Below are 46,039 nucleotides of genomic sequence, written 5' to 3'. Positions count from 1 at the left end.
GAGATCAAGTACCGGTGGCTGCCGCTAACCGCCTATGGATCCTTTAACAGGCTCTGTGAAGCGGTCAACAAAGTGTGTAGGGGCTACGGTCACGAATATTCGATTACTTTTGGGTAATCACTTAGTACCGACTAAATCACCATCGTGTTCTGCCACAAAGCTCATGCCGGGGTTGCGCTTAAGGTATTTCTCGATGCCCTGGCGTGAATCCGCATCGCGCAGCCGCACGCCTTCACTTTCGCACCACAGGGCAATGGCGGCTTCGTAGTCTTCAGTGGTCATGGTGCGATAGTGCATTAATGGGGTCTCACTGGGTAATCGTTAGTTAACGCATTGGTGGTCTTGGTCGTTCACTTCAAACAAAACTCATCCGTTATTCTCCCACAGCTGATTAGCAATTATGTACAGCATTCGACTGAGCGCCCGACGAGCGCGTCCGAGAGGTCGGGGCCGGGGTGCAGGCGGCCCGGCCAGCGCAACACCATGATCGCCAGAACGTTGCGGTGCTCACCACCCGCCAGCCCCTTTTCCCCCGAGGGCGATGGGATGATGCCGCTGACCGGGTCCACCGCTGCCACCAACGCCTCACGCACCCGGCCCACCAGCGGGTGGTCCTCGCGGCCGGCAAGCTGGAAGGCCAATGCCACCTCGGCTTGGATATCGGCCGTGGCCCGGCCCATGATGCCGGCCGTTTCCCGCTCCAGCGCTTCCAGCACCCAAGCGTGCACCTCCGGGGCCACCTTCCGCTGGTAGTAGCGGCTATCAGCGATGACGAAATGAGTCAGCCCATAGAGCCAGTTACGGTACTCGGCGTCGTCGAGCTCGGCGACGCGATCAGGCGGGTAGCGGCGTCGGAAGGCCGCCTCCACCTCCCGGCGCAGGTCCATCACGCCGAGCTGGTGCAGGAAGTACGAATAGTTGGCCACTTGTGCAGCATAGATCCCGATCACCGCGGGGTCGGTCAGGAAGGCCGCCCAGTTGACCTCTGCTTGGTAGCCCAGCGCCCGCTCGTGGTCCTCAATGGTCGGTAGCAGGCCGTAGTACTCGGCCTGAACCAGCCGGAACAGCAGCCCTCGGGCGAAGGCGATTTCCCCCCACTCACCCAGCATGGCGCGCCGGTCGCGCTGCTTGGCCGTGCGCTGCAAGTAGTTAGCAATGATCGCCTGACTGCGGGCAGCTGCGTAACCGGGCTCGGCCAGGTCGACGATGTCTTCCTCGAGTCGCATCAGTAGGCGCTCGCCGTAGGCATGATTGAGAGCCCGCCAACGCTGCTCGCCCGTCAGGCGGTAGAGCCGCTGGGCAAAGTGGCGCTGCTTGTCCTCGGACAGCGTCGGCAGCGCCTGCTCGTAGATTTCCTGGATGGCCAGACCGGCATCGCGCTGGACGTCACGCTCGGCATGCGGCTCCATGGCGGCGCAGCCGGCCAACGCCAGCACGATCATCAATGAAATGAGCTTTCTCATGCCGACCCCTTGGTGGTGTTCACTATCGATAGGCCATCATTGCACAGTTGATGAGCAATGATGTACAAGCATCCGTAATGCTACCGGCATAAGCTAACGCTGTGTTTCGAGTTAGTGTGACTAATCAGGAGGGGCGGCATGTGTAACGCAAGCCGGTTTCAACTCATCTATTAGTATTGGGCTGGGCAGGTACTGCATGGATCAATCATGAAGCACTCATCGTGTTAAGCGCATTCGGGCTGGCGATGTTAGCTGCGGGCGCACCCGGCAGCTATATCATGATTGGCAGCGTGGTAGGCAGCCGTATTAAAAACCCAGGCGTCGTTAAGGGCTTCAACTGGCTGATGGCAGCTTTGCTGGTGGCCGTGGCGCTTTCGATTGGTGTTGAGCATGTGTGGGCACCGCTTACTGCCCGAAGCTGATGCCCAATCGCAGGGCTTGTAGGCCGTCGAATTCGATACTGACTTCGTCAGAGAACAAGGGATGGCCCTGCACTATCAAATCCAGCGTCGCCTGAGAACCGCGATAAGTGACGCTCACTTCAATGTTCGCAATCGTGTTAATAGGCGCTAGCACTCCATACTCAATGTTATCCACGCTAACTGCGGAGAGGCCGCGGTCATCCAACTGCTGCTGAACTTCCCGTTCAACGACAACGCCGTAATAGAAGTAGATACCGGCATAGCCAAGCGCTAACAATACAACCAGTGAAAAGAGCTTTCCCATTATTTCTCTCAGTTTTATAGAATCTTAGGGGTGTCAGCAACGATCATTAGGGCACGTAACCCTCGATAAATACTATTTGATATCAAGCATGCTTACGTCGTTTTCTGCCAATGCGACACGTCTTGAATGCTTAGGCGGCTGTGGAAAGTGTGCTGTACACCATAGCGCTCGGCATTTGTCAGTGACAGCAGATTGTTAGGCCCCGGCGCCATATTGAGGGCGAAGCAGGCAGGGATAAACAGCAGCAGCGTGGTCAGGTTCATGAAAATCGCCTCTCTGGTATCGCAGCAAAGCCCTTCATTAACATTAGACTATCTGCCCAAGTGTTTAGATTAGCTGCTCACGAAGGCTTGTCTCAACCTTTGATACCCTACAGAGGCGATACATTTCCCAACAACAGCGTTAATCGGTAAGTAAGGGACGTATACCCTGATCAGCAAACTTGCGGCTCATTCACCTCGCGGCACGCCCTGACGCTTTCCGCCAATTCACTTACCAGGCCATGGACTCGCTCTACGGCTTCATCAGGTGTATTGGCATTTTCGATACAGTCGACGAGTGCAGAGCCAACGACGACTGCATCACTGTAGCGGCCAATGATGGCGGCTTGTTCGGCCGTGCGGATGCCAAAACCAACGGCAATGGGTAGATCGGTATGTTTGCGTAAATCACTTACCGCACCTTCCAGCCTTTCAGGCGTCGGCGCGTTGCCACCGGTCACGCCCGCCACAGAGACGTAGTAGATAAACCCGGAGGCGTTGGCCAGTACTTTCGGCAGGCGCTTGGCATCGGTGGTCGGCGTGGCCAGGCGGATAAAATCAATGCCATGGTTTGCCGCTGGCTGGCAAAGCTCTTCGTCGTGTTCAGGCGGCAAATCGACCACGATCAAGCCATCTACTCCGGCCTTGGCGGCATCAGTCAAAAAGCGCTCAACGCCATAGCAGAAAATGGGATTGTAGTAGCCCATCAGCACGATGGGCGTGGTGGCGTCTTCTTCGCGGAAGCGGCGCACCATTTCCAGCGTTTTGGCTTGGGTTTGGCCGTTATTCAAGGCACGCAGCGCGGCTTTTTGGATAGCGGGGCCATCGGCCATCGGGTCGCTAAACGGCATGCCGAGTTCGATGATATCCACTCCCGCTTTTGGCAACCCGTGCAACAAGCGGCGTGAGGTCTCGGCGTCCGGGTCGCCAGCGGTGAGGTAGCTGACCAGCGCCGGGCGGTTTTGCTGCTTGAGCAAGGCAAAGCAGTTTTCAAGACGAGAGGAATGGGTCATGACGTTCTCCTGTGTCGCGCTCATAGCTGTTTAACCCCAAATTTTTCACCAAGGTGATGGGCCACGCTCATCATGTCTTTGTCGCCACGACCACTGAGGTTGACTACCATGAGATGCTCACGGGGGAGCGTGGGCGCGCGCTTGGCGACTTCTGCCAAAGCGTGCGCGGTCTCCAAGGCGGGAATAATGCCTTCCTGACGGCAGCAGACTTGAAAGGCTTCCAGCGCTTCGTCGTCGGTGGCAGACACGTACTCAACCCGTTTTTGTTCGTGCAACCATGCGTGCTCTGGCCCGATGCCGGGGTAATCCAGCCCGGCGGAAATTGAGTGAGCGTCGGTAATTTGGCCATCTTCGTTTTGCAGCAGGTAGGTGCGGTTGCCGTGCAGTACACCTGGGGTGCCACCGTTTAGGCTAGCTGCATGCAGGCCGCTTTTTACGCCCTTGCCGCCCGCTTCAACGCCAATCATCTTCACGTCTGGGTCGTCGAGGAACGGGTAAAACAGACCGATGGCATTGGAGCCGCCACCCACGCAGGCCACTAGCGAATCCGGCAGGCGACCTTTTTTCTCAAGCATCTGGCTGCGGGTTTCGTGGCCAATCACCGCTTGGAAGTCGCGCACCATGGCGGGATACGGATGCGGCCCAGCCACAGTACCAATGATGTAGAAGGTGTCATCAACGTTAGTTACCCAGTCGCGCAGCGCCTCGTTCATAGCGTCTTTGAGCGTGCCAGTGCCGGAGGTGACAGGGATGATCTCTGCGCCCAGCAGCTTCATGCGAAATACGTTAGTCTGCTGGCGTTCGATGTCCGTTGTGCCCATGTAGATCACGCAGGGCAGGCCAAAACGCGCCGCCACTGTCGCCGTGGCCACGCCGTGCATGCCCGCGCCTGTTTCAGCGATAATACGCTTTTTACCCATCTGCTTGGCTAACAGTACCTGACCAATGCAGTTGTTAATCTTGTGGGCGCCGGTGTGATTCAGCTCTTCTCGCTTGAGATAAATGCTGGCGCCACCAAAGTGCTCGGTCAGCCGTTCGGCGAAGTAGAGCGGGCTAGGCCTACCTACGTAGTCGCCCTGAAAATAGGCCAACTGGCGCTGGAATTCCGGGTCGTTTTTGGCGGTGGTGTATTCGTCTTGCAGCTCTAAAATCAACGGCATGAGGGTTTCGGCGACAAAGCGGCCACCGAAGCTGCCAAACAGGCCATTGGCATCGGGCAAGCGCTTGGATAGGTCTACAGGTTGATTCATCACGACCTCTGGGTGCGAATTAAACGATGTGATGAAGGTAGCGCAAGCAGACGGGAAGAAAAATCGATAAGATATCGACTACCCGTGAGTTTTAATCAACAATCAGCCCGGATACCCAATGCAGAACAGTATGCCGCCCCTTAGCGCCTTGCGCGCCTTTGAAGCCACCGCCCGGCTGGGCAGCGTGACCGCCGCGGCAGATGAGCTAAGTGTGACCCACGGGGCGGTTAGCCGCCAGTTAAAGAGCCTGGATGAACATTTTGGTGTGCCGCTATTTGCCAAAGCAGGCCGGGGCATTGTGCTTACTCAGCATGGTGAGCGGCTGCAAAGCGGCTTGAGTGAGGCGTTTACAAAACTGCGTGATAGTTGCGCCGCGCTCAAGCGTGACGTGGAAGAGGCACCCTTCACCCTGGCCTGCCCTGGCAGCCTCTTAGCACGCTGGTTGATCCCACGGCTGGATCGCCTGCACCATGAGTTACCCGAACTTAAATTAAAAGTGGTGGTGAGTGAAACCGAGCAGCCCGGCAAACAAACCGATGTCAGCGCCACCCTGGCGTTTTCAGAGCCCCCCTGGCCCGACGATGTGGCCGTAATCGAACTCATCCCCGAGCAAATCTGTGCGGTCATTAGCCCGCAACTGGCCGCACAATGCGACCCCACCAATCCAGCAACGCTATTTGACCACACGCTGCTGTTCACCACCTCGCGCCCTCAGGCGTGGCCGCATTGGGCCAGTGCGCAAGGGCTTGAGCAGTCACAGCTTGAAGCGGCGCTACACCAAGGCCAGGGGTTTGAGCACCTTTACTACCTGATGGAAGCGGCCGTGGCGGGGTTAGGCGTGGCGATTGCCCCCACGCTATTGGTGGAAGACGACCTTAAGAGCGGGCGGCTGATTGCGCCCTGGGGAAGTATCGAAACCCCCGCCCGGCTGTGCCTGTGGTTGCCCGGTCAGGCGAACTTACTTACTCGCCCCCGCAGAAGCGAGCCGCTGGCGGAATGGCTCAGGCGCGAGCTTGGGAGATAAATGCGAAGGCGTTAGTGAGGCTGCGTGTTATCCAGAAGCTTGTGACTCGCTTCGGCTTTCAACCGTTCAACCAGCCAAACTTTGATAATAGATTGGCGCGTAACGCCGATACGGGCGGCCTCACGATCCAGAGACTCAACCACCCAAGCAGGGAAATCGACGTTGATGCGCTTTTGTTCCTGATTGATGCGACGTGCAGTAGATAGATCAAGATCATCCACTATGTCTTCGCTGCCTTGGTCAAATTTTTTGTCAAAGTCGTTAGCTTTCATAGAGTTCTACCTCTCTTTTCCGGGAGCGCCTTACCGAAATGAGTCGAATTCGTTCATTTCTATAGGTGATGACAGCAGACCAGTGTTTATCACCAATCAGCACTACAATCAGAAAACGCGGCTCATCGTCGGATTTAGCCTGAATTTCCAGCAAATCAGGGTCATTCCAAAGCGCCTGAGCCTCTAGAAAATTGATTCCATGCTTTATCCGATTGGCTGCACTTTTGTCATCATCATACTCAAAGTCGCTCATGAGTATAAATTATTCCCTTTCTACTCAAAACCCAAGGTAGCCCAGCCAAACCCAGCGAACCGTTGTCAAAATGGCTGCAGCGGGAGTTGGTGGCATCAAATGAATAGCAGCGACCCACCTTGGTAAGATAAACGCGCATAAGCTATAATCGTACGGTATTTCCGTACATTATGGTGACGTTATGGATATTATTAGTGTTAACAAATTCAGAGACAACCTGAAAAGCGTAGTAGAACAAGTGATTAGCCGGCACGAACCCTTAAAAGTAACTCGTCGGGCCGGAGAGGCGTTTGTGGTGATTAGCGCTGAAGACTGGGAAAGAGAGCAAGAAACGCTGCATGTGCTTCAGAACCGAGACCTCATGCAACAAATTGCGGCTTCTCTAGATACCCATAGCCGTGGTCAAGGATACCAACCTGATAATGAGCAGATGAATGAGATCACTGGTATTTGAGGGCCGTACGTGGGAAACCTACGAAAAAATGCGTGAAACAGATAAGAAGCTGCATAAAGCGCTCTGCAAACTCTTGAAAGAAATGCTCCGCTCTGACGATCCAACGGCTGGTATCGGAAAACCGGAGCCACTCAAACACAATCTTTCTGGCTTGTGGTCAAGGCGCATTTCACAGAAAGACCGGCTGATCTACCGGTTCGATGAAAAAGCTATTTATATTTTTGCCATCGGTGGGCATTACGATCAGTCCTGATAAGATTTATTTGATAAAGAGCAGCATGCCCCTCATCACAATCAAGTAGATAGGCTGCTCAGGATGCTGATCGTACTCGGGTGTTTGCACACCGCTGAGCACTTTTAGCGACTACTTCACCCGCTCAAGCGTTCACGGTTATTGCCAACCAACTCAGCCAGAAAATCCGCCACGGCCCGAACGCGACCTGATTGGGTGAGATCCGTTTGGATAACAAGGTAGATGGGCTGATCCACGCCAATATCAGCAGCGATACAGTCCAGCCCGGCCTCCAGCGCCAGAAAGTGCGGCAGTACCGCGATCCCCAGCCCGGCTTTGGCCGCCGCTAGCTGGGTCGCCAATGATGTGGTGGTCAGCGCCGGTTCGCGACCTCGTAGAACTCGTTCAACCCACTGGGCGGCGGGCAAATGCGCTTGCGTGTCGCCCCAGGTGATAAAGGCATCCGTGTCGAAATCGCCCGCGTCATGATGAGCCTTGCGCTGCGCTGTATAGCCGGGGCTGGCGTATAGCCCGAACCCCAGCATGCCCAGCCGCCGAAGGGTGACGTTGCCCCGCTCGGGTTTGACCATTCTAAGCGCCAAATCGGCGTCGCGGCGGTGCAGGTTGACGGTGTTGATATCGGTCACCAGCTCAAGCCGGATGCCAGGGTATTGAGCATGAAATTGTGGCAGTGCGGGCAGAATTAGCGCCATAGCCAGGTTTTCAGCAGTCGCCAAACGCACGCTGCCGCTTAGCTGCGAGGCGCGGGAAACACCGCTGGCAAAGGCCGTCGCTGCAGCCTCCAAGGCTTCGGCTTTCTCAAGGAGCCCTGCTCCTTCCTCGGTAAGCTGGTAGCCCGATTGCTGGCGTACAAACAGCGGCAGCTTTAAAGCGTTTTCCAGCCGCTCGATACGCCGGGAGAGCGTGGCGATGCCGAGGTGGAGTTCCGCTGCCGCGCCGCTCAAAGTGCCATGGCGGGCCACCGCCAGAAAGGTGCGTGTGTCATCCCAGACCCACCCGCGGGGCATCTGTTTTTCAAAACTGGAAAATGGCTTACCGAACTCGTTCATTTTTTTCATTATTGGATAGTGCCACGCTGTTATTGCGCGTTTCAACAAGAGCTCGATAACGGCTCACGCTCTCTTGATGGGCAATGGTTTCGTAAGTCATTACAGGAGACATAGTATGCAAAAACGTACACTGGGCACCGACCTAACCGTTTCCGCCGTTGGCTTAGGCTGCATGGGAATGAGCGAGTTCTACGGCCCCCGAGACGATAGTGAGTCGCTACGGGTACTGGCGCGGGCGGTAGAACTAGGCATCGACTTTTTCGATACGGCGGATATGTACGGGCCACACCATAACGAGGAGCTGATTGGCCGCTTTCTCGCCAGCCACAAGCCAAACGTACGTATCGCCACCAAGTTTGGCATTGTTCGCAACCCTGGTGAGTATCAGCGTAGCCTGGACAGCAGCGCCCAGTATGCCCGCCAAGCTTGCGTGGCGTCGCTGAAGCGGCTGGGCATCGAACAGATCGATCTATACTACGTTCACCGCGTTAACCCGGAAACGCCTATTGAAGAGACCATGGAGGGCTTGGCGCAACTGGTGAAAGAGGGAAAAATTGCCCACATTGGCCTCTGCGAGGTTAGCGCAGAGACCCTTCGTCGAGCCCATGCGGTACATCCCGTCACCGCCGTGCAAACCGAGTATTCGCTCTGGACGCGGGACGTTGAACAAGCAGTATTGCCCACCTGCCAGGAACTCGGCATCGGCTTCGTGCCCTACTCTCCGCTGGGCCGTGGCTTCCTGACGGGTAAATTTCAGGATATCAGCGATTTCGGCGAAGACGATTTTCGTCCTAATCTGCCGCGCTTTTCTGAACAGGCCATGGTCGCCAACCGTCGAATTGCCGATGTGATCGGCGAAGTGGCAGTGCTCAAAGGCTGCACCCCGGCGCAGCTTTCGCTGGCTTGGCTGCTTTCTAAGGGCGACAACATTGTGCCGATTCCGGGCACTAAACGATTGCGTTATCTTGAAGAGAATGCGGCAGCAACGTCCATAACCCTAACCGCCGATGAACAGCAACAGCTTGAAAAAGCCACTGCACGCCTTCCGGTCATCGGTGAGCGTTATACACCGGAAGGCATGAAGGGGGTTAATGCGTAAGGCCAGATGGCTTGGCTGATATTTAAGCGCCCACCTTTACGCCTTGCCAGCCATATTGCTCGACCAACGCTTTTAACTGCTTGGGGCGGTAGCGGGCGTCGTTCTCATAGCGGGCTTTTACGCTGGGGTGAATCAGGGTGGGTTTGTCATCGATGACCAGCGGCCGGTCCAGCGGCTGCTTGAAACGGTAGACGTGCTTGCGCGAATGGTGAAGCTGGGCGCGAGTGCCGTCGGTAAGGTTGTCGTGAATATGCGGCTCGGTTAACAACCCGGCGGCGTTGGCTTCGTCGAGCATCCAGGCAAGCGGGGTGTCAGAGGCATGGTTGCCATTTTTGTCCGGCTTATAGGAGCCGCCAATGTCTGCGTGCACTCCCGCGAACCAGACCTGCTTTAAATCCACCCCGGGCCGGGGCGTCCACACGGTGGGCGTGAAATCTTCGCGCCGCTCATCGATGGCCATGGCGTGACGGGCAACGGCGACGTTGGCCCCCATTTTAGTGTCATAGAATTCGTCGGTGCCGTTAAACAGGCCCATGATGCTGATTGGAATACCTAGCGCGCCCACGGTGTCCCACACGCCGATAAAATGCACGTCGCGCTGAGCGTAACTGTGCCTGTCACGAAACCGAATGGCTGCCTCGCCTCGAGGGTGATGGCTCTTTTTCGTGCTCTTGTAGATATTCCAGGCCTCGGTAATCAGCCGCGCATCGGAGCGTTTGAGAATACCGCAGTTGTTGATCAGCCCGCTTAGCGCCCTCACCGTGTACGCGCCCCGACTAAACCCGAACAGGTAGATATGATCGCCAGGGGCGTAGTTCTGCACGATGTAGCGGTAGCCATCCAGAATGTTCTTGTGGATCCCCGATCCAGTGGACCCCGCGATGAGGCTGTTGTGGTACGAGCCCAGCCCCCAATCGTAAAATACGTGCTGCTTGATGCCTTCCGCTTGCGGGGTCACGGACCGGGCAAGCTTCAACACATTGGTGGGGAAGTCGGTGTTTATATCCTCTTCTGGCCGGTTCCAGGTGCCGTCGGCGCATACCACGATGTGGGCCATGGGGTGCCTCGTTATAAAAAGGCCTCGTAGCGGCCATGTTTGCCAGCATTGACGGTAGAAGGCATCGGTAATCGCCCACAAGTCCGGCGTTAGGCGATGCTCGACCTGTCGGGCGGTGTCGGTATAAAACGTATTATTTAGCGTAGTGCGAAAAAGTAACCCGAGTCCAAGCCCCGCCAAATAGCATGCTCTGCTAGGTGGTTCACGTCTGGCGGGTGACCACTCCCGAGAGGTCGTTTGCCAAGTCTCTATCAAGAAAGGAGAGCAGACTCTCTTCTCCCAGCGGCCGGGAGATGAAGAAGCCCTGGACGGTATCGCAGTTCATGGCGATGACGGCCTGAAGGGTCTCTTTGTCCTCTACCCCTTCAGCGGTCACCGTCAGCCCCAGCTCGTGGGCAAGGGCGATGGTGGAGCGCACGATGATTAAGTGGCGTTCATTGGTAAGCATGTCACCCACGAAGCTTTTGTCTATCTTGGCCTCATCAACAGGAAACTCGCTCATGTAAGAGAGCGATGAATAGCCAGTACCGAAGTCATCCACCGAGAAGCGGGCGCCAGCATCGTGAAGCTTGGAGAGCACATCGCGGGTGCGCGATGCATCGCGGATGAAGCCGGTCTCGGTGATTTCCAGCCAGAGACTGCATGCCAGCATCGGCGACGCCAGGCGCTGGATGATGAAGTCGACCAGTTCAGGCTCCATGAGATCCTGGGGCGCCAAGTTAAGACTGACTCGAAAGCCCCTGGCACCAAGACCCGTGCGCTCCAGCATGCTGCTGGTCTCTTCGATCACCCAGCGCGTGATCCAGTGTGTCAGTCCGGCCTGTTCCAGCATGGGAATGAAACGCCCCGGAGGCACGATGCCTAAAGTGGGATGGCGCCACCGGATTAACGCCTCGGCATCCCGCACTTGTCGGGTTTCAATATCCAGCTTGGGCTGGTACTCAAGGAACATGTCGCGGGTGCCATGACGACGGAAGTCCTGCAGCAGGAGCAGGTCGTCGATATCCGGCTCAAGATCCGTACTGTAGGTTACCCAACGGCGATGCGACTCTCGGGCCACCGACACAGCCAAGACACCACAACGAATCACTTCGTCGGCACCGTCACCCTCTGCGAGGTTTGCTTCGTTGACAATGCCGACGACGAACATGGGGTCGAGATCGACGGCGCCAAGGGTTAGCGGCTCGGTTAGGCGCCTAACTATGTCGTTGCCCTCCAGCGGCTTTCGCGTGGCAATGGCGAAGAGCCCCGAACCGAAATCGCCGAACAGGAGGCCATCCTGAGACGCCATCAGTCGGCCAAAGGCTTTTTGTAACGCCTGCGCGACTTGGTAGCTGAAGGCAGTGATCAGCTGCTCGAGATTGACCAATTGGATCAGGGCGACACTCGGTGACCAGTCGGGCTCGGCTTCGATCAGCCCGTCGAGCTTAGTTATGAAAGCGTTGCGATTAGGCAGCCCGGTGAGCATGTCGTGCTCAACCCGATACTGAAGCTCGTTCTGCAAGGATCGACGAGTTTCGAGCTCCCTCGAAAGGAGACGGGTCTTGCGGCTTACCTGGCGGCGTAGCAACCAGGACCAGAGGTAGCCGCCGATGCCCAGCAGCACCAGCGGCAGCGCTATTAAGGCCAGGGTTCGCAGGTGGTCGCGCCAGGTGGACGGCTGCCACTCCATTTCGGAAAGCCAGTCCGCGTGTATCTCGAAATAGGTACCCTTGGCTTGCAGTAGCCCCACCTGCTCCTCAAGCCACGCGTGCAGGTCATCACGCCCTTGGCTGACGGCGAATGCGTAGGCCCTGGGCCAGAAGGGTGGGCTGACCTGATGGATATCAAGGGCTTCTTCGGCGATGACATGACGCGCAGTGTGGGAGGCGACCAGGGCAATATCCGCATGGCCTTCGGCGACGGCCAACAAGGCGCTTATAATGTCCTCCTGAGGTATCAGCTCTCCCTGGGTTTGGTTCTCGATCAGACGATTCTGCGCATAGCCACCTTCCACAACGGCCACTCGCATGCTGGATAAGTCATCTGGATTCTTCTGGATCATGTCAGGCGAGGACGCATAGATGCCGTGTGCCACGTGATAGATCGGGGCAGTGAAGTCGAATCGCTCCTCTCGCTCTTCGGAGACGAAAAGCGCCACTACATCGGCCTCGCCTGTTTCCACCGCCTTGATGGCCCGATCCCAGTTCATTAGCCGGTGCTCGGCCTCAAGGTTCTGCTGATCGGCAATGGCATTTTGGAGATCGATCACGAAGCCCCGAGGCTCGCCGCTGTCGTCGAGCCACTGGAAAGGGGGATAGTCGTCGGAGCCTGAGAATACCAAAGGAGAAGGGGTCGGTGCAGCGAGAGACACCGATGAGGTCATCGTCATCGCCATCGCCATCGCCAGACTAGCCATTCGCAGGCAAGCCCTGCGTATTCCATCACCTTGTATAAGCCCCATGGAGGCCTCGCTTTTCTAGTTAGCATTCGTCTAAAAAGACGGGTGACCTTCAGGGTATACCATCCGCTATAGCTCACCTAACGGCGAGGATCAGCCGTTCCTGCCTTCCCCGGAAAAGGCAGATACAGGTGATTTACCCGTTGACTAGCGTGGAAAGCAAAGGCTTAGGGTTTCCTATACTGCATATGTCACTGCAGACGTCTCTCTATCGCAATTACTTTAGATGATGCGAATTAACCAGTCTAAGCATGGCGAACTGACGGAGACCACGGGCAACCACCGATAATAAGGAGGCTTTACCATGGAAAAGCAGGCGCCAGAAGAAGAAACCCGCGACCGGCTAAACCCAACCGTATTTTTCGGTTCAGCTATTGGGATCGTGATTTTTGCGCTCTGGACTATGTTCTTCACTGATCAGGCGGAAGGCGCAATCAACAGCGTATTGGGATGGGTTTCAAATACCTTCGGCTGGTATTACTTTCTCACCGTAGTGGCCTATCTGGCGTTCGTCATCATTATCGCCGCCTCTCGCTTTGGGGATATTCGGCTTGGTCCCGACCATTCCAAACCGGAATTCAACATCGTCTCCTGGGCCTCCATGCTTTTTTCCGCAGGTATCGGCATTGATTTGCTGTTCTTCTGCATCGCGGAACCGGTCACGCAGTTTCTGGCGCCGCCCCAGGGTGAAGGCAGCACGGTGGAAGCAGCCCGCCACGCTATGGAGCTGACCTTTCTGCACTGGGGGATTTCCGGCTGGGGCATCTATACCCTGGTGGGCATGTCTCTTGCCTACTTCAGTTACCGACACCAGTTACCGCTGACCATTCGCTCTGCGCTGTACCCCATTTTCGGCAAGGGAATTCACGGCCCTATCGGCCACGTGGTGGACATTGCCGCGGTGCTGGGCACAGTATTCGGTATTGCCACTAGCCTGGGCATCGGGGTCATCCAACTAAACTATGGTCTGAGCACCATGTTCGGCCTGCCCGATAGCACCTGGGTGCAGGCGGTTCTGGTCGTGCTGATTGTGGTATTCGCCACCTTGTCGGCGGTGAGCGGTGTGGAAAAAGGCATCCGTCGCCTGTCGGAATTCAACATGCTGCTCGCTGCCTGCCTGGTTATCTTCGTGTTGATCGCAGGTCCCACCGTATTTCTGTTGAATGCGCTGGTAATGAACATTGGCGATTACTTCACTAACTTTATCGACATGTCGTTCAACACTTACGCCTATGATCAGCCCACCGACTGGCTCAATGGCTGGACCCTCTTCTTCTGGGCCTGGTGGATTGCTTGGGGGCCTTTCGTGGGACTTTTCCTGGCGCGTATTTCGCGTGGGCGTACCATCCGCGAATTCACCCTGGGCACGCTCATTCTACCCATGACCTTTATGATGGTGTGGATGTCACTCATGGGTAACAGCGCCATCGACATGGTCATGAATGGCGCTGAGTCCTTCGGCGAACAGGCCATGAACAATCCGGCATCCTCCATCTATCTATTCATGGAAAGTTTGCCGCTGGCGGGGATCACCACCATTGTGGTTTCCATCCTGGCGCTCGTGTTCTTCGTTACCTCGGGGGATTCGGGTGCGTTGGTGCTGTCAAACTTCACCTCCATTCTTACCGACGTCAACCATGATGCACCGATCTGGATGCGCATTCTTTGGGCGTCTATTATCGGCCTTCTCACCTTGGCCCTGCTTATGGCGGGCGGCTTGACTGCGCTACAGAGTACAGTGGTGATCATGGGGCTGCCATTCTCGATAGTGCTCTTCTTCATCATGGTGGGGCTTTACAAGGCTCTGAAGACGGAGTCGCTCAAACGGCAAAGCCCACGACTAGCCCCGGCAGGCGCTTTCGCTGGCACAGATGCCACCGCGCCAACCTGGCGCCAGCGCCTGAGCCGGGCCATGAGTTTCCCGAACTACAAACAAGTCATGCGCTTTCTTGAGCAGACCGTGAAACCGGCCATGGCTCAGATTGAGCACGAATTGCGCGAACGCGGTTTGAACGCCGAGATCAACGGCTGGGATGACGCTACCCGACACCTGGCACTGAATGTAGATCTGGGCGAGGAAGGCGTGTTCACCTATCAGGTCTGGCCGCGTAAAGCGAGTATGCCCGCCTTTGCCATTCGGCCCCATGCCGAGCACACAACCTGTTACGAGCTTGAGGTGCATCTTGAGGAAGGGGGGCAGGGCTATGACCTCATGGACTACACCCAGGCCCAGATCGTTGAGGACATCCTCGACCAGTACGAACGTCATCTGGTCTATCTGCAGCGGTGCCGGGATGCGCCAGGTGATGTCTCCATGCCGGGCCAGCGCAATCGCAACAGTGAATAAACCCAAGCAGGGAGCAGACCATGAGCGCACAAGACTTCGATCGGGAATTCGATTACGTCATCGTAGGTGCCGGCTCAGCTGGCTCCGTGCTGGCAGACCGGTTGAGCGAAGGCGGTGATCATCAGGTATTGGTACTGGAATACGGTGGCAAGGACAATTCCGTCTTTATCCAGATGCCAATCGCCTTTTCCATTCCTCTGAATAAGCCGCGCTTCGACTGGGGCCTGTACACCGAAGAGGAGCCTGGGCTGAACAACCGCTCTCTCCATCAGGCTCGGGGTAAGGTGATCGGTGGTTCCTCGTCAATCAACGGCATGGCTTATGTCCGCGGCTGCGCAGGCGATTTCGATGAATGGGCCGAGCTCGGCGCACGGGGCTGGAGCTACGCCGATGTCTTGCCCTATTTCAAACGGGCCGAGGACTGTCTCTACGGTGCCGATGACTACCGAAGTACAGGCGGTCCAGTGGGTATTTCCAACGGCAACAATATGCGCAACCCGCTTTACCGCGCTTTCATTGAGGCGGGGGAACAGGCAGGTTACGGCAAGACCGATGACTACAATGGCTACCGTCAGGAAGGTTTCTGCCGCATGGACATGACCGTACGCAACGGCGTGCGCGCATCGACGGCTAATGCGTACCTCAAGCCCGCGCTCAAGCGCGACAACCTCCATCTGGAAATGCATGCGTTGACCCAACGCGTGATCATGGAGGGCCAGACCGCTGTCGGCGTGGAGTATCAGCAACGCGACCAGATCGTGCGGGTTCGCGCGCGTAAGGAAGTCATTGTCTCGGCCAGTGCCTTCAACTCGCCCAAGCTGCTGATGCTCTCCGGCATCGGCCCGGCGGCGCAGCTGCGTGAGCACGGTATTGACGTGGTGCAGGATTTGCCCGGTGTAGGAGAGAACCTCCAGGATCATCTCGAAGTCTGGGTTCAGCGGCGCTGCACGCAAAAGATCACGCTCAACGGCTGGCTAAACCCCGTTGCCCAGGGCTGGATCGGTGCCCGGTGGCTACTCACTAAAACGGGGCTGGGAGCGAGCAACCAGTTCGAATCCAACGGCTATATCCGCAGCCGGGCCGGTCTGAAGTGGCCTGACCTTCAGTATCATTTTCTCGCTGGCGCCATTGCTTATGACGGCTCCAGCGCGGTTAAGGGGCACGGCTTCCAGGCGCACCTGGGCCACAACAAACCCCAAAGCCGTGGCCGTGTTTGGCTGCGTTCCGCAGACCCAGCCGACCCACCTCGGATGCTGTTTAATTATCTTGCCGAGGAAGCCGACAAACAGGCCTACCGGGACGGGTTACGCCTTACCCGCGAGCTCTTCGAGCAATCCGCTTTCGACCCCTACCGCGGCGAAGAAGTTTCACCCGGAAAGGACGTACAGACCGATGACCAAATCGACGATTGGCTCGCCAAAACCGCCGAGACCGCCTACCATCCATGCGGCACCTGCCGCATGGGGGAAGATGACATGGCGGTGGTGGACCCGGACTGCCGTGTGCGCGGCGTGAACCATCTGCGCGTCGTGGATTCGTCCATCATGCCGACGGTCACCAATGGAAATATCAACGCCCCCACGATCATGATCGCCGAAAAGGCGGCGGATCATATCCTGGGCCGAGAGCTCCTACCCCCCTCGCAAGCGAAGGTATATTTCGCCGAGGCATGGGAAGACCATCAGAGACTGGCCGCCCCGGCAAGACAATAGAACTCGGTCGGGTAACGCCTGGGGATACCTATTCGGCAGGCGTTACCCGCAACACCCTGCCATCAGCGCTATCGGTGAGTAGATAAACCGCCCCGTCCGGGCCTACGCGTACATCCCGAATGCGTTCTTCCAGTTCCTCAAACAGACCTTCTACGTCCTCGGCGGTGCCATCGCTCGAAAGGCGTGACCAGGGCACCGGTGTAATCCACGCCGCCGGTGGAGATTGGCCAGCCGTAGTTATTGCCCGCTTCGATGATATTGATTTCATCGCCGCCGCGCGGGCCGTGTTCGTGGGCGATTAGCCGTTGATTGTCGGCATCAAAGACCAGCCCCTGAACGTTGCGGTGGCCGTAACTGTAGATTGCCGTGCGGGCGTCGTCGCGTTCCACGATATGGGCCATGGGGTGCCTCGTTATCAAGGGGCCTGAAAAGTGGCGGCCGTGTGTATCGGAACCAGTGGCAGAAGGCGGCAGTGATTGCCATAGATATGGTGTCAGATACTTTTCTACTTATGCGCTTCCGGTTGCCGACTCGTGTTGCTTGGGGCCATTACTATTTCTCAGCGTAGTGCGAATCGGCAGACCTTGGAAGCAAAGAAATTCTGACCAAGCACGTTTTCATGGTTAGTTAATAATGTCGCTAATTGAGCGTTCGCCGTCCAGCAGCAGAAATTCCTGGTTAACGACGTTCGGCGTTTGTACGGTGTGCAACAGCGCGTGGGCGACGTTAGCCCTGGATATCTGGTTATCCCCGGCTTCCTCGAAGGAGCTGGCAAACCGCTGGCTGGCCGCTTCGTCTGTCAAACGCCCAGGTTTAAGAATGACATAGGGCAGCCCGCTGTTGATTAGGTGGGCGTCGGCGGCAAATTTCGCGGCCATGTAAGGGCGCATTTTTTCGGGCGCTTCAAGCGGCTTTTCCGACCGCATGGCGCTCACCATAATGTAGCGAGAAAGGCCTTTTTGCTTGGCGACATCGGCAGTCCGAATAGCACCGTACAGATCGATCAACAGAGTCTTGTCCGGCCCGGTGTGGGGACCGGAGCCTGCCGTAAAGATCACTTGATCGCAGCCTTCAAAAGCGTGCTCAAAATCGCCTTCTAAATCGCCAATCACGGTATTGATGCCGCGCTCTTTAAACCAGGACGCCTGCTCTTCGCTGCGGATCATCGCCTTAATAGCAGTGCCCGCCTGCTGAGCCTGCTCACAAAACTGTTTGCCAATCTGTCCGTTCGCGCCGATCACTAACGTTGTCATAACGACTCCTATTTCCTTGTGAACTGCTTACCCTTCAGTAAGTGTAGGCACTCCGGCGTAATTCAACCCTGCCAAGAGGAACCCTTAACTTCCAGACGCTGGCCATAATCAGCAGCAGCCTGACCTCGGGCCTACCGTTCCCCTACCGGCGATGTCCGCTGTTACTAGCATAACCAGAAGCCCCACTCGGGTGGCGCTATCCACCGCGTGGGATATCCGGTTTGAGCTGCAGCGAGACCAATCGGCTACTGAGGCGAGCCTTGGGTTTTCCCGATACTTCTAGCGATCCATGCACACCCACTCAATGACGCAGCGGCATCATCATTACGCGTATTCCGATGACTCGCCGTTTGGCTTTCATCCGCGAATCCGTGTAGGGTTATTGATCAAACATTCAATTTAAGGAATTCCTATGCAACGTCGTCCTCTGATTGTCGCCATGTCATTGGGTCTTTTCGCGGGTGCTGCCACGACCGCCGCCTTGGCGGATACCTCGCCGCTGGAGCAGCAGCTAAAAGATCTGCAATCGTTTCAAGTCATCGCCCACCGGGGCGCCAGCGGCCACGCGCCGGAGAGCACCATGGCGGCCTTTGAGATGGCCCATGAGTGGGGCGTCGATTACCTGGAGCTGGACGCCCAGCTAACATCCGACGGCGAAGTGATGGTGTTTCATGATGACGCCATTGAGCGCACCAGTGACGGCGAAGGCGCGATCAACGACTACACCCTGGAAGAGCTGAAGGCGCTGGATACCGGCACCTGGTTCAACGAGGAAAACCCCGATAGCGCCAGCGCTGACTTTGCAGGGGCGCAGATGCTTACCCTGGACGAGCTGTTCGAGCACTTTGGTCACGATGCCCGCTACTACATCGAGACCAAGTCGCCACAGCTGAACCCGGGCCTGGAAGAAGCCCTGGTTGAAAAGCTGGAAGAGCACAACATGATCGAGAACGGTCGCGTCCTGGTGCAGTCTTTCGAGCAGGACAGCCTGTTGAAAGTGCAGGAATTGAACGACGACGTGCCGCTGATTCAACTGGTGTGGTACTACCCCAGCGAAGAAGACGATGCGAAACTGGTGGAGTGGACAAACGTGACGCCGGGCCCCGCCGAGATTACCGATGAAGACTTCCAGGCAGTCGCCGACTACGCCGTGGGTATTGGCACCAACTACCTTTACGACGGTCGGCAGGTGATTGACGCCGACTTCATCCAGCAAGCCCAGGCAAACGGCCTGCCGGTGCACGTTTATACCATCAACGAAACCGATGAAATGGAGCGACTGATGGAAATGGGTGTCAACGGTCTGTTCACCAACTACCCTGACCGTCTGCTAGAACTCGTCGAGTAACCACCGCTTCACGCGCTATCACACCCGGCCACGGCCGGGTATTTTTTTGCGCCTCACTTCAGGCCAAGCTGCTCGATCACCTTCGCCACCCTTTCCCGGGCGCTGCCCTGCAGCGTCTTGAGCGGCAGGGGCAAGCATGGGTGACTGACCCTGCCCGTGATTTCGGCCATGGTGGCAATCACCCTCAGGCTGCCGCCGTAGTCGCGGTAAAGCGCCCACAGCGGCTCTAGCGCCTGGCTTTTGGCCTGGGCGGCGTTTGTATCTCCGGCCTGAGCCGCCCGGGTAATCGCCAGTGCCGTCTTGGGGAACAGGCCGCCCAGCACGGAGTACCAGGCATCGCAGCCGGCATTGAGGCCTGTGGCGGCCAGCGGGTCGCCGCTGATACCGATGGTGACCTCGGCGGGAATCAGCGCACGCAGCCGTTCGACGCGCGCCCGGGTGGTGTCCAGGTCGCCCGCGACGGGCGGAATCTTGATGGAGCGCACCGACGGAAGCTGCGCGATGCGGCCATGCAGCGCATCGCTGAAGGCAAAGTGCGTGGTGCCGGGGTTGTCGTAGACGCACAGCGGCACGCTGAGCGACCGCCCTACCGTTTCATAGAGGTCAAAGACCTCTTCATCGGTGAGCGATTGATAAGACATCGGGGCCAGTAGCACCCCGCTGGCGCCAGCCTGCTGAGCGTTGTCGGCATGGATCAGCACATCGCGGGTGCGCAGCGCACCAATGCCGATGATCACCGGCACTCTACCTGCCGCGCTTTCCACGGCAAGGCGAGCAACACGGGCACGCTCCTCAGGGTTTAAGTAGGCATAGCTACCGGTGGAACCCAGCGCGCCGATGGAGTCTACGCTGGCCTCGGCCAGATGCTCCACCAGCCGGATGAACGCACGTTCGTCTAGCCCTTGTTCATCCATAGGGGTGAGCGGAAAGGCACTTAGGCCGAGAAACAAAGTAACAGCTCCTTTTAAAATGGGTCACGCTAATAGCATCGTCTGCTTTAGACTTCGACTGTACCACTCTTTCGGTCATCGGGTTGAGACGAACACTTAAAATCACTAACCGTTACACTGGTAAATTTTTCCAAGAAAAACACCAGCGTTTCCGGGTAGCGAAAGCGCTCTTCAAAGCGCTCTTGGTCGTCTTGCCTTCGCCGGGTGACACTCGCTTTGTAGCCATCGCTTGATTTTGTTACCTGTACTTTATTCTCTTGCTTTGCGTCTCGTTTAACGGCGGTTAAGGGAGATCCTCCGTTCAGCAATGTCTCTAGCTGACGCGCAGCGTCTCTTTCCTGAGTAGACGCCCACAGCGGTTGATCACGATCGCCGTAACGATACAACATGATCACTAGCATGACGGAGAAGATGCTACTGCTCAGCATCCAGGTCAACAAAACGCTTGAGAGCGGCATTGTCAGTACGATGGCCACCTGCACCACAATACCGACTGCCAGAATAATCGCCAAAGGACGCCACATGCGTGGATTCATAAACCCGCGTTTGAGAATATAGCCCCATAGCCCGACCACTGCCAGCGCCCCTAAAAGTAGGTGCACAGGCGCAAGCAGCGTTCCACCGCCAGCCACGATAGCAATGACACCAATCACCAGCATTAGGGTATAAAAAGCTGCCAAAAGACGGTAAGCGCGGTCTAAGTTCATCAGTCAGTCTCCATGCGGGGTGGCCGACATCAGCGGTGAAGCATCGGCTTTTTTATTTAAATATAGTCAATAGTGGCGATTTTTCCTGCTCAGCCCGCCACGACCTACGCGAACTTACAGCCCCTGCGCGCCTCGGCGTAACCAGTCGTGCACAAATGCAAGCTTACGCCGGGCCGTCTCTGAGAGTACGAAAGGATACAAATCCGGCAGCCCCATGGATCGGTTAACATGATTAACCCCCACAGTGAGCTCCGCTGCCACATAGATCAAACGCTCAGCGTCTGGCTCCGCATAAGGCTCCCACTGGGGGCCAGGCAATTCCGGCGAAGACAGGTTTGATGCTGCAAAGCTATCGGCAATATCGGTTAAATGCAGCAGGTGCGCGGCCGTTTCTGCCCAATCTTCGTGGGGATGGGCAGAGGCGTAGGTGGTTAGAAAACGCGCTTTCCAATCAGGCGGCGGCCCATATTGATAGTGGCGCTGGAGAGCGGCCTGATAATCCTGACGCTCATCGCCAAACATCTCACGAAAGGCATCAAGAAAATCTGCACGCAGGCTTAGCCGCCACCAAAGCATATGCGAAATTTCGTGGCGCATGTGGCCAATCATCGTCCGATAGGGCTCGTCTAATGCCTCTCGACGCGTGGTCACTAGCACAGGGTCAACCTCTGCCACGCTGATGGTTACCACCCCTTCGATATGCCCCATCGGTACCGGCGTAGCCCCCTCGGCGAGCAAATGAAAGACCGGAGGCGCACCGGGATCTTCCGGGCGAAACCAGTGCCAACGGCCCAGGTTATCCAACACCCAGCGTTTAGCCGCTTCGGTTTGCGCCCAGTTGGGAATCGCATTGGGAAGGCTGGGGTCGGGCGCCAGGGCGGTCATGGCACAGGAGCGGCAAAAAGCCCCTTCTTTGGGGGCTATCCAATTGCAGCCGATAACATCCCGATTAATACAGAAAGGCGGCATGGGGACAAAAGCACGCGCCTGGGGATCATAAGCAACGGGCGTGCCCTCAGCTGTTGCGAGGTTGTCGAACCAAAGAGAGCCGGAGCCGACAGGGTTTGAAAATACGCGCATACGGTGAAGCTCCTGAAAGCGAGAAAAAGAGAACCTCCGACAGAGCGTCCTCTTTTTTCAAAATCCTATTAAAAGTGTGCAGTGCTCCCTAGTTCCTATCAACACCAGTTCATCTCAAAACTAGGGCATCTAACGTTATTTCATTTCAAAGCCACGCTTGACCAGAAAATCACGCATGTGAGGACGCAGCTTGTTATCGAACAGCGGAGTAAGATTGTGCGACCAGTCGGTGTTTTTATTGCTGCTACTACGCGCCTGATAATAAGCCTGCATGGTAGTGTCGAAAGCTTTGACCTGCTCACTGTCACCAGTGTAGTAGTCTTCCTTGAGAACCGCCTCCACCGGAAGGCGGGGCTTCACTTCGGGATCATGTTCTGGATAGCCAAGGCACAGACCAAATACTGGGTAGACGTGGGCGGGGAGACGAAGCAGATCGCTAATCGCTTGAGGGTTATTGCGAATGCCGCCGATATAGCAAATACCCAGCCCTTCGGATTCAGCCGCCACCACCACATTTTGTGCCATCAAGGCCGTGTCAACGGTAGCTACCAACAATTGCTCGGTCATACCGCGAACCACATTGGCACCCGTGCGCTCAGAAGCGTCTGTCGGCCGTTTCATGTCGGCGCAAAATACCAAAAAATCTGCGCAGTCGGCGATATACCCTTGCCCACCGGCCAGCTCTGCAATTTGTTCCCGATTGGCTTGATTTTTCACATGGATAACGGTGTAAGCCTGGACATGGCTGGACGTAGCGGCGCCCTGCCCAGCCTGAATCAGTTCCAGCAGCAATTCACGGGGAATTGGGCGATCGCTGAATTTGCGAATCGAACGGTGAGATTTCAACAATTTAATAACGTCGTTCATGGCGCCTCACTTTTCTGGGTAATTCTTAGCAAGTTAACAACTGGATATAGGGTAACAGATTTGTAAAAGATGACAGAATTGGCTGAGTGGCTTTAAAAACAGACTACAGCAAATGCATGATCGCGCCGCGCACGCCGCGTTGCTCTATCCATAATTTGCCGAGCGTAATAGGTAGCTTGAATCGGCGCTTTCCCGCCGCTCCTGGATTGAAAAGCAGCATTCCCGCCTGGTATTCATTGCGGGGTTTATGAGAGTGGCCATGCAGAAGTGCATCACACGTCGTTTTCGGATCGAAATCCTCTAAGCGGTGAACAAGGTGCAGGTGTTTTTCATTCACAATGATGTCCTGATGTATCGGCAAACCCGCCGCCCATTCAGCCGTATCAATATTGCCCTTTACGCAGTGCACTGGCGCCAGTGTCTTCAAATGTTGCAAGATCGTTTTATCCACTTCTTTGTTGCCCACATCTCCCAAGTGCAGAATGAGTTCACACTCCTGCAGCAAACAGAGTGCTTCATCGCGCAGCAATCCATGAGTATCGGCAATCACCCCAACGGGAGAATTAACGCTATAGCGCGGCATTGACAGACTCATTACCCCCCCCTTGTTAGCGGATAAATCGTGTCATTCTAGTTTTTTTGCTAGAACGCTATCAAAAGTTGCTTACCAAGGCCGATACCTAAGTTATCAAATAGCCAGCGATGGTGAGTTATTGATTAGATTTTCATTGTCTATCTAATAAGTTAGGCATCAGCAAGCTATACTACTAAAGCTGTAAGTTGATAACTGACACTTGATGGAATAATAACGACGCCAGGAAGCCGATATGACTAATACCCCTCCAAATGCACCCGGGCAAGAGTGGAATGCCAGCGACTATGCCCATAATGCGAACTTTGTCCCCAAGCTAGGCAGCGAAGTGGTCAAGTTATTGTCACCCCAACCCGGCGAGCGTATTTTGGATCTTGGCTGTGGCGACGGCTCATTGACTGAGCGACTCGTCCAACTAGGCGCCGATGTGCTGGGCGTAGATGCTTCAGAAGGTATGGTAAATGCGGCACGCGAACGCGGCATTACCGCCCGTGTCATTGATGGCCATCAGCTGCCTTTTGACCATGAGTTTGACGCGGTATTCAGCAATGCGTCACTGCATTGGATGCTTGACCCGCAGGCGGTACTGGCTGGCGTTAAACGGGCCTTAAAACCCGGAGGGAGGTTTGTGGCCGAGTTTGGAGGGCATGGCAATGTGGCGGCTATTTGTACGGCACTGATTGCAGCGCTTCAATTTCGCGGTATTAGTGCCCGCGGCCGCCATCCCTGGTATTTCCCCACGCCCCACGAGTACGGCCAGATACTGAGAACAGTCGGTTTCCAGGTAGACAGTATTGAGCTAATTCCTCGCCCCACGCCACTGCCTACCGGCATGATGGGATGGCTAGAAACGTTTGCCAGCCCTTTCTTGCACGGCCTTGACGAAGACGTACGCGAGGCTGTTTTGGAAAATACTTTGACGCTGTTAGGCCACAGCCTAAAAGATGAGCAAGGCAACTGGACAGCAGATTATGTACGGCTACGCGTTTCTGCGCGCGCATAAGCGATAACTGCCTTTTTAGGTATAAAAAAGCCGCCGACGATAAGTGCGCTTATCATCGGCGGCTTTTAGTTAATTAAGACCTAGAACTCGTCCCATTCATCGACGGCCTCTTTTTTGCTTTGCGCCGCCTGCTGGCGCGGCGCTGACTCAATACGGCCGCCAACGGGTGGCTGAAATTGTTGCTGCTGGGGAGTGCCCTTACCCGTCAACGCAATAGCACTGGTAGCGCTTTCATCAATCCGGAAGGTAGCGATCAAGTCTGCCAGCTCACGGGCCTGCCCCTCTAGCGAGCTAGCGGCCGTGCTGGTTTGCTGCACTAGTGCAGCGTTTTGCTGAGTAACTGAATCCATTTCAGTAAGAGCAGCATTAATCTGCTCAATACCGCTATTTTGCTCCCGCGTCGCGGTCGAAATTTCGCCCATCAAGGTAGTGACTTGGCGAATCGCATCGACCGTTTGATGAATCGTCTGCCCACTGTGCTCAGCTTGTTCAGCACCACCATTAATTTTCGTAGTGGTCTGCTCAATCAGGCTACGAATTTCTTTGGCAGAGTCAGCACTTCGCGTCGCTAATAAGCGAACCTCGCTGGCCACCACGGCAAAGCCACGGCCTTGTTCACCAGCACGGGCGGCTTCAACTGATGCATTCAGCGCTAAGATATTGGTTTGGAAAGCAATGGAGTCAATCACACCGATAATATCGTTTACCTGACTCGCACTGGCCGCAATCTCACGCATGAGTTGCACCGTGCGCTCCACCTCTTCACCACCGGTCTCTGCCGACTGTGACGCCGCGACCGAAAGCTGATCCGCCTCTTGGGCCGTTTCAGCATTTTTACTGACTGCCGTCGACATCTCCTCCATGCTGGAGGCGGTTTGCTGAAGCGCGGAGGCCTGTTGCTCGGTTCGTGAAGAGAGATCCTGACTTCCCGCAGAAATATCACCCGCGCCACTGAAAACCTGTGCGCTACTGCCTCTCAACGCTATCACCAGTTGTTTTAACTTCTCCTGCATGGCCGCCAGGCCACTGAACAACTGACCAATTTCATTACGGCCACGATTTTCAATCTGGCCTGTCAGATCGCCGTCGGCAATACGTGCAAAGTGCTCACTGGCACGCCGAAGGGGCCTCACAACGCTACGCATCATTGCCCATCGAATGACTAACACAGCCACCAATGAAATCACTAAAAGAGTCATCGCAATAATACCAATGGTCGTTGCCAAGCGATTGACCTGTTGAAGGATGCTGGCGCCACGTTCTTCGGTATAAGCAATAAAACCGCTCATGGCCAGATCCAACTCGGCGCTCAATGCTCCCAGCTCCTCCTGCCTGCGCTGGATTAGGAAAGGAGCAGCCTCGAGCAGTGGCGAAATGCCCTCTGTCACGAAGGCGTTGTAAGCGCTGATAATCGCATCACGGTGGAGTGCAAGTGTGCCTTCAGAATTGATTGGCACAGCAAGAAACTCATTAAAACGTGCCTCTGCCTCAGCTACCGCCTCTACCGCCATGGCAAGACTCTGCTGCCCCTTTTCTGGATTACCCTGGGTGCTTAAACTTGCCGAGCGGTCTAAGAACGTTTGTGCCCTGAGCGCATTGACTTGCGTTCGGTTGGCTAAATTCGTAAGCCGCACGTTGGTAGCCGTCAACTCTTCAAGTGCCTGAGAGCTATTGTGATTAGCAAAAAAACCAAGCCCACTGATCAACCCAATCATCAGCACCAGCAAGGCTAACGCAGCAGTCAGACTCCATTTAAGAGAGAGGTGCTTCATCCCGTTGATCCCTTTTTTCGTTTATAAGTCATTGATCAGATATTGGCCAGGTTAAAACCAGCCGAAACACTGACGTGCTAATTTAGATGTTGGTATAGTAAATAGCGTGACAGATGCAGAAGCAAGCGGTTAAGACACCATGGGAATTTTTTGTAGGCTGAACTTCTTAGCCACCTCCACCTGGAGCCAAGCGCCCGCCATGCACTCTAGGCTAGGCGCCTCGACTATTCCCTGCATGTGTGCCCGTGACAGCAGTATGACCATAGTGTTGGCTTTAAGCGTACCGACTATTCTTCCGTCAATATCGACACTGTTGCCTTCAAGATAAGACGCTACGTAGCCAGAGGCAGTCACCGAAACAGCGTGATTAGGCGCTATGACCGCCCCTTCAATGCACCCCTTAATAAGTACAGGTTCATCGGCAATTACCCTGCCTGTAATCTGTGTGGCGACCCCAATTCGACTGCCCCCGCGTATGTCTCCTCTAGGGGGAACGGCCACAGAGGGTGCGCTGGTCTCAAATGTCGCTATCGCTTCACCCGAATCATCGCCCATTGGGGAGTCACTAGTGGCATGTGCCTGATGTGGCACCGCCGGTACACGGTAAGCTCGCTGCTTTAGCTTACGGCGTTTGCCATCCCATACAATTAGCGTCATCACGCCAACGCCCAGTAAGATAAACCATACTTGAATGCCCATGCCTTTGCCCTGCTGGCTAAAATGTATTACCCCAGCTAACGTTATACGCGCTCTGGCATTTTGCGGCAGCAAGAATAACCCCCCTAACTTAGCTGAACTCCAGGCTTTATTGAAGGCACTAGCAGCTTAAGCTGCTTAATGACATTTTTTACACTCATCATGCGCCTCTACCCATCAGTCATTCTGGCGCTATTGACAAGGAGTCGAGCTATGTTCAATAAAACCAAGCCCACCCCACCTAACAATAAAGCCGCAGCCCCCGTAACGTCTGAGAAACTTTCAACCCCCTCGCCAACGCCAACGGCGCCTACCAGCAGCGCGCGACCCAGTGTCTCCGTAATTGGTGGTTATACCCAAGTAGAAGGCGATATTAATAGCGATGAAGACTTAACGGTGGAAGGCCGCGTTAGTGGGATAATTACCTGCAAGCAAAATACGGTAACGCTAGGCGCTAATAGTTATATTAATGGCGATGTATTTGCCCATACATTGCATGTGTCCGGCGAAGTAATCGGTAATCTGGTGGCATTACACCGGGCGACTATCCATAAAGGCGCGCAGGTCTCTGGCACCATCGTTTCACCGTGCCTAGTGTTGGAAGATGGCAGTGTTTTCCATGGCAGTATCGACATGGACCCCGACAACGACGTGTTGAAAAGCGCCTTTAATGATTCCTCCAAAAACGCTACACAAGCATCTACCCTGAATAGCGCCTCAACAGCTACCTCTCGAAAAGCCGCCACAGAAAAACCCCAAAATAACACCGCAGAGCACGACGAAACGTCCGCAAAAACGGACGATTAGGCATTTATCAGCGTTTAAAGGCCTTAACGGTGCTGAGCACACACCGGGCAAGCGGGGTCGCGGGGTACTTGAAAGTGCCGCCATTGACCACTTAAGCCGTCAAACGTGGCAAGCCCGCGGTGAGGGGAGCCCGCGCCACTGAGCAGTTTGAATACCTCCACTGCTTGGAAGCAGCCGATTAAACCCACGAGTGGTGCCATTACCCCGCTCTCTGCGCAACTGAGCGCCTCGTCGCCGCTGTCATCGGGTGGGTATAGGCAGGCGTAGCAAGGGCACTCAGCATCGCGGGGGTCGAACACCGCTAGTTGGCCTGAAAAACGAATTGCCGCACCCGAAACCAGCGGCACCCGCGCCTTTTGTGAAGCAGCATTGACCGCATAGCGGCTTGAAAAACGATCTGTACAGTCCAACACCACGTCAACCGAGGCGACCAGTTGCTCAAGGGCGTGCCCCTCGACATGCTGCGCTAGGGCGTTAACACGACAGTGAGGGTTGAGCGCCAGCATGCTGGCCTGGGCAGATTGCGCTTTATTAAGCCCGATACTCGCCTGTTGGTGAGCGATTTGGCGCTGTAGGTTGGAAAGCTCAACCTCGTCGGCGTCAGCAATGGTGATGTGCCCTACGCCAGCGGCAGCTAGATAGAGTGCTGCCGGAGAGCCCAAACCACCTGCACCAATGATCAGCGCGTGAGCTGATTGCAAACGCTCTTGGCCTTCAATATCCACTTCGGGTAGCAGTATCTGGCGGCTATAGCGCAGTAACGCCTGGTCATCCATCATGGGCTTACTTGTCCTCAAATTCCTCAAAAGCCGGTACATAAAGGCTAAAGCTCTCTTTAACCTCTTCCATTACCACATAGCTTTTAGACTCTTTAACGCCCGGTAGCGTTAACACTACGTCGCCTAGTAGCTGGCGATAGGCAGCCATTTCGGGGATTCGGCACTTTAAGATATAGTCAAACTGCCCAGAAACGAGATGACACTCTTGTATTTGCGGCAGCTTTTCAACAGCACGACGGAACTCATCAAATACCGCGGGCGACTGTGTTTCTAAACTGATCTCGACAAATACCAATAAATTCGCTTTTAAAGCATGCGGGTCAAGAATCGCTTGATAGCCTCGGATCACCCCTGACTTCTCCAAACGTTTGACGCGCTCAAGGCAAGGGGTTGTGGATAACCCCACTTCGGAAGCTAAATCTACGTAGGAAATACGTGCGTTTTCCTGTAGGCAGCCCAGAATTTTAAGATCAATACGGTCCAGCGTTCTATTTTTTGGTTTCATGCCAGAATCCCTTGCTAAAGGTGCAACAAATGCTACTGACCAAGCAGACCTTTTATATGTATAACGCTTTTATCTGCATGGCTCTTTTATGTGCATGGCTCTAGGTCTAAGTGCCTGTAATTAGGCGCCCTAGGGTAACCCGTTCATGCCCGCCCAGATCACGCATGCTTTCAACGTTTTGATAACCAGCATCGCTAAACGCCTTGCGCACTTTGTCAGCCTGGGTATAGCCATGCTCAAGCAGTAGCCACCCTGACGGGGCTAAATAGAGCTGCGCGCCACTCACTAAATACTCTAAATCAGCCATACCATCAGCGTCAGCAACAAGTGCCGAGCGTGGTTCAAAGCGCACATCGCCTTGGGCTAAGTGGGGATCATCGGCGGCGATATAAGGCGGGTTACTGACGATAATATCGAAACCCTTACCCGCTGTCTCATCCGCTGACAATGCAGAAAACCAGTTACTTTGCAAAAAGCGCGCCCGAGTGATGCCCAGTGCCTGCGCGTTACGCATCGCCAATGCCACTGCCTCAGCACGTACGTCAACGCCTACCACCTGCCAGCCGGGCTGCTCGCTAGCAAACGCCAGTGCAATCGCGCCGGTGCCCGTCCCTAAGTCGAGCAGGCGACCTGTCGGGCTGGTTACGCGGCCAAGAGCGCACTCAACTAAGGTTTCGGTATCGGGCCGTGGAATCAGCGTATCGGCAGAGGTCGCTAAGCGCAGCCCCCAAAATTCACGCTCGCCCGTGAGATAGGCAACCGGGGTGCCTTGAGCCCGTGCGGCAATTAGCGCGTCAAAACGCGCATGCTCCCAGGGTGGGCACTGTCTATCGCCCCAGGTATACAGCCAGGTACGGTTGCGCCCAAGGACGTGGCTCAACAGCACTTCAGCGTCGCTACGCGGCGAGCTGGAACCCGCCGTCTGTAACCGTTGGGCCGCCTGTTTCAACAGCGCATCAAGCGACATTAGCCTTCCTGAAGGGCAGACAGCTGTTCCGCTTGATACTCATGAATCAGCGGATTAATCACGTCGTCCAGCTGCTCGCCACTGACCACTTCATTGAGCTTGTAAAGCGTCAAATTAATGCGGTGATCGGTAATCCGCCCTTGGGGAAAATTATAGGTGCGAATACGCTCGCTACGATCCCCAGAGCCTACCAGCGAACGGCGCGCATCCGCTTGGGTCTGACGCTGGCTATCGACGGCATTGCGCTTCAACTTAGCCGCCAACAGCGACATCGCTTTGGCACGGTTTTTATGCTGGCTGCGCTCTTCCTGGCACTCCACCACCACGCCAGTTGGCAGGTGGGTAATGCGAATAGCAGAGTCGGTGGTGTTAACGTGCTGACCACCGGCGCCACTAGAGCGATAGGTGTCGACGCGCAAATCAGAGGGGTTAATATCTACATCGCCGACATCTTCCACTTCGGGCATCACCGCCACCGTACAGGCAGAAGTGTGAATGCGGCCCTGGGATTCGGTCGCGGGCACCCGCTGTACCCGGTGAGCACCGGATTCAAATTTTAACTGAGCGTAAACGCCATCGCCTTTGACCCGGGAAATGATCTCTTTGTAGCCACCCTGCTCGCCGTGACTAGCACTCACCACTTCGACCCGCCAGCCGCGCTTTTCCGCGTAACGGGAGTACATACGAAACAGGTCACCGGCAAAAATAGCCGCTTCGTCACCACCGGTGCCCGCGCGCACTTCCAAATACACCCCACGCCCATCGTCAGGGTCTTTGGGCACTAACAGCTGCTTCAACTCAACATCCAGCTCGGCTAATCGTTCACGCCCTTCACTCAGCTCCATTTCAGCCAGTTCGCGCATGTCGGCATCGCTATCGCGGCTGAGCTGCTCAGCTTCATGCATATTAGCTTCAACGTCACGATAGCGCTGCCAAGCATCCACCAACGCTTCTAACTCGGCATATTCACGGGAATAGTCGCGAAAGCGCTGTTGATTATTGATCACCTCGGGATCCGACAGCAGCATCGCCAGCTCTTCAAAGCGTTCCGTGAAGCTGTCTAAGCGTTGGCGCAAAGTCTCTTTCATGCGGGCGTATCATCCTTCTGACGGTTAACCTTAGGCGCAGGCGTAGTTTCAAATGCTGGTTTGATGGGTAGCAGTAGCCGCGGGGCAGCATTCAGTAACTCGTGCTGTTCTTCAGACGCCGCATCGCGTATGGCCTGAGTAGGCTGGTGGAGCAGACGGTTAGTCAACTGATGCGCCAAACGCTCGATGACTTTAGTCGGGTCTTCGCCGCGCGCCAGCCGCTCCAACGCCTGGTCGCGCGCTTGATCGCGCAATGCTTCACCATGCTGGCGGTAATCGCGAATCAACTCACCGCCGTTACGAATACGCCGCGCGTGCTGCCAGCTGCTCACCCCATGCTCTATTAACGACTCGGCCTGGTCGGCGGCAACTTGGCGATGGCGGCGGTTCTCTTGAATCACCTCTTCCAGGTCGTCCACGGTATACAGAAACACGTCCGCCAGCTCGCCAACTTCGGGCTCAATATCGCGGGGCACCGCAATATCAACCATAAACACCGGTCGGTGGCGGCGTTTTTTCAGCGCGCGTTCGACCATGCCTTTTCCCAGAATAGGCAGGGGCGCGGCGGTAGAGGAAATCACAATATCCGCCGACTCAAGGGCTGCAGGGATTTCTTGCAGGGTAATCGCCGTTCCGCCGATGGGGGCTGCAACACGCTCAGCCCGCTCACGGGTCCGATTAGCCACGGTTAATTGGCGAACGCCCGCTTCGTGTAGATGACGAGCCACCAATTCGATGGTTTCACCAGCGCCAATCAACAGCGCTCGGGATTGGCTGAAATCATCAAAAATACGACTGGCCATGCTGACAGCAGCGTAGGCGATGGAAACGGGGTTTTTGCCAATACCGGTTTCGGTACGCACCTGTTTAGCCACCGCAAAGGTATGCTGGAACAGGCGTTCAAGCTCGCCACCCAGTCCCTTTGACTCGCGCGCCTGCTGATAAGCATCTTTTAACTGACCCAAAATCTGGGGTTCGCCCAGCACCATAGAATCCAGACCAACCGCGACGCGCATCAAGTGGCGCGCCGCATCTTGGTCTAAATAGTGATAGGCACAGCGCATCAGCTCATCGACGCGCAAATTGTGAAAGCGTCCGAGCCAATTAAGCACCGCCTGCTCACCAGCCGCATCGGTGACACAGTAAAGCTCTGTGCGGTTGCACGTAGAGAGCACCGCTGCTTCACTAATTTGTGGCAGGTTACGCAACTCGGCCAACGCGGCTTCAAGCTGCGCTGGCGTAAAGGCGACCTGCTCACGTACGGCCACGCTGGCGGTACGATGATTTATTCCCAGGGCAAGAAGCGTCATGCGTTATGCGTCTTCGCTAGTGTGTCGGACTTTTCGCCAACCACCGGGGTAAACAAGTGGCGATAGCGTCAATTAGGGCTTGCTAAAACAAGTCTTTGGCGTGGCTGCAACACTGTACATAACATATGCATAAAGATTGCTAACCACTTTTTCAAGGAGGAACATTCTACCACAGCAGGCTATCATCTGGCCCACACCACTTTGCCGCAGGCAGGCAAGCCGCTATGCTGGGCATTCGGCCACTTAATTGAGAGATGCATGCAACCTCGCTCTACATTACTCGGCTCTATATTGATGGGCTCAATTTTACGGGGTTCGTCCCTGTTACCAATGGCTGCCACCGCCCTGCTGTTGAGCGGCTGCCAATCCTCGCTTAGCCAGCAAAACGGCCCCATGAGCGCTTGGTCAGAAGACCCGATGCATGGAGCACCACCGATCACGCAGGGGCTGGACGCGGCTGGATTAAGCACGCTCCTCAGTGCAGAGCTTGCTGGCCAGCGTGGCGACTACCGCTACGCCAGCCAAGGCTATCTAGAAGCGGCACAGCGCTACAACGACCCCAAGTTAGCCGAACGCGCCACCTTCGCGGCACGCTTTAGCAATGAGGCCTCGTTGGTAGAGGCTTCTGCGCGGCGCTGGCGCGAGCTTGCGCCTCAAGCCGAGACGCCCAACCAATTACTCGCCGCCTTTTCACTGCAACGCGGCGACTGGCTCGACAGCCTTGAGCAACGGCTGGCGATTGTCGAGTCAGGGGGGCACGGTGACGTCGCAGCGTTTGCCGAAATTGCCGTGGCTGAAGAAGCGCCGTTGGAGTTAATTGCTCAACAGCTGCGCGAGCATTTGGCACGCCCCGGCGCCGCTGAACTGGATCACCATAGCGATGTATTATTGGCAACCGCGCTAATTGAAGCTAGCCTCGGCGATACTGCGCTTGCGCAACAGCGGCTCGAACAGGTCGCCGCACGCGAACCCGAGTCGGCGTCTTTATGGCTGGTAAAATCGCGTTTAGCGCTTGAGACCGGCGATTATCAAACTGCTCAGCATGCCGCTCAGCAGGGGCTTGAACTTGCCCCTGACGACGTTCGCTTTGTCCTGCTGTTGGCTCAAGCAGAAATTCGCCTCAACAACATTCGTGCCGCAGAGGTGCAAACCGACGCATTACTGGAAAGCCACAGCGGCAATGAAGATCTACGTATATCCCTAGCTCAGCTGTATTTAGAAGAGGGCCACCCGGCACCTGCGCAGCGCCTACTGCAGCCGCTGATTGGTCAGCCTGACGTACCCAATCTCGCCTACTTCTTACTTGGCGAGGTCACTCAGGCCCAAGGCGACACCGATAATGCCCTTCTTTACTACCGCCAAGTTAGCGAGGGGAGTGAGTTTTTACCCGCTCGTGCCGCGGCAGCAGAAATGCTGATTGAGGAAGATCGCCTACTTGACGCTCGCGCCTTCCTGCGCATTGAGCGAATGCGTTTCGATCGTTACTTTTCCGAGCTGGTGATGCTTGAAGTGCAGCTACTGGATGCAATAGATCAGACTGAGGAGGCTAATGCGCTGCTAGACCGCGAAATTAGCCGTACGCCTGATGACGCATCGCTGCTTTATATGCGTGCTATGCGCCGCTGGGCAGCAGGCGATATTGCGGGTATGGAGCAGGACTTACGCCAGATATTGCGCACCGATCCTGACAATGCCGAAGCGCTGAATGCACTGGGCTACACCCTGGCCGACTTAAACATTCCCGGGCGCTTAGACGAAGCCTTGTCACTTATTGAACGTGCTTACCAGGCCGACCCCGACAACCCTGCCGTGCTTGATAGCATGGGGTGGGCGTACTATCGTCTCGGCGAGCCGCAAAAAGCACTTCCCTGGTTGGAGCGGGCATACGCCCAGCTACCTGACCAGGAAGTCGCCGCACATCTCGCTGAAGTGTTGCAGTCGTTAGGACGTACCGATGAAGCGCGCCAGTTACTCCAGCGTATTATGCAACGGACTGATCAGCACCCGCAGATTGATGAGCTGCTTGAGCGCCATCCTGAGCTAAGCCCTGATATGAGCCCTGAACCAACGCCATCGGATACACCCTAAAAGTGACGCCTAAAGCACTAGGGTAGCGAACACTCATGCTACCCTGGCGCCTTTAGTTACAACTCTGGCTGTAACCCCTACTTAGCATGGAGCCTATTATATGCCGACACTGACGTCCTGTTTATCGCGCCAGCCTTTATCACTGTTAACTTTATCTCTGTTAACTTCACGCCACTGGCTTGCCGGTCTGGCGCTACTCTTAATCACCGGGTGTGCGTCCCAAGTACCCATGGATGAAAGCGGCCGCCAAGCGGGCCAATGGGAACGTCAGCAAGCGGCGGTAGAGGCATTTGACACCTGGACACTGGTCGGCAAAGCGGGCTTGCGCACCCCTGAAGAGAACATCAGCGCTAACTTAGACTGGAAGCAAACTCCTTACTATTTTCGCATGCTGATCAGCGGACCGTTTGGCGGCGGGCGTAACGTGCTTGAAGGCCGCGAAGGGCGTTTCTCTCTTTCCAATAGCGACGGCCGCTTTGAAGCCGAAACCCCCGAGGCGTTGATGGAAGAACAGCTTGGCTGGGCACTGCCGGTTAGCGCCATGCCCAACTGGGTCCGCGGACTGCCTGGCGACCCTGCCAAGGATCAGAACAGCGGTTACCAGCTGGAAACCGATGAATTAGGCTTCCCCAGCCATCTGGCCCAGGACGGCTGGGAAATCGACTATCGTGATTGGGAAAAAGTCGAAGATTTGTGGCTACCCCGCCGGATGGTGATGCACTACGACGATGTACGCATTACGCTGGTCGTCAACCAATGGCAAGCCAGCGAAGAGTAAAGGTTAAAGGTGGCTGATTAAATGAACGCACCGCTAATCCTTCCCGCCCCGGCCAAGCTTAACCGCATGTTGCATATCGTGGGCCGTCGTACCGACGGCTTCCACTGTCTGCAAACGCTGTTTCAGTTTATCGACCTATGCGATCAGCTCACCCTGGCCCCCCGGGAAGACGGCAAGATTTACCTAGCCGATGAGGTAAGCGGCATAAGCCACGACGACAATTTAATCGTACGCGCTGCCCGATTACTCCAGCGCCACACAGGCACGCCTTTAGGCGCCACACTGAGCATCGAAAAGCAGCTACCGATGGGAGGCGGCCTGGGTGGTGGCAGCTCCAACGCAGCCACCGCCCTGCTGGGCCTTAATCAGCTTTGGCAGCTCAATCTATCGCGGGAGGAATTAGCATGCCTAGGGCTACAGCTAGGGGCCGACGTACCCGTCTTCGTGCACGGCCATAGCGCCTGGGCCGAAGGCGTGGGTGAACAGCTTACCGCGGTGACACTTGATACGCCGTGGTTCGTCATTATTCACCCGGGGATTAGCGTTTCTACGCCTAGCGTCTTTCAAGACCCGCAATTGACACGCGACAGCCGCCCCATTACTATGGCGCGCGCACTGCAGGGGGGAGCGCCGGAGTGGCGCAATGACTGTGAGGCCGTGGTAAAGGAACGCTATCCGCCTATTGCGGAAGCCCTGAACTGGCTCACACAGCACGCACCTAGTCGGCTAACCGGCACGGGCGCTTGTTTGTTTGCTGAGTTTGAAACACAGCAAGCAGCGCAAGTAACCGCGTCGTTAGCGCGTCAACGCTGGCCGACATGGGTAGCACGCGGGCTCAACACCTCTCCTCTACATGATGCTCTGGGCGGCTAAAAACGCCCGGTCAGCGAGTTAGGTTATTGCTGGGGTATCGCCAAGTGGTAAGGCACCGCTTTTTGGTAGCGGCATTCCCAGGTTCGAATCCTGGTACCCCAGCCAACCTAACAATGACCTGCGTTTTTCCCCCTGATTCCCAACACTGCAAAGGTGGCTGCGCGTGTCAAAATTGATGGTTTTCGCCGGGAATGCTAATCCCGCACTCGCTCAAAAAATTGCCGAGAGCTTAGACAGCCGTATGGGTAACGCGACGGTGGGTCAATTCAGCGACGGTGAAATCGCAGTCGAGATCAATGAAAACGTGCGCGGTAAGGATGTGTTCATTCTGCAATCCACCTGTGCACCGACAAATGACAATCTGATGGAGTTGATCCTGATGGTCGACGCCCTGCGTCGCGCCTCGGCAACTCGTATCACGGCGGTCCTTCCCTACTTTGGCTACGCTCGCCAGGATCGCCGTGTGCGCTCCGCCCGGGTGCCGATTTCCGCCAAGGTAGTGGCGGACATGATGGTTAAAGCAGGCGTTGACCGCGTGATGACCATGGATCTACATGCTGATCAGATCCAAGGTTTCTTTGATGTCCCAGTGGACAACGTCTACGGTTCACCCATTCTGCTGGATGATATCGAGCGTCAGAATTACAGCGACCTCGTCGTGGTGTCGCCTGACGTGGGTGGCGTTGTTCGCGCCCGCGCAATTGCCAAACAGTTAAATGCCGATCTCGCCATTATCGACAAGCGTCGCCCCCAGGCTAACCAAGCCCAAGTGATGCACATTATCGGCGAGATTGAGGGTCGTACCTGTGTGGTGGTCGACGACATGATCGACACCGCTGGCACCCTTTGCAAAGCGGGTGAAGCACTTAAAGCGCACGGTGCAAAACGCGTGGTGGCTTACGCCACTCACCCGATCTTATCCGGTCCGGCCGTTGATAATATTACCAACTCTGTACTCGACGAAGTGGTGGTGACCGACACCATCCCGCTTTCCGACACGGCACGCCGTAGCGGTAAAATTCGTCAGTTGAGCGTTGCTGGCCTTATCGCAGAAGCGATTCGCCGTGTCAGCAACGAAGAATCAGTTAGCGCAATGTTTCACTAATTCGCTGACGATACAGCCCCCTTTTGGGGCCACGGAAACGTCGTCGTCTGGTCGCGGTCGGTGGCGTCTTCCTTACTTAAACTAAGAGGCAACTCAATGTCTGATTATATCCTAAAAGCCAGCGTTCGTAACGACCTGGGGAAAGGTGCGAGCCGCCGCCTGCGTCGTGCGAACCAGCAAGTACCCGCCGTTGTATACGGTGGTGAAAAAGGCGCGCAGTCTATCTCTGTCGAAAAAACTGCTTTCTACAAGGCGATTGAAGACGAGTCTTTCTTCTCTTCTGTCATCAAACTGATGATCGAAGGCACAGAAGAGCAAGTGGTTGTGCGTGACCTTCAGCGCCACCCGTTCAAACCATTGCTGATTCACGCTGATTTCTTGCGCGTTGATGCGACGCACGAAATCAACATGAACGTGCCACTGCACGTGGTAGGCGAAGAAACATGTGTCGGCATTAAAGACCAGGACGGTGAGCTGCACGTCATGGCCAACGAAGTGGCGATCAGCTGCTTGCCGAAAGACCTGCCTGACTATCTGGAAATCGATATCAGCGCAGTCGAGCTTGGCACTACGCTGCACTTGTCTGATCTTCACCTACCGGCTGGTGTCACCTCGGTTGACCTGGCCCACGGTGAAGAACACGACAACGCCATCCTCAGCATCACGAAAGTAAAAGTACGTGTTGATGAAGACGAAGAAGGCGAAAGTGAAGGCGAAGAAGGCGATAGCGCCGAGTAAGCCCCTTCTTAGCACCCGACTCTTAGCACTCTACTTGGGCTCATGGCTGCACGCCCCTTGTGATGCTAATATGAGGTTAAAATCAAGCGCTTCGGCGCTTGATTTTTTTTATGGTCGACGCTGACGGGGAGGTCATAATGTCTCCTGGAAATTTTGTATGAGGTGGGAAGATGAGCCAGGTAACAGCCATTATCGGACTAGGTAATCCCGGCGCAGAGTACCAAGCAACACGCCATAATGCGGGCTTTTGGCTGGTAGACGCGATTGCGCGTAGCGTCCATGCAGAATTGCGCCCAGAAAAGAAATTTTTCGGCCACTACGCAAAGGTGCGTATCGGCGACCATGAGCTGCACTTGCTTAACCCCGCCACCTTTATGAACCGCAGTGGCGCCGCGGTGGCCGCTCTGACTCAGTTCTTCAAGCTTAGCCCCGGCAATTTACTGGTGGCCCACGATGAACTCGACCTGCCACCCGGCCAAGCACGCTACAAAACCGGCGGCGGGCACGGTGGCCACAATGGCCTGCGTGACATCATCAGCGCGCTAGGCGATCAGGCATTTCACCGTTTACGAATCGGCATCGGTCACCCTGGCGAAGCTCGCCAAGTCACTAACTATGTGCTGGGGCGCCCGGGTAAGGGCGAACAGGAGGCGATCATTCGCGCCCTGGACGAGTGCATTGCCACGCTGCCATTAGCGCTCTCAGGCGACTGGGCCAAAGCCATGAACCAGCTACACAGCCTCAAGCCAGAATAGTCGCCGCCGGTAGCTGTCGGCTAGCGCATCTCGTAGAATGACGATCACGCTTATGCCACACCTTCTTATCTTCAAGAACTTTTTCTCAGGAACATTTTTATGGGTTTCAATTGCGGCATTGTCGGTTTGCCCAACGTCGGCAAGTCCACGCTATTTAATGCCTTGACCAAGTCAGGTATTGATGCAGAAAACTTTCCCTTCTGCACCATTGAGCCAAACGTGGGTATCGTTCCGATGCCCGACCCGCGTCTTGATAAGCTCGCCGAGATCGTCAAGCCGCAAAAAGTATTGCCGACCACTATGGAGTTTGTCGATATCGCCGGTTTGGTCGCAGGCGCTTCCAAAGGCGAAGGTTTGGGCAATAAATTCCTGGCCAACATCCGCGAAACCCAAGCCATCGCCCATGTGGTGCGCTGCTTTGACAACGACAACGTTATCCACGTGTCTAACCAAGTTGACCCGCGGGCGGACATCGAAACGATCAATTTAGAGCTGGCGCTGGCCGACCTGGATACCGTCGAAAAAGCCAGCCAACGTCTGGTTCGCTCGGTGAAGGGCGGTGACAAAGACGCCATTGCCACTAAGGCGATTCTTGATCGCATCCAGCCCCACGTGGCTGAAGGCTTCCCCCTACGCAGTTTTGGCCTGAGCGATGAAGAGCAGCGCCAAGTGAAAAGCTTCGGCTTTTTGACCCTGAAGCCCACCATGTACATCGCCAACGTCAATGAAGACGGTTTCGAGAATAATCCCTATCTGGATATTGTTAACGAGATTGCCGCCGAGGAAGGCGCGCTGGTGGTGCCCGTATGCAACCAGCTGGAAGCTGAAATTGCCGAATTAGATGATGAAGAGCGCGCCATGTTCTTAAGCGAGATGGGCATGGATGAACCGGGCCTTGATCGTGTTATTCGCGCAGGTTACTCGCTACTGGGCCTGCAAACCTACTTCACGGCCGGGGTGAAAGAAGTGCGCGCCTGGACAGTGAAAGAAGGCTCGACAGCCCCAGAAGCCGCAGGCGTGATTCACACCGACTTCCAAAAAGGCTTTATCCGTGCCGAAGTAGTCGCCTATGACGATTTCGTATCGCTCGGCGGTGAGCAAGGCGCTAAAGATGCCGGCAAGTGGCGCCTGGAAGGCAAAGAATACATTGTTAAAGATGGCGATGTCGTGCACTTCCGCTTCAATGTGTAACGAGTTTAACGGGTAACTGATCAGGACTTGGCAATTCATAGGCGTCCTTAGAGCGTTTAAGCGCTGCCTTACTGGCAGCGTAAAAGCCTGCTAGGGTTAGTACATGACTTTATTTCGCCTGCCCAGCTGGGCCCTTCGCCTAGTGACTAAATGCCACCTGAAGCTCGCCGCTATGCTGCTGCCGCTGACTATGCTTTCGGGTTGCGACACCAGCGAACCGACCGTTACCCAGGTTGCCCCACCCGAACCGGGTGGGACACTACAAGTGGCTACCCGCAACAGCGCCACTACCTATTTTGTCGATCGTGATGGCGCACCAGCCGGACCGGAGCACGACTTGGTTGAAGCCTTCGCCGACGCCCACGACTGGGAAGTCGAATGGACACTGCTAGCGTCGACCGCCGAGGTGCTTCAAGCCCTGAAAGAGGGCAAGGTACAGCTCGCCGCCGCTGGTCTCACCCACCTCCCTTCGCGCGATGAACACTTCCACCGTGGGCCCACCCACACCGATATCGTCGAGCAATTAGTTTGCCACCGCGACATGCGCCCCTTACCACGCCAAGTAGAGGAAATGGCCGGGGTCGATATTCACGTCACCGCAGACTCTAGCTACGCAGAAAAGCTCCAGAGCCTGGTCAACCAATACACCGGTATCGCCTTTGAGGAAGATTCTCGCACCACTGAAATGCTGCTGACCGAAGTGGCCGAAAAGCGTATCGACTGTACATTGGCCGACTCCAATATAGTACGCGTCGTACGCCGCCATTTCCCGCATCTAGAAGTTGCCATGAACCTCACCAGTGGCGATCGTCTCGGCTGGTATTTACCTGCCGGACAACAACCACTCGCCGAGATGGCCAATGAGTGGATGGCCAGCAACGAAGGCCAGGCAAGTATCGAGGCAGGCAACCAGCGTTACTACGCCTATATCGGCGAGTTCGATTTTGTTGACCTGCGCGCGCTCAACCAACGCATCGACGAGCGCCTACCTGCCTACCTCGATCTCTTTCTGGAAGCCGAAGCCGAGACCGGCATGCCTGCTGATCTTTTAGCCTCTCTCGCCTACCAGGAGTCGCACTGGGACCCACAGGCAATTTCCCCAACGGGTGTGCGCGGCATTATGATGCTGACCCAGAACACCGCCCAATCGCTGGGGGTCGATAATCGCCTTGATCCAGCGGCGGCCATCGACGGCGGCGCCCGCTACCTCGCCGACCGCCATGAGCGCCTGCCCGATACGCTTCCCGAACCGGACCGCACTTACTTGGCCTTGGCCAGCTACAACATTGGCCGCGGTCACGTGCTGGACGCCCGAAAGCTGGCCCGCGAGCTGGGCAAGGACCCAAACTCCTGGGAAGACATGAAAGAGGTGCTGCCGCTCAAAGCCGACAAACGCTATTACCCGCAGACCCGCTATGGCTATGCGCGGGGCTATGAGCCAGTGCACTACGTACAGCGAATCCGCAACTACCAGGACGTGATTAGCAACGCAATCGAATGGTTACCGCTGGAAGAGCGCTGATCAAGCATGCTAAAGGCAACGTCTTGCCAATCGCGCCTGGATAACGTGAGTCGCGGGCTTGACGCCGCAATGGCGGATGCGTATCATGCGCTTCCGTTAAAGGCTACGTAGCTCAGCTGGTTAGAGCACATCACTCATAATGATGGGGTCCCCTGTTCAAATCAGGGCGTAGCCACCAAGCGTATTCAAGCAGTACCGAAAAGCCCGCTGATTCGTCAGCGGGCTTTTTGCTTGCGTAGGGCGGTGTGTTATCAGCTTAATTTTGCACGGTTTAAGAACCCCACCAGCGCGCGAGTGAGATACTCAACATCGTTAGTGCCTGCGGTCTCCCGAATCGAGTGCATCGCCCACTGGGGCACGCCTACATCAATAGTGGGCACGCCAACTTCGGTGCTGGTGATAGGGCCGATGGTGCTCCCGCAGCCCATGTCTGCGCGAGTGACAAACGACTGCACTGGCACGTCCGCCTCGCGACACACATCGCGAAATAGGGCACCCGTGACGCTATTGGTGGCGTAGCGCTGGCTCGCATTCACTTTGATCACCGGGCCGCCGTTAACCGCCGGCCCATGCTGCTCATCGTGCTTATCGCGAAAATTAGGGTGCAAGGCGTGAGCGTTATCGCAAGAGATCATCAGCGATGACTGAATCAACTGAATCAGCGACTCTTCACTGCCCTTTTCACCCCCTTTGCCCACCTGGCCGTTAATACGTTTTAACACGTCCGCCAAGAAAGGGCCTTGGGCCCCGCAGGCGCTGGCGCTACCCACTTCTTCGTGGTCATTTGCCACCAGCAAAGCCCCTTGGCTACCATCGCAAGCCAGCAGCGCCTCTAAGCCAATAAAACAAGAGAGCAGGTTATCCAACCGGGCACTGGCCACCAGCTCTTGCTTAACACCGACCAGCGATGGCGGCTGAACATCGTAAAATCCTAATTCAAAGTCGACAACTTCTACAGCGCGCAGACCATGCTGCTCTTGCAGCCACTGGGCCACCAACTCATTTAGCGTGGCCGACTCGCTCTGCATCAGCACCGGCGCCATTTGCGTCTGCGGGTTTATTGGCCGCCCATTGTTCACATCGCGGTCAAGGTGTATAGCCAGGCTCGGCACCATCGCGATCGGTCGATCAACATTGAGCAACACGCTTTCTAAACGCCCATCGCCATGGCGCACATGCACCCGGCCAGCCAAACCAAGGTCGCGGTCAAACCACGGCGCCAGCATAACGCCGCCGTATACCTGCACACCAAGCTGCAACCAGCCAGCAGAGCGCTGCGTCGCATTGGGCTTTAGATGCAAGCCGGGGCTATCGGTATGGGCACCGATCATACGCAATCCAGTTAATTCAGACGCTGGTAGCTGAAAGGCAATAATCGCCGAGTCGTTACGCGTCACGTAGTAGCGTTTGCCCGGTGTTAGCTGCCAATTCGCCTTCTCTTCCAAGCGCTGAAAACCGGCTTGCTCCAATCGCGCGGCCATATTATGGGCAGCGTGCCACGGTGTCGGGGATTGGCGTAGAAAATCGCATAGGCGCGTTAAACGCTCTGCGTTGAAAATCTCGGGCATGGAAGTCCTCGTAACAGTAATGATTGAGTCTCATAGCGCAGGTGACCTGCTACAATACGTCCTCGGCCTACGCAACTCATGGGTCAAATGCGGGTCTAGGGAAGAATGAGTGTACACAAAACCGGGAGAGCTTGACTGATGAGCTTGTTTGCAACGCTTTCGCGTTCGGTCGCCCTGGCTGTGATGCTGGTTATTACCAGCCCAGCCGCACTAGCGCAACTTGAGCCGACCAACGAACAACGCCAGGCGTCAGTGGAAATCGCGGATTCGCTCCGCTACGGCCACTATGCTGATATTAACTTTGATGAAACGTGGTCGCAGGACGCCTTCCAACGCTATCTGGATATTCTTGATAGCCAACGTGCCTACCTGTTACGCAGCGATATCGCGTCTTATCGTCACTTAGAATCCGGCATGGCAGACGCTATCTTCGACGGTGACCTGGATGAGCTTTTCGCACTGTATAACACGTTCAGAGAGCGCCAGCGTGATCGCACCGAGTGGTCGCTGGCACAGCTTGATGAAGGGCTCGACTTTGATTTTGATAAAAACGAGCGCTTAGAAATTGATCGAGAAGATGCGCAATGGGCTACTCGGCAAAGTGAACTTGATGAGCTATGGCGCAAACGACTTAAAAACGATGCACTGACTCTGTCACTAACTGACCAGGATCAAGAGCAAATTGAAACCAATTTGCGCCAGCGCTATGAAGGTCAACTCACTCGGATAGAGCAAACCGAGCCTGAAGACGTTTTTGGTGTGATGATGGCTGCGGTCACTGGCACCATCGACCCGCATACGGGCTACCTCTCCCCACGCCAAAGCGAATCGTTTGATATTCAAATGAGCCTTTCGCTAGAAGGCATTGGTGCGCTACTCCAATCAGACGGTGAATACGTCAAAGTTTCAAGCCTTGTCCCGGGCGGCCCAGCGGAACGTGCGGGTGTTCTTGAGCCGGCTGATCGCATCATTGCGGTAGGTCAAGAAGATGGCGAGATGGTTAATGTGGTTGGCATGCGCCTGGACAACGTCGTTGACCTTATTCGCGGGCCTAAAGGCTCGGTGGTACGTCTTGACGTGATACCGGCTCAGGCGGTCGATATGACTCGCTCCCAAGTCGTCGAAATCACCCGCGACACCGTGGATCTCGAAGACCAAGCCGCTCAGAGCGAAGTAATTGAAGTCGAACGCGACGGCGAACCGCACCGTCTTGGGGTTATCGAAGTCCCCACCTTCTACGTCGACTTTGACGCCTGGCAAGCGGGCGATGATGACTATCGCAGTACCACCCGTGATGTTGCCAAGGAAGTTGAACGCCTGAAAGAAGAGGGTGTGGAAGGCATTGTGCTTGATCTGCGCAACAACGGTGGCGGTGCGTTGCAGGAAGCCAATTCGCTTATCGGCCTGTTTATTGATCGCGGCCCCACTGTTCAAGTGCGTGACGCCCAAGGCCGCATACAACTGTATGGCGACAGCGAAGCAGGGACACTCTACGACGGCCCACTTGGCGTACTGGTAAATCGCCTTTCCGCCTCCGCTTCAGAGATTTTTGCCGGCGCGATTCAGGACTACGGTCGCGGCCTGGTACTGGGCACACCGACATTTGGCAAAGGCACAGTGCAAACGCTTAATGAGCTGAGTCATGGGCAAATTAAGCTAACCCGCGCCAAGTTCTATCGCATTTCCGGCGATAGCACTCAAAACCGCGGCGTTGAACCAGATATCACCTACCCCAGCCTGATCGACCCCGAGCGAATTGGCGAAAGCAGCCTCGACAATGCGCTGGAATGGGATACCGTTCAGAACGTCCAGTATCGTCGCTATGGCGAGCCGGAAACCATGCTGGACAAGCTGATAGCTCAGCACGATGCACGCGCTCAGGATAACGCAAACTTCCGCTATTTAGAGCGCCAATCCACTCTAGCCCGCCAGTTACGCGAGCAGCACACCAGCGTGAGCTTAAATCGCGAGCAGCGTCAGCGCGAAATGGAAGCCCAGGAAGCCGAACAGCTCTCGTTGGAAAACCAACGCCGTCGCGCACTTGGCCTTGATGAACTGGACGAGTGGATGGATGCTCGAATGGACGAAGTTGATAGCACGGAAGAGGCTGATAGCACAGAGGACGACGCACTGGCCGTTGATCGTGCCTACGTACTCGAATCAGCTGAAATCCTACTCGACTACGCTCACTTGCAAGAGACAAGACAGTTAGCCGTCAAACGCTAATAGCATTCAGTTAAGTAAGCTGTACGCAGAGCTACAAACGCCCCCTTTTTGTCAAGAGGCGGCGTTTTGGTTTTAACATAGCACCGCCAATCGGGTGGGGCGACCCCCCATTTTAGTCAAGCGCCTAGTGAGCGCCACTAACTGAACGGCACTGCCTTCACTGCCTGCCTGTATAATTTCAAGCGCCCAGGCAGGCAGCTGTGGCGCAAGCCGGTAATACACCCACTGCCCTTCGCGCTGGTCAATCAGCAGTCCGCACTGGCGCAACTGAGCCAAGTGGCGCGACACCTTAGGCTGCGACTCCTGCAGCGCATAGGTCATTTCACACACGCATAGCTCCTGCTCTTGAGCGATCAAAAGCACCAGCATCAAACGTGTTTCATCGCTTAAACACTTAAACACTTGAAGCGCTTGGGGTGTGTTTGCTTTGCCCACCATTAACGTCCTAAACCAGTAGATTATGAACGTAGTTTACGTCATCAGAGGAGCAATATAATAGCGCAGGTATCGACACATGGCTTAACCAACGTGAAGGGAAAAGTAAATCAGCGTGAGAGAGTTAGGAACAGGACAAGCTAGAAGGAAGGGTAACGCGAGGTGGATTAGCAGCTGGCTCCCCGAGCAGGACTCGAACCTGCGACCCAATGATTAACAGTCATTTGCTCTACCAACTGAGCTATCGGGGAACGTTTACCGCAAAAAAAAGGTAGTATTACAGCAATTTGGCTCCTCGAGCAGGACTCGAACCTGCGACCCAATGATTAACAGTCATTTGCTCTACCAACTGAGCTATCGAGGA

General features: G+C 55.7%; 46 protein-coding genes, 4 tRNA genes and 1 pseudogene. 21 read left to right on the top strand and 30 right to left on the bottom strand.

What is annotated here, in order from left to right:
* Positions 1-117: 117 nt before the first annotated feature.
* A complete protein-coding gene (locus tag RZA33_RS17630) occupies positions 118-297 on the bottom strand; it encodes a hypothetical protein (protein ID WP_317509015.1) in 180 nt (59 codons plus the stop codon).
* 101 nt (positions 298-398) lie between these two features.
* Positions 399-1,463: a DUF3541 domain-containing protein gene (locus RZA33_RS17625; protein WP_317509014.1), complete on the bottom strand. Its 1,065-nt coding sequence runs from the start codon at positions 1,461-1,463 to the stop codon at positions 399-401.
* Positions 1,464-1,684: 221 nt separating this feature from the next.
* Here RZA33_RS17625 and RZA33_RS17620 point away from each other — a divergent pair, with 221 nt between their 5' ends.
* Positions 1,685-1,885, top strand: a complete 201-nt coding sequence (locus RZA33_RS17620; RefSeq protein WP_317509013.1) for a hypothetical protein — start codon at positions 1,685-1,687, stop codon at positions 1,883-1,885.
* Here RZA33_RS17620 and RZA33_RS17615 read toward each other — a convergent pair.
* The 4 genes and pseudogenes from RZA33_RS17615 to trpB all read right to left on the bottom strand — a co-directional run bounded on the left by RZA33_RS17615 (position 1,869) and on the right by trpB (position 4,712).
* The gene (locus tag RZA33_RS17615) at positions 1,869-2,189 is read right to left on the bottom strand and encodes a hypothetical protein (protein ID WP_317509012.1); all 321 of its coding nucleotides are present in this window, start codon (positions 2,187-2,189) and stop codon (positions 1,869-1,871) included. The genes RZA33_RS17620 and RZA33_RS17615 overlap by 17 nt on opposite strands.
* A 152-nt stretch (positions 2,190-2,341) precedes the next feature.
* A pseudogene (locus tag RZA33_RS17610) lies at positions 2,342-2,452 on the bottom strand (LysE family translocator); the annotation flags it as partial.
* A 170-nt stretch (positions 2,453-2,622) separates the two neighbouring features.
* The gene (gene trpA, locus RZA33_RS17605; RefSeq protein WP_317509011.1) at positions 2,623-3,462 is read right to left on the bottom strand and encodes a tryptophan synthase subunit alpha; all 840 of its coding nucleotides are present in this window, start codon (positions 3,460-3,462) and stop codon (positions 2,623-2,625) included.
* A 20-nt stretch (positions 3,463-3,482) separates the two neighbouring features.
* Complete coding sequence (gene trpB / locus RZA33_RS17600) at positions 3,483-4,712, bottom strand: tryptophan synthase subunit beta (protein WP_317509010.1); 1,230 nt, start codon at positions 4,710-4,712, stop codon at positions 3,483-3,485.
* 118 nt (positions 4,713-4,830) lie between these two features.
* On the opposite strand from trpB, the gene RZA33_RS17595 reads away from it, so the two are divergent.
* A complete protein-coding gene (locus RZA33_RS17595) occupies positions 4,831-5,736 on the top strand; it encodes a LysR family transcriptional regulator (RefSeq protein ID WP_317509009.1) in 906 nt (301 codons plus the stop codon).
* An 11-nt stretch (positions 5,737-5,747) separates the two neighbouring features.
* On the opposite strand, the gene brnA is transcribed toward RZA33_RS17595, so the two are convergent.
* Positions 5,748-6,008, bottom strand: coding sequence for a type II toxin-antitoxin system BrnA family antitoxin (gene brnA / locus RZA33_RS17590; protein WP_317509008.1), 261 nt, complete (start codon positions 6,006-6,008; stop codon positions 5,748-5,750).
* The gene (locus RZA33_RS17585; RefSeq protein ID WP_317509006.1) at positions 5,998-6,261 is read right to left on the bottom strand and encodes a BrnT family toxin; all 264 of its coding nucleotides are present in this window, start codon (positions 6,259-6,261) and stop codon (positions 5,998-6,000) included. Before RZA33_RS17585 ends, brnA begins: the two co-directional genes overlap by 11 nt.
* A 181-nt stretch (positions 6,262-6,442) precedes the next feature.
* Between RZA33_RS17585 and RZA33_RS17580 the strand changes: the two genes are divergently transcribed.
* Together RZA33_RS17580 and RZA33_RS17575 are read left to right on the top strand one after the other, a co-directional pair.
* Positions 6,443-6,715 carry a type II toxin-antitoxin system Phd/YefM family antitoxin gene (locus tag RZA33_RS17580; protein WP_027960080.1) on the top strand — a complete coding sequence of 91 codons (273 nt, stop codon included), beginning with the start codon at positions 6,443-6,445 and terminating at the stop codon, positions 6,713-6,715.
* Positions 6,696-6,968: a Txe/YoeB family addiction module toxin gene (locus RZA33_RS17575; protein WP_317509004.1), complete on the top strand. Its 273-nt coding sequence runs from the start codon at positions 6,696-6,698 to the stop codon at positions 6,966-6,968. Before RZA33_RS17580 ends, RZA33_RS17575 begins: the two co-directional genes overlap by 20 nt.
* A 116-nt stretch (positions 6,969-7,084) precedes the next feature.
* Here the strand turns inward: RZA33_RS17575 and RZA33_RS17570 are convergent, their stop codons facing one another.
* Positions 7,085-8,026 (bottom strand): LysR family transcriptional regulator, encoded by a 942-nt coding sequence (locus RZA33_RS17570; RefSeq protein WP_317509003.1) that lies wholly within the window; start codon positions 8,024-8,026, stop codon positions 7,085-7,087.
* A 106-nt stretch (positions 8,027-8,132) separates the two neighbouring features.
* Between RZA33_RS17570 and RZA33_RS17565 the strand changes: the two genes are divergently transcribed.
* Positions 8,133-9,116 carry an aldo/keto reductase gene (locus tag RZA33_RS17565; protein WP_317509002.1) on the top strand — a complete coding sequence of 328 codons (984 nt, stop codon included), beginning with the start codon at positions 8,133-8,135 and terminating at the stop codon, positions 9,114-9,116.
* A 22-nt stretch (positions 9,117-9,138) separates the two neighbouring features.
* Here the strand turns inward: RZA33_RS17565 and RZA33_RS17560 are convergent, their stop codons facing one another.
* A complete protein-coding gene (locus RZA33_RS17560; protein WP_317509001.1) occupies positions 9,139-10,173 on the bottom strand; it encodes a DUF2235 domain-containing protein in 1,035 nt (344 codons plus the stop codon).
* 202 nt (positions 10,174-10,375) lie between these two features.
* Positions 10,376-12,571, bottom strand: coding sequence for a putative bifunctional diguanylate cyclase/phosphodiesterase (locus RZA33_RS17555; protein WP_322976221.1), 2,196 nt, complete (start codon positions 12,569-12,571; stop codon positions 10,376-10,378).
* Positions 12,572-12,917: 346 nt separating this feature from the next.
* On the opposite strand from RZA33_RS17555, the gene betT reads away from it, so the two are divergent.
* Positions 12,918-14,960 carry a choline BCCT transporter BetT gene (gene betT / locus RZA33_RS17550; RefSeq protein ID WP_317508999.1) on the top strand — a complete coding sequence of 681 codons (2,043 nt, stop codon included), beginning with the start codon at positions 12,918-12,920 and terminating at the stop codon, positions 14,958-14,960.
* Positions 14,961-14,980: 20 nt separating this feature from the next.
* Positions 14,981-16,672, top strand: coding sequence for a choline dehydrogenase (betA, locus tag RZA33_RS17545; protein WP_317508998.1), 1,692 nt, complete (start codon positions 14,981-14,983; stop codon positions 16,670-16,672).
* Between the two features lie 28 nt (positions 16,673-16,700).
* Here betA and RZA33_RS17540 read toward each other — a convergent pair whose 3' ends face one another.
* The 3 genes from RZA33_RS17540 to RZA33_RS17530 all read right to left on the bottom strand — a co-directional run bounded on the left by RZA33_RS17540 (position 16,701) and on the right by RZA33_RS17530 (position 17,925).
* A complete protein-coding gene (locus RZA33_RS17540; protein ID WP_317508997.1) occupies positions 16,701-16,868 on the bottom strand; it encodes a PQQ-dependent sugar dehydrogenase in 168 nt (55 codons plus the stop codon).
* Positions 16,810-17,073 (bottom strand): PQQ-dependent sugar dehydrogenase, encoded by a 264-nt coding sequence (locus tag RZA33_RS17535; RefSeq protein ID WP_317508996.1) that lies wholly within the window; start codon positions 17,071-17,073, stop codon positions 16,810-16,812. Before RZA33_RS17535 ends, RZA33_RS17540 begins: the two co-directional genes overlap by 59 nt.
* Before the next feature lie 222 nt (positions 17,074-17,295).
* A complete protein-coding gene (locus tag RZA33_RS17530) occupies positions 17,296-17,925 on the bottom strand; it encodes an SDR family oxidoreductase (protein WP_317508995.1) in 630 nt (209 codons plus the stop codon).
* A gap of 412 nt (positions 17,926-18,337) precedes the next feature.
* Between RZA33_RS17530 and RZA33_RS17525 the strand changes: the two genes are divergently transcribed.
* Entirely contained in the window at positions 18,338-19,273 is a 936-nt protein-coding gene (locus tag RZA33_RS17525) for a glycerophosphodiester phosphodiesterase family protein (RefSeq protein WP_317508994.1), read from the top strand.
* 53 nt (positions 19,274-19,326) lie between these two features.
* On the opposite strand, the gene RZA33_RS17520 is transcribed toward RZA33_RS17525, so the two are convergent.
* From RZA33_RS17520 to RZA33_RS17500, 5 genes are all read right to left on the bottom strand, one after another.
* Positions 19,327-20,223, bottom strand: coding sequence for a dihydrodipicolinate synthase family protein (locus RZA33_RS17520; RefSeq protein WP_317508993.1), 897 nt, complete (start codon positions 20,221-20,223; stop codon positions 19,327-19,329).
* A gap of 47 nt (positions 20,224-20,270) precedes the next feature.
* Positions 20,271-20,930: a hypothetical protein gene (locus tag RZA33_RS17515; RefSeq protein ID WP_317508992.1), complete on the bottom strand. Its 660-nt coding sequence runs from the start codon at positions 20,928-20,930 to the stop codon at positions 20,271-20,273.
* A 114-nt stretch (positions 20,931-21,044) separates the two neighbouring features.
* Positions 21,045-22,010: a zinc-binding metallopeptidase family protein gene (locus tag RZA33_RS17510; RefSeq protein WP_317508991.1), complete on the bottom strand. Its 966-nt coding sequence runs from the start codon at positions 22,008-22,010 to the stop codon at positions 21,045-21,047.
* 135 nt (positions 22,011-22,145) lie between these two features.
* Entirely contained in the window at positions 22,146-22,877 is a 732-nt protein-coding gene (gene nfsA, locus RZA33_RS17505; protein WP_317508990.1) for an oxygen-insensitive NADPH nitroreductase, read from the bottom strand.
* Positions 22,878-22,980: 103 nt separating this feature from the next.
* Positions 22,981-23,460, bottom strand: a complete 480-nt coding sequence (locus RZA33_RS17500) for a metallophosphoesterase family protein (protein ID WP_317508989.1) — start codon at positions 23,458-23,460, stop codon at positions 22,981-22,983.
* Between the two features lie 244 nt (positions 23,461-23,704).
* Between RZA33_RS17500 and RZA33_RS17495 the strand changes: the two genes are divergently transcribed.
* Positions 23,705-24,472 carry a class I SAM-dependent methyltransferase gene (locus RZA33_RS17495; protein WP_317508988.1) on the top strand — a complete coding sequence of 256 codons (768 nt, stop codon included), beginning with the start codon at positions 23,705-23,707 and terminating at the stop codon, positions 24,470-24,472.
* An 80-nt stretch (positions 24,473-24,552) separates the two neighbouring features.
* Here the strand turns inward: RZA33_RS17495 and RZA33_RS17490 are convergent, their stop codons facing one another.
* Both RZA33_RS17490 and RZA33_RS17485 read right to left on the bottom strand, forming a co-directional pair.
* The gene (locus RZA33_RS17490) at positions 24,553-26,244 is read right to left on the bottom strand and encodes a methyl-accepting chemotaxis protein (RefSeq protein WP_317508987.1); all 1,692 of its coding nucleotides are present in this window, start codon (positions 26,242-26,244) and stop codon (positions 24,553-24,555) included.
* A gap of 129 nt (positions 26,245-26,373) precedes the next feature.
* Complete coding sequence (locus tag RZA33_RS17485) at positions 26,374-26,943, bottom strand: polymer-forming cytoskeletal protein (protein WP_317508986.1); 570 nt, start codon at positions 26,941-26,943, stop codon at positions 26,374-26,376.
* Positions 26,944-27,153: 210 nt separating this feature from the next.
* Between RZA33_RS17485 and RZA33_RS17480 the strand changes: the two genes are divergently transcribed.
* Positions 27,154-27,747 carry a polymer-forming cytoskeletal protein gene (locus RZA33_RS17480; protein WP_317508985.1) on the top strand — a complete coding sequence of 198 codons (594 nt, stop codon included), beginning with the start codon at positions 27,154-27,156 and terminating at the stop codon, positions 27,745-27,747.
* A 23-nt stretch (positions 27,748-27,770) separates the two neighbouring features.
* On the opposite strand, the gene RZA33_RS17475 is transcribed toward RZA33_RS17480, so the two are convergent.
* The 5 genes from RZA33_RS17475 to hemA form a co-directional block, all read right to left on the bottom strand.
* Positions 27,771-28,526 carry a molybdopterin-synthase adenylyltransferase MoeB gene (locus tag RZA33_RS17475; protein WP_317508984.1) on the bottom strand — a complete coding sequence of 252 codons (756 nt, stop codon included), beginning with the start codon at positions 28,524-28,526 and terminating at the stop codon, positions 27,771-27,773.
* A gap of 4 nt (positions 28,527-28,530) precedes the next feature.
* Entirely contained in the window at positions 28,531-29,031 is a 501-nt protein-coding gene (locus RZA33_RS17470) for an Lrp/AsnC ligand binding domain-containing protein (RefSeq protein WP_317508983.1), read from the bottom strand.
* 106 nt (positions 29,032-29,137) lie between these two features.
* Complete coding sequence (gene prmC, locus RZA33_RS17465) at positions 29,138-29,998, bottom strand: peptide chain release factor N(5)-glutamine methyltransferase (RefSeq protein ID WP_317508982.1); 861 nt, start codon at positions 29,996-29,998, stop codon at positions 29,138-29,140.
* Positions 29,998-31,086: a peptide chain release factor 1 gene (gene prfA, locus RZA33_RS17460; protein ID WP_317508981.1), complete on the bottom strand. Its 1,089-nt coding sequence runs from the start codon at positions 31,084-31,086 to the stop codon at positions 29,998-30,000. The genes prmC and prfA overlap by 1 nt, the downstream gene beginning before the upstream one ends.
* Positions 31,083-32,396 carry a glutamyl-tRNA reductase gene (gene hemA / locus RZA33_RS17455; RefSeq protein WP_317508980.1) on the bottom strand — a complete coding sequence of 438 codons (1,314 nt, stop codon included), beginning with the start codon at positions 32,394-32,396 and terminating at the stop codon, positions 31,083-31,085. The genes prfA and hemA overlap by 4 nt, the downstream gene beginning before the upstream one ends.
* Positions 32,397-32,654: 258 nt before the next feature.
* Between hemA and RZA33_RS17450 the strand changes: the two genes are divergently transcribed.
* From RZA33_RS17450 to RZA33_RS17405, 10 genes are all read left to right on the top strand, one after another.
* Positions 32,655-34,484, top strand: coding sequence for a tetratricopeptide repeat protein (locus RZA33_RS17450; RefSeq protein WP_317508979.1), 1,830 nt, complete (start codon positions 32,655-32,657; stop codon positions 34,482-34,484).
* Between the two features lie 100 nt (positions 34,485-34,584).
* Positions 34,585-35,262: a lipoprotein insertase outer membrane protein LolB gene (gene lolB / locus RZA33_RS17445; protein ID WP_317508978.1), complete on the top strand. Its 678-nt coding sequence runs from the start codon at positions 34,585-34,587 to the stop codon at positions 35,260-35,262.
* A 21-nt stretch (positions 35,263-35,283) separates the two neighbouring features.
* Positions 35,284-36,135, top strand: a complete 852-nt coding sequence (ispE, locus tag RZA33_RS17440) for a 4-(cytidine 5'-diphospho)-2-C-methyl-D-erythritol kinase (protein ID WP_317508977.1) — start codon at positions 35,284-35,286, stop codon at positions 36,133-36,135.
* A 30-nt stretch (positions 36,136-36,165) separates the two neighbouring features.
* A tRNA-Gln gene (locus tag RZA33_RS17435) sits at positions 36,166-36,240 on the top strand.
* A gap of 58 nt (positions 36,241-36,298) precedes the next feature.
* Positions 36,299-37,240, top strand: a complete 942-nt coding sequence (locus tag RZA33_RS17430; protein WP_174787756.1) for a ribose-phosphate pyrophosphokinase — start codon at positions 36,299-36,301, stop codon at positions 37,238-37,240.
* 96 nt (positions 37,241-37,336) lie between these two features.
* A complete protein-coding gene (locus tag RZA33_RS17425; protein ID WP_317508976.1) occupies positions 37,337-37,978 on the top strand; it encodes a 50S ribosomal protein L25/general stress protein Ctc in 642 nt (213 codons plus the stop codon).
* Between the two features lie 170 nt (positions 37,979-38,148).
* The gene (pth, locus tag RZA33_RS17420; protein ID WP_317508975.1) at positions 38,149-38,733 is read left to right on the top strand and encodes an aminoacyl-tRNA hydrolase; all 585 of its coding nucleotides are present in this window, start codon (positions 38,149-38,151) and stop codon (positions 38,731-38,733) included.
* A 99-nt stretch (positions 38,734-38,832) separates the two neighbouring features.
* Entirely contained in the window at positions 38,833-39,924 is a 1,092-nt protein-coding gene (gene ychF, locus RZA33_RS17415; RefSeq protein WP_317508974.1) for a redox-regulated ATPase YchF, read from the top strand.
* A 103-nt stretch (positions 39,925-40,027) separates the two neighbouring features.
* Complete coding sequence (mltF, locus tag RZA33_RS17410) at positions 40,028-41,446, top strand: membrane-bound lytic murein transglycosylase MltF (protein WP_317508973.1); 1,419 nt, start codon at positions 40,028-40,030, stop codon at positions 41,444-41,446.
* A gap of 101 nt (positions 41,447-41,547) precedes the next feature.
* Positions 41,548-41,624: transfer RNA gene (locus RZA33_RS17405), tRNA-Met, on the top strand.
* A gap of 73 nt (positions 41,625-41,697) precedes the next feature.
* On the opposite strand, the gene RZA33_RS17400 is transcribed toward RZA33_RS17405, so the two are convergent.
* Positions 41,698-43,014, bottom strand: a complete 1,317-nt coding sequence (locus RZA33_RS17400; RefSeq protein WP_317508972.1) for a M18 family aminopeptidase — start codon at positions 43,012-43,014, stop codon at positions 41,698-41,700.
* A gap of 138 nt (positions 43,015-43,152) precedes the next feature.
* Between RZA33_RS17400 and RZA33_RS17395 the strand changes: the two genes are divergently transcribed.
* Positions 43,153-45,240 (top strand): carboxy terminal-processing peptidase, encoded by a 2,088-nt coding sequence (locus tag RZA33_RS17395; RefSeq protein ID WP_317508971.1) that lies wholly within the window; start codon positions 43,153-43,155, stop codon positions 45,238-45,240.
* A 72-nt stretch (positions 45,241-45,312) separates the two neighbouring features.
* Here the strand turns inward: RZA33_RS17395 and RZA33_RS17390 are convergent, their stop codons facing one another.
* The 3 genes from RZA33_RS17390 to RZA33_RS17380 all read right to left on the bottom strand — a co-directional run bounded on the left by RZA33_RS17390 (position 45,313) and on the right by RZA33_RS17380 (position 46,039).
* Complete coding sequence (locus RZA33_RS17390; protein ID WP_317508970.1) at positions 45,313-45,678, bottom strand: metalloregulator ArsR/SmtB family transcription factor; 366 nt, start codon at positions 45,676-45,678, stop codon at positions 45,313-45,315.
* Positions 45,679-45,850: 172 nt separating this feature from the next.
* Positions 45,851-45,926: transfer RNA gene (locus RZA33_RS17385), tRNA-Asn, on the bottom strand.
* A gap of 37 nt (positions 45,927-45,963) precedes the next feature.
* Positions 45,964-46,039, bottom strand: a tRNA-Asn gene (locus RZA33_RS17380).

Source organism: Halovibrio sp. HP20-59, assembly GCF_033052795.2.
Classification (GTDB): Bacteria; Pseudomonadota; Gammaproteobacteria; order Pseudomonadales; family Halomonadaceae; genus Vreelandella.
The sequence above is the reverse complement of the archived record's forward strand: the minus strand, read 5'-3'. Positions and strand labels throughout refer to the sequence as shown.

Coding starts and splice junctions, on each gene's coding strand:
- brnA (WP_317509008.1), bottom strand. CDS start 6,008: ATGAAAGCTAACGACTTTGACAAAAAATTTGACCAAGGCAGCGAAGAC.
- RZA33_RS17425 (WP_317508976.1), top strand. CDS start 37,337: ATGTCTGATTATATCCTAAAAGCCAGCGTTCGTAACGACCTGGGGAAA.
- RZA33_RS17615 (WP_317509012.1), bottom strand. CDS start 2,189: ATGGGAAAGCTCTTTTCACTGGTTGTATTGTTAGCGCTTGGCTATGCC.
- trpA (WP_317509011.1), bottom strand. CDS start 3,462: ATGACCCATTCCTCTCGTCTTGAAAACTGCTTTGCCTTGCTCAAGCAG.
- RZA33_RS17530 (WP_317508995.1), bottom strand. CDS start 17,925: ATGACAACGTTAGTGATCGGCGCGAACGGACAGATTGGCAAACAGTTT.
- RZA33_RS17560 (WP_317509001.1), bottom strand. CDS start 10,173: ATGGCCCACATCGTGGTATGCGCCGACGGCACCTGGAACCGGCCAGAA.
- ispE (WP_317508977.1), top strand. CDS start 35,284: ATGAACGCACCGCTAATCCTTCCCGCCCCGGCCAAGCTTAACCGCATG.
- RZA33_RS17525 (WP_317508994.1), top strand. CDS start 18,338: ATGCAACGTCGTCCTCTGATTGTCGCCATGTCATTGGGTCTTTTCGCG.
- hemA (WP_317508980.1), bottom strand. CDS start 32,396: ATGACGCTTCTTGCCCTGGGAATAAATCATCGTACCGCCAGCGTGGCC.
- RZA33_RS17555 (WP_322976221.1), bottom strand. CDS start 12,571: ATGGCTAGTCTGGCGATGGCGATGGCGATGACGATGACCTCATCGGTG.
- RZA33_RS17395 (WP_317508971.1), top strand. CDS start 43,153: ATGAGCTTGTTTGCAACGCTTTCGCGTTCGGTCGCCCTGGCTGTGATG.
- RZA33_RS17450 (WP_317508979.1), top strand. CDS start 32,655: ATGCAACCTCGCTCTACATTACTCGGCTCTATATTGATGGGCTCAATT.
- trpB (WP_317509010.1), bottom strand. CDS start 4,712: ATGAATCAACCTGTAGACCTATCCAAGCGCTTGCCCGATGCCAATGGC.
- nfsA (WP_317508990.1), bottom strand. CDS start 22,877: ATGAACGACGTTATTAAATTGTTGAAATCTCACCGTTCGATTCGCAAA.
- RZA33_RS17510 (WP_317508991.1), bottom strand. CDS start 22,010: ATGCGCGTATTTTCAAACCCTGTCGGCTCCGGCTCTCTTTGGTTCGAC.
- RZA33_RS17625 (WP_317509014.1), bottom strand. CDS start 1,463: ATGAGAAAGCTCATTTCATTGATGATCGTGCTGGCGTTGGCCGGCTGC.
- betA (WP_317508998.1), top strand. CDS start 14,981: ATGAGCGCACAAGACTTCGATCGGGAATTCGATTACGTCATCGTAGGT.
- RZA33_RS17515 (WP_317508992.1), bottom strand. CDS start 20,930: ATGAACTTAGACCGCGCTTACCGTCTTTTGGCAGCTTTTTATACCCTA.
- pth (WP_317508975.1), top strand. CDS start 38,149: ATGAGCCAGGTAACAGCCATTATCGGACTAGGTAATCCCGGCGCAGAG.
- RZA33_RS17490 (WP_317508987.1), bottom strand. CDS start 26,244: ATGAAGCACCTCTCTCTTAAATGGAGTCTGACTGCTGCGTTAGCCTTG.
- RZA33_RS17400 (WP_317508972.1), bottom strand. CDS start 43,014: ATGCCCGAGATTTTCAACGCAGAGCGTTTAACGCGCCTATGCGATTTT.
- RZA33_RS17390 (WP_317508970.1), bottom strand. CDS start 45,678: ATGGTGGGCAAAGCAAACACACCCCAAGCGCTTCAAGTGTTTAAGTGT.
- mltF (WP_317508973.1), top strand. CDS start 40,028: ATGACTTTATTTCGCCTGCCCAGCTGGGCCCTTCGCCTAGTGACTAAA.
- RZA33_RS17595 (WP_317509009.1), top strand. CDS start 4,831: ATGCAGAACAGTATGCCGCCCCTTAGCGCCTTGCGCGCCTTTGAAGCC.
- RZA33_RS17585 (WP_317509006.1), bottom strand. CDS start 6,261: ATGAGCGACTTTGAGTATGATGATGACAAAAGTGCAGCCAATCGGATA.
- prmC (WP_317508982.1), bottom strand. CDS start 29,998: ATGTCGCTTGATGCGCTGTTGAAACAGGCGGCCCAACGGTTACAGACG.
- betT (WP_317508999.1), top strand. CDS start 12,918: ATGGAAAAGCAGGCGCCAGAAGAAGAAACCCGCGACCGGCTAAACCCA.
- RZA33_RS17475 (WP_317508984.1), bottom strand. CDS start 28,526: ATGATGGATGACCAGGCGTTACTGCGCTATAGCCGCCAGATACTGCTA.
- prfA (WP_317508981.1), bottom strand. CDS start 31,086: ATGAAAGAGACTTTGCGCCAACGCTTAGACAGCTTCACGGAACGCTTT.
- RZA33_RS17495 (WP_317508988.1), top strand. CDS start 23,705: ATGACTAATACCCCTCCAAATGCACCCGGGCAAGAGTGGAATGCCAGC.
- RZA33_RS17500 (WP_317508989.1), bottom strand. CDS start 23,460: ATGCCGCGCTATAGCGTTAATTCTCCCGTTGGGGTGATTGCCGATACT.
- RZA33_RS17470 (WP_317508983.1), bottom strand. CDS start 29,031: ATGAAACCAAAAAATAGAACGCTGGACCGTATTGATCTTAAAATTCTG.
- RZA33_RS17630 (WP_317509015.1), bottom strand. CDS start 297: ATGCACTATCGCACCATGACCACTGAAGACTACGAAGCCGCCATTGCC.
- ychF (WP_317508974.1), top strand. CDS start 38,833: ATGGGTTTCAATTGCGGCATTGTCGGTTTGCCCAACGTCGGCAAGTCC.
- lolB (WP_317508978.1), top strand. CDS start 34,585: ATGCCGACACTGACGTCCTGTTTATCGCGCCAGCCTTTATCACTGTTA.
- RZA33_RS17570 (WP_317509003.1), bottom strand. CDS start 8,026: ATGAAAAAAATGAACGAGTTCGGTAAGCCATTTTCCAGTTTTGAAAAA.
- RZA33_RS17565 (WP_317509002.1), top strand. CDS start 8,133: ATGCAAAAACGTACACTGGGCACCGACCTAACCGTTTCCGCCGTTGGC.
- RZA33_RS17580 (WP_027960080.1), top strand. CDS start 6,443: ATGGATATTATTAGTGTTAACAAATTCAGAGACAACCTGAAAAGCGTA.
- RZA33_RS17575 (WP_317509004.1), top strand. CDS start 6,696: ATGAGATCACTGGTATTTGAGGGCCGTACGTGGGAAACCTACGAAAAA.
- RZA33_RS17535 (WP_317508996.1), bottom strand. CDS start 17,073: ATGGCCCATATCGTGGAACGCGACGACGCCCGCACGGCAATCTACAGT.
- RZA33_RS17480 (WP_317508985.1), top strand. CDS start 27,154: ATGTTCAATAAAACCAAGCCCACCCCACCTAACAATAAAGCCGCAGCC.
- RZA33_RS17485 (WP_317508986.1), bottom strand. CDS start 26,943: ATGGGCATTCAAGTATGGTTTATCTTACTGGGCGTTGGCGTGATGACG.